41 protein-coding genes and 2 tRNA genes (2 of these 43 cut by a window edge) are annotated in these 57,671 nt (G+C 72.7%); 19 read left to right on the top strand and 24 right to left on the bottom strand.

What is annotated here, in order from left to right; genetic code table 11:
- The 3 genes from WMF44_RS15220 to WMF44_RS15210 all read right to left on the bottom strand — a co-directional run.
- On the bottom strand, positions 1–105 hold the start of the coding sequence (locus tag WMF44_RS15220; protein WP_437299837.1) for an efflux RND transporter periplasmic adaptor subunit. The gene continues 1,095 nt to the left of window position 1, outside the view; 105 of the gene's 1,200 nt are visible here — the first part of the coding sequence; the start codon lies at positions 103–105; the stop codon falls past the left edge of the window.
- A gap of 385 nt (positions 106–490) precedes the next feature.
- Positions 491–4,927: a DEAD/DEAH box helicase gene (locus WMF44_RS15215; RefSeq protein WP_437299836.1), complete on the bottom strand. Its 4,437-nt coding sequence runs from the start codon at positions 4,925–4,927 to the stop codon at positions 491–493.
- 482 nt (positions 4,928–5,409) lie between these two features.
- The gene (locus WMF44_RS15210) at positions 5,410–6,147 is read right to left on the bottom strand and encodes a 2TM domain-containing protein (protein WP_437299835.1); all 738 of its coding nucleotides are present in this window, start codon (positions 6,145–6,147) and stop codon (positions 5,410–5,412) included.
- A gap of 75 nt (positions 6,148–6,222) precedes the next feature.
- Between WMF44_RS15210 and WMF44_RS15205 the strand changes: the two genes are divergently transcribed.
- The 4 genes from WMF44_RS15205 to WMF44_RS15190 all read left to right on the top strand — a co-directional run bounded on the left by WMF44_RS15205 (position 6,223) and on the right by WMF44_RS15190 (position 10,406).
- Positions 6,223–7,410 (top strand): serine/threonine-protein kinase, encoded by a 1,188-nt coding sequence (locus WMF44_RS15205; RefSeq protein ID WP_437299834.1) that lies wholly within the window; start codon positions 6,223–6,225, stop codon positions 7,408–7,410.
- Positions 7,411–7,498: 88 nt separating this feature from the next.
- Positions 7,499–8,257, top strand: a complete 759-nt coding sequence (locus tag WMF44_RS15200; RefSeq protein ID WP_437299833.1) for a CDP-alcohol phosphatidyltransferase family protein — start codon at positions 7,499–7,501, stop codon at positions 8,255–8,257.
- Positions 8,258–8,405: 148 nt separating this feature from the next.
- Entirely contained in the window at positions 8,406–8,810 is a 405-nt protein-coding gene (locus tag WMF44_RS15195; RefSeq protein WP_437299832.1) for a hypothetical protein, read from the top strand.
- Positions 8,811–8,942: 132 nt separating this feature from the next.
- Positions 8,943–10,406: a hypothetical protein gene (locus tag WMF44_RS15190; RefSeq protein ID WP_437299831.1), complete on the top strand. Its 1,464-nt coding sequence runs from the start codon at positions 8,943–8,945 to the stop codon at positions 10,404–10,406.
- On the opposite strand, the gene WMF44_RS15185 is transcribed toward WMF44_RS15190, so the two are convergent.
- Together WMF44_RS15185 and WMF44_RS15180 are read right to left on the bottom strand one after the other, a co-directional pair.
- Positions 10,346–11,098: a hypothetical protein gene (locus WMF44_RS15185; protein ID WP_437299830.1), complete on the bottom strand. Its 753-nt coding sequence runs from the start codon at positions 11,096–11,098 to the stop codon at positions 10,346–10,348. The genes WMF44_RS15190 and WMF44_RS15185 overlap by 61 nt on opposite strands.
- Entirely contained in the window at positions 11,091–12,212 is a 1,122-nt protein-coding gene (locus tag WMF44_RS15180; RefSeq protein WP_437299829.1) for an AAA family ATPase, read from the bottom strand. The genes WMF44_RS15185 and WMF44_RS15180 overlap by 8 nt, the downstream gene beginning before the upstream one ends.
- Positions 12,213–12,613: 401 nt before the next feature.
- Here WMF44_RS15180 and WMF44_RS15175 point away from each other — a divergent pair, with 401 nt between their 5' ends.
- Positions 12,614–14,302 carry a L,D-transpeptidase gene (locus WMF44_RS15175; RefSeq protein WP_437299828.1) on the top strand — a complete coding sequence of 563 codons (1,689 nt, stop codon included), beginning with the start codon at positions 12,614–12,616 and terminating at the stop codon, positions 14,300–14,302.
- Between the two features lie 185 nt (positions 14,303–14,487).
- On the top strand, positions 14,488–15,789 hold the full coding sequence (locus WMF44_RS15170; RefSeq protein ID WP_437299827.1) for a UDP-glucose dehydrogenase family protein: 1,302 nt from the start codon (positions 14,488–14,490) through the stop codon (positions 15,787–15,789).
- A 59-nt stretch (positions 15,790–15,848) separates the two neighbouring features.
- Here WMF44_RS15170 and WMF44_RS15165 read toward each other — a convergent pair whose 3' ends face one another.
- From WMF44_RS15165 to WMF44_RS15140, 6 genes are all read right to left on the bottom strand, one after another.
- Positions 15,849–17,459 carry a sigma-54-dependent transcriptional regulator gene (locus tag WMF44_RS15165; RefSeq protein ID WP_437299826.1) on the bottom strand — a complete coding sequence of 537 codons (1,611 nt, stop codon included), beginning with the start codon at positions 17,457–17,459 and terminating at the stop codon, positions 15,849–15,851.
- Positions 17,456–19,831, bottom strand: a complete 2,376-nt coding sequence (locus WMF44_RS15160) for an ATP-binding protein (protein ID WP_437299825.1) — start codon at positions 19,829–19,831, stop codon at positions 17,456–17,458. Before WMF44_RS15160 ends, WMF44_RS15165 begins: the two co-directional genes overlap by 4 nt.
- Positions 19,832–20,040: 209 nt before the next feature.
- Positions 20,041–22,011 (bottom strand): S8/S53 family peptidase, encoded by a 1,971-nt coding sequence (locus tag WMF44_RS15155; protein ID WP_437299824.1) that lies wholly within the window; start codon positions 22,009–22,011, stop codon positions 20,041–20,043.
- Positions 22,008–23,111 carry a hypothetical protein gene (locus WMF44_RS15150; RefSeq protein ID WP_437299823.1) on the bottom strand — a complete coding sequence of 368 codons (1,104 nt, stop codon included), beginning with the start codon at positions 23,109–23,111 and terminating at the stop codon, positions 22,008–22,010. The genes WMF44_RS15155 and WMF44_RS15150 overlap by 4 nt, the downstream gene beginning before the upstream one ends.
- 156 nt (positions 23,112–23,267) lie before the next feature.
- On the bottom strand, positions 23,268–23,576 hold the full coding sequence (locus WMF44_RS15145; protein ID WP_157906673.1) for a hypothetical protein: 309 nt from the start codon (positions 23,574–23,576) through the stop codon (positions 23,268–23,270).
- Between the two features lie 310 nt (positions 23,577–23,886).
- Positions 23,887–25,362 (bottom strand): DUF4178 domain-containing protein, encoded by a 1,476-nt coding sequence (locus tag WMF44_RS15140; protein WP_437299822.1) that lies wholly within the window; start codon positions 25,360–25,362, stop codon positions 23,887–23,889.
- 107 nt (positions 25,363–25,469) lie between these two features.
- Here WMF44_RS15140 and WMF44_RS15135 point away from each other — a divergent pair, with 107 nt between their 5' ends.
- The 3 genes from WMF44_RS15135 to WMF44_RS15125 all read left to right on the top strand — a co-directional run bounded on the left by WMF44_RS15135 (position 25,470) and on the right by WMF44_RS15125 (position 29,773).
- The gene (locus WMF44_RS15135; RefSeq protein WP_437299821.1) at positions 25,470–27,074 is read left to right on the top strand and encodes a polyamine aminopropyltransferase; all 1,605 of its coding nucleotides are present in this window, start codon (positions 25,470–25,472) and stop codon (positions 27,072–27,074) included.
- 4 nt (positions 27,075–27,078) lie between these two features.
- Positions 27,079–28,716 (top strand): FAD-dependent oxidoreductase, encoded by a 1,638-nt coding sequence (locus WMF44_RS15130; RefSeq protein WP_437299820.1) that lies wholly within the window; start codon positions 27,079–27,081, stop codon positions 28,714–28,716.
- 238 nt (positions 28,717–28,954) lie between these two features.
- Positions 28,955–29,773 carry a PP2C family protein-serine/threonine phosphatase gene (locus tag WMF44_RS15125; RefSeq protein WP_437299819.1) on the top strand — a complete coding sequence of 273 codons (819 nt, stop codon included), beginning with the start codon at positions 28,955–28,957 and terminating at the stop codon, positions 29,771–29,773.
- A 219-nt stretch (positions 29,774–29,992) separates the two neighbouring features.
- Here WMF44_RS15125 and WMF44_RS15120 read toward each other — a convergent pair whose 3' ends face one another.
- The 4 genes from WMF44_RS15120 to groES all read right to left on the bottom strand — a co-directional run bounded on the left by WMF44_RS15120 (position 29,993) and on the right by groES (position 33,670).
- Positions 29,993–30,760, bottom strand: coding sequence for an MBL fold metallo-hydrolase (locus tag WMF44_RS15120; protein ID WP_012235415.1), 768 nt, complete (start codon positions 30,758–30,760; stop codon positions 29,993–29,995).
- 4 nt (positions 30,761–30,764) lie between these two features.
- Positions 30,765–31,421 (bottom strand): Crp/Fnr family transcriptional regulator, encoded by a 657-nt coding sequence (locus WMF44_RS15115; RefSeq protein ID WP_437299818.1) that lies wholly within the window; start codon positions 31,419–31,421, stop codon positions 30,765–30,767.
- A gap of 195 nt (positions 31,422–31,616) precedes the next feature.
- The gene (gene groL, locus WMF44_RS15110; RefSeq protein WP_437299817.1) at positions 31,617–33,305 is read right to left on the bottom strand and encodes a chaperonin GroEL; all 1,689 of its coding nucleotides are present in this window, start codon (positions 33,303–33,305) and stop codon (positions 31,617–31,619) included.
- A gap of 68 nt (positions 33,306–33,373) precedes the next feature.
- Positions 33,374–33,670, bottom strand: coding sequence for a co-chaperone GroES (gene groES, locus WMF44_RS15105; protein ID WP_012235412.1), 297 nt, complete (start codon positions 33,668–33,670; stop codon positions 33,374–33,376).
- A 639-nt stretch (positions 33,671–34,309) separates the two neighbouring features.
- On the opposite strand from groES, the gene WMF44_RS15100 reads away from it, so the two are divergent.
- Positions 34,310–34,383: transfer RNA gene (locus tag WMF44_RS15100), tRNA-Gln, on the top strand.
- Positions 34,384–34,422: 39 nt separating this feature from the next.
- Positions 34,423–34,497 (top strand) — tRNA-Glu (locus WMF44_RS15095).
- 187 nt (positions 34,498–34,684) lie between these two features.
- Here WMF44_RS15095 and WMF44_RS15090 read toward each other — a convergent pair.
- Positions 34,685–35,656 carry a hypothetical protein gene (locus WMF44_RS15090; RefSeq protein WP_437299816.1) on the bottom strand — a complete coding sequence of 324 codons (972 nt, stop codon included), beginning with the start codon at positions 35,654–35,656 and terminating at the stop codon, positions 34,685–34,687.
- A 564-nt stretch (positions 35,657–36,220) separates the two neighbouring features.
- Here WMF44_RS15090 and WMF44_RS15085 point away from each other — a divergent pair.
- Entirely contained in the window at positions 36,221–37,108 is an 888-nt protein-coding gene (locus WMF44_RS15085; RefSeq protein ID WP_437299815.1) for a DNA adenine methylase, read from the top strand.
- A 27-nt stretch (positions 37,109–37,135) separates the two neighbouring features.
- Here the strand turns inward: WMF44_RS15085 and WMF44_RS15080 are convergent, their stop codons facing one another.
- On the bottom strand, positions 37,136–37,402 hold the full coding sequence (locus WMF44_RS15080; RefSeq protein ID WP_437299814.1) for a hypothetical protein: 267 nt from the start codon (positions 37,400–37,402) through the stop codon (positions 37,136–37,138).
- 295 nt (positions 37,403–37,697) lie between these two features.
- Here WMF44_RS15080 and WMF44_RS15075 point away from each other — a divergent pair, with 295 nt between their 5' ends.
- From WMF44_RS15075 to WMF44_RS15060, 4 genes are all read left to right on the top strand, one after another.
- Positions 37,698–42,281, top strand: a complete 4,584-nt coding sequence (locus WMF44_RS15075) for a DUF2339 domain-containing protein (protein ID WP_437299813.1) — start codon at positions 37,698–37,700, stop codon at positions 42,279–42,281.
- Positions 42,282–42,358: 77 nt separating this feature from the next.
- Complete coding sequence (locus WMF44_RS15070) at positions 42,359–43,600, top strand: putative metal-binding motif-containing protein (protein WP_437299812.1); 1,242 nt, start codon at positions 42,359–42,361, stop codon at positions 43,598–43,600.
- Between the two features lie 150 nt (positions 43,601–43,750).
- A complete protein-coding gene (locus tag WMF44_RS15065; protein WP_437299811.1) occupies positions 43,751–44,644 on the top strand; it encodes a LysR family transcriptional regulator in 894 nt (297 codons plus the stop codon).
- A 62-nt stretch (positions 44,645–44,706) separates the two neighbouring features.
- Positions 44,707–46,398 carry a right-handed parallel beta-helix repeat-containing protein gene (locus tag WMF44_RS15060; RefSeq protein WP_437299810.1) on the top strand — a complete coding sequence of 564 codons (1,692 nt, stop codon included), beginning with the start codon at positions 44,707–44,709 and terminating at the stop codon, positions 46,396–46,398.
- A 33-nt stretch (positions 46,399–46,431) separates the two neighbouring features.
- Here the strand turns inward: WMF44_RS15060 and WMF44_RS15055 are convergent, their stop codons facing one another.
- Complete coding sequence (locus WMF44_RS15055; protein WP_437299809.1) at positions 46,432–47,325, bottom strand: helix-turn-helix domain-containing protein; 894 nt, start codon at positions 47,323–47,325, stop codon at positions 46,432–46,434.
- Positions 47,326–47,481: 156 nt separating this feature from the next.
- Between WMF44_RS15055 and WMF44_RS15050 the strand changes: the two genes are divergently transcribed.
- Positions 47,482–48,537 carry an aldo/keto reductase gene (locus WMF44_RS15050; protein WP_437301566.1) on the top strand — a complete coding sequence of 352 codons (1,056 nt, stop codon included), beginning with the start codon at positions 47,482–47,484 and terminating at the stop codon, positions 48,535–48,537.
- A 31-nt stretch (positions 48,538–48,568) separates the two neighbouring features.
- Here WMF44_RS15050 and WMF44_RS15045 read toward each other — a convergent pair whose 3' ends face one another.
- The 3 genes from WMF44_RS15045 to WMF44_RS15035 all read right to left on the bottom strand — a co-directional run bounded on the left by WMF44_RS15045 (position 48,569) and on the right by WMF44_RS15035 (position 52,517).
- Positions 48,569–49,285 (bottom strand): type II toxin-antitoxin system RatA family toxin, encoded by a 717-nt coding sequence (locus tag WMF44_RS15045; protein WP_437299808.1) that lies wholly within the window; start codon positions 49,283–49,285, stop codon positions 48,569–48,571.
- Positions 49,286–49,612: 327 nt separating this feature from the next.
- Positions 49,613–51,160: an aminopeptidase gene (locus WMF44_RS15040; RefSeq protein ID WP_437299807.1), complete on the bottom strand. Its 1,548-nt coding sequence runs from the start codon at positions 51,158–51,160 to the stop codon at positions 49,613–49,615.
- Positions 51,161–51,404: 244 nt separating this feature from the next.
- A complete protein-coding gene (locus WMF44_RS15035) occupies positions 51,405–52,517 on the bottom strand; it encodes an S-(hydroxymethyl)glutathione dehydrogenase/class III alcohol dehydrogenase (RefSeq protein ID WP_437299806.1) in 1,113 nt (370 codons plus the stop codon).
- 248 nt (positions 52,518–52,765) lie between these two features.
- On the opposite strand from WMF44_RS15035, the gene WMF44_RS15030 reads away from it, so the two are divergent.
- Positions 52,766–53,983, top strand: a complete 1,218-nt coding sequence (locus WMF44_RS15030) for a hypothetical protein (RefSeq protein ID WP_437299805.1) — start codon at positions 52,766–52,768, stop codon at positions 53,981–53,983.
- 9 nt (positions 53,984–53,992) lie between these two features.
- Here WMF44_RS15030 and WMF44_RS15025 read toward each other — a convergent pair whose 3' ends face one another.
- Together WMF44_RS15025 and WMF44_RS15020 are read right to left on the bottom strand one after the other, a co-directional pair.
- Positions 53,993–54,877, bottom strand: a complete 885-nt coding sequence (locus WMF44_RS15025; protein ID WP_437301565.1) for a serine/threonine-protein kinase — start codon at positions 54,875–54,877, stop codon at positions 53,993–53,995.
- Between the two features lie 762 nt (positions 54,878–55,639).
- Positions 55,640–56,062: a tellurite resistance TerB family protein gene (locus WMF44_RS15020; RefSeq protein ID WP_437299804.1), complete on the bottom strand. Its 423-nt coding sequence runs from the start codon at positions 56,060–56,062 to the stop codon at positions 55,640–55,642.
- Positions 56,063–56,235: 173 nt separating this feature from the next.
- On the opposite strand from WMF44_RS15020, the gene WMF44_RS15015 reads away from it, so the two are divergent.
- Positions 56,236–57,279: a serine/threonine protein kinase gene (locus WMF44_RS15015; protein WP_437299803.1), complete on the top strand. Its 1,044-nt coding sequence runs from the start codon at positions 56,236–56,238 to the stop codon at positions 57,277–57,279.
- Positions 57,280–57,325: 46 nt separating this feature from the next.
- Here WMF44_RS15015 and WMF44_RS15010 read toward each other — a convergent pair whose 3' ends face one another.
- Positions 57,326–57,671: the final stretch of a GNAT family N-acetyltransferase gene (locus WMF44_RS15010; RefSeq protein WP_437299802.1), read on the bottom strand. 1,034 nt of this gene lie beyond the right edge of the window; 346 of the gene's 1,380 nt are visible here — the last part of the coding sequence; its start codon lies off the right edge, out of view; its stop codon occupies positions 57,326–57,328.

Here is a 57,671-nt window from a genome sequence, read left to right as displayed (position 1 = left end):
GGCCGCAGGCTTCTCCGCCTTCGCGCCGCCGGGCTGGGACGCTCCCTGATTGCACGCGAGGCACTGCAGAGCGGCCGCGAACGCGACCGCCGATGTCCAGAGCACCCTTGGCGGGCCGGAGGCGCGGTGACGGGAGTTTTCGGGCTGGCGAAGCTCGGAAAGGACAGTCCACATGGCGGCGGCCTCAGATGACCAGGAACGCCCCCCCGAGCGCGTGTTCGCCGCAGGATATTGACGGCATCAGGGTTGGAGCGCAACGTGCGCGTGGGCACGCTGCAGCGGTGTCCGCTTCGCATGAGCGACTACGGGGTGGTCGATCGGCGCCGCAGGAGTCCGGCCAGAGATCCGGAGAGAGAATTCAACGCCAAGACGCCAAGGCGCAAAGGCGCAAACGAAAGAACGATCGTCGTGCATTCTTGCGCCTTGGCGTCTTGGCGCCTTGGCGTTGAATTCTCTCCGCTGGCGAGGCGAGAAGGCTGGGTCGTCGCCCTCACATCGCTGCTCCCGCGGCAGCGGACATCGCCTGTCCCGGCGCGGCCGCGGCCACGGGCAGGAGCGGCACGCCGTCGCGGTAGATGACCACGTTCCCGAGCGTGGCCGGCACCCGCGGCCCCGGCGTGACGATGCCGACCAGGTTCAGCGGGTCGCACGCCGAGAGCTGCACGATCTCGCCGGACAGGGGCTCTCGCCGGACGGCGCGGAGCGCGTCGAGCGCCTCGGGCAGCGCGAAATGCTCGCCCGCGAAGCCGGCGACGAGGTGCCCTCCCCGGAGCTGACCCGCCATCTCGAGCCGCCGGTAGACCCGGAGGAGGTCGCGCCACGCGGGCGGCCGCGGCTCGCGCGCGAGCAGCTCGCGACAGACCACGCCGTAGCGGCGGAGGTACTGGTGCGCGAGCGCCTCGACAGCATCAGGGCCCTCGCCGGCGTCGTCGGCAGCGGGCGCGAACGCGTCCGGGCGCGATCGCAGGAGCGACCACCTGCCCGACGCGACGGGGCCGCCCCGCCGCGCCCCGCCGCGCAGGCGGCCCGCGCCCAGCGCGACGGCCGCGCCGCCGCCGAGCAGCGAGCGCAGCGCCGCGAAGCCGTCGCCGGTCACGAGCCCCGCGGCGACGAGCTCCCAGAGCGCCTCCTCGACCTCGTCCCGGGAGCGGCCCGCGCCTGCAGCGAGGTCGTCGAAGAACGACGCGCCGGCGCGCGTCAGGAACGACAGCACGCCCTGCGCCGCCTCGGAGAGCGACGCCGGCGGCGGCGCGCCCTCGGCCTCCCGAGGCGCGAGGAGCCACGGGAGATCGCGGCGCAGCGCCAGCGTGATCGGCGCCGCGCGCGTGGGCGCCGCCGCGTCGCGCGGGACCACGCGGCCCCACGCCACCTCGCCGGACAGGCAGAGCGCGTCGAGCAGCCCCTCGCTGTAGCCAGCCACGCGCGCGGGCAGCACCGCCTGCTCCCACGCGCCGGCGGCGAGCTCGAAGCCCTGCAGCTGCTCGATCACCCGCCCGAGGCCCCCCGGCCCGCGCGCCTGGGTGCCCGGCCGCACGCCCTGCCACGCCAGGAGGAACCGGAGGAGCTCCGCCGCGGTCGCGGGCTCGATCGCCTTGCGCAGGCCGGAGACGGTGCGGCGGTGGATGCGGGCGAGGAGATGGCGATCGCACCACTCGATCGACAGATGGCCGCCACCCGCGGCGGCCTGCGACAGATCGCCGCCGCCTGCGGCGGCCTGCGACGGCCGCGGCGGCGCGCCCGGCAGGAAGCGCCCGCGCAGCGCGCCGCCGGCGAGCTCGATCCGCGCGAGCGCGGACTGCGCCTCGTAGGCGGGCACGTCGAGCCGCGACGCGAGATCCTCGGTCGAGATCGGCCCCGCGGCGCTCAGGAAGCCGCGGACGAGCGCCGTGATCGCGGCGCCCCGATCGACCGCCCCGGCGGCCCCGCGCACGGCGGGCGGCACCGCGACGTCGGGCGCGAACACCGCCTCCGGCCAGATCACCTCGACAAGCGGCCGCCGCTCGGTCGCCACCCAGCGCGGCGCGCGCGGCACGGCCGCGCCGGGAGCAGCGCCCACCTCGGCCGCGCGCCCCGCGGCGCAGAGCGCCTCGAAGTGCCTCGCGAGGCCGCTCCGGACCCCCTCCTCCGCGGGGAGCGCGACCCGGTCGAGCAGGAGCTCGTGCAGCTCGTCCGCGTCGCGCACGTCCGGCCGCGCCTCGGCGACCACCTCGGCGACGACCGCCGGATCGAGCCCGCCCAGCCGCTCGGCGACCTCCGCCGGGAGCCCGCGCCGCACCCGGACCGCCCTCGCGCGGCGCTCCTCCAGCGGGGCGTCGTCGAGGAACGCATACGGGTTCGCGTTCAGGATCTCGTGCGAGAAGACGCTCGGCTCCGGCGTGTCGAGCGCGACGACGCGGATCGCGCCGCTGCGCAGGCCGACGAGCAGCGCGCGCAGCCCCTCGACATCCATCAGCTCGGTCAGGCAGTCGCGCAGCGCCTCGCGGACGAGCGGGTGATCCGGCGGATCGACGTGCGCGAAGAGCCCGTGGTTGTCCTGGCAGCCCTGCTGCTCGGGGAAGATCGAGAGCAGGAGGTCGTCGGCGCGCATGCGCTGGAGCGCCGGCGGCACCCGCCGGCCCCCGCGGAACCGGAGCAGCGCGAGCGCGCGGGACGCGGCCCAGCGGAAGCGCGTGCGGAACATCGGGCCCTGGAGAGCTGCCTGGACGAGCACCTCCTCGAGGCCCTCGGGGCGGACCAGATCGAGCACCTCGTCGATCGGGATCCCGTGCTCCGCCGAAAGCGAGAGCAGCACGCCGTCGTCGGTCGCCGCCGCCTGGAGCTCGAAGTCGAACGAGCGGCAGAAGCGCTTGCGCAGCGCGAGCCCGAGCGCGCGGTTCACGCGGCCGCCGAGCGGCGTATGGACGACGATCTGCTGCCCCCCGGCCTCGTCGAAGAAGCGCTCGACCACGACGGTCGCGCCGCCCGGGACCGCGCCGAGCGCCGCGCGCCCCGCCTCGATGTAGTCGCGCACGAGCAGCGCCCCGCGCGCGTCGAGCGCGCACGCCTCCATGAGCCAGCGCGCCGCCCGGGACCACGCCGCCCGCGCCTCCTCGCCGCCCTGACCCCGCTCGGCCGCCGGCCGCGCCCCATCGGCCCGCTCCTCGTCGAGGCGCGCGGCGACCTCGGCGCGGAGCGCGGCGACCTCGGCCGAGAGCTCCGGCGTGCGCGCCGGCGCCTCCCCGAGCCAGAACGGCACCGTCGGCGCGGCGCCGTGGGCGTCCTCGACCCACATCTGGCCGCCCTCCAGCCGGAGCACCCGCCAGGAGGTGTTGCCCAGCAGGAAGACGTCGCCCCCGGACGACTCGATCGCGAAATCCTCGTCGAGCGTGCCGACCTTGGTGCCATCGGGCTGCACCACCACGTCGACGGCCGCGATGTCGGGGATCGCCCCGCCCGAGGTGAGCGCCGCGAGCCGCGCGCCGCGCCGCCCGCGCAGCCGGCCGCCGATCGCGTCGCGGTAGACGAGCGACCCGGCCCGCTGCCGCGCGCCGCGGGCCGCGGACGCGCCGTCGTCCGCCGCGGCGGCGCCGCCGGAGACCATGGCGACCACCGCGTCGAAGTCGCGGCGCGAGAGGCCTTCATAAGGCGCGGCCCTTCGGACGAGCGCGTAGAGCCCCTCTTGGTCCCGTTCCTCGCACGCGCACGCGGCGATGATCTGCTGCGCGAGCACGTCGAGCGGGCCCTCGCGCGACGTCATCCGATCGAGCTCGCCGCGGCGCGCCGCGCGCACGATCGCCGCGCACTCGACGAGCTGGTCGCGCGTCAGCGGGAAGAGCCGCCCGCGCGGCGTCGCGGCGAGGGCGTGGCCCGAGCGGCCGATGCGCTGGAGGGCGACGTTGATCGACCGCGGCGAGCCGACGAGGCAGGCGAGGTCGACCGCGCCGACGTCGATGCCGAGCTCGAGCGACGCCGTCGCGACGACGACCCGGAGCTCCCCGGCCTTGAGGCGCCGCTCCGCCGAGAGCCGCCGGGCCCGCGAGAGGCTCCCGTGGTGGGCCGCCACGACGTCCTCGCCGAGCCGCGCGCCGAGCGCGTGCGCGACCCGCTCGACGAGGCGGCGCGTGTTCACGAACACCAGGGTCGACCGCGCTCCCTCGGCGAGCGCCGCGATGCGGTCGTAGATCTCGGTCCACTGCTCGTGCGTACAGACCGCGCCGAGCTCGTCGCGGGGCACCTCGATGGCGAGATCGAGATCCCGCCGCTGCCCTACATCGACGATCTGGGGCAGCGCGCGCGCACCAGAGACGAGCCGGGCGGCGATCTCGATGGGGCGGACCGTGGCGCTGAGCCCCACGCGCTGCGGCCGGGCGCCGCCCTGGCCGACCACGAGGTCCTCGAGCCGCTCGAGCGAGAGCGCGAGGTGGGCGCCGCGCTTGTCGCCGGCGATCGCGTGGACCTCGTCGAGGATCACGGTGCGCACCCCGGAGAGCGCCCGCCGCCCCGACGCGCTGGTCAGCAGGATGAACGCGGACTCCGGCGTCGTGACGAGCACGTGCGGCGGCCGGGCCGCCATGGCGCGCCGCTCCTGCGCGGGGCTGTCGCCGGTCCGCACGAGGGCCCGGATGCCCGGCGCGGGCAGGCCCGCCGCCTCCATGGCCGCCGAGATCTCGGCGATCGGCTGCTCGAGGTTGCGGTGGACGTCGTGGGAGAGCGCCTTCAGCGGCGAGATGTAAAGGACGTCGGTGCGGTCCTCGAGCGCGCCACGCGCCGCGTCGCGGACGAGCCGGTCGAGGCAGAAGAGGAAGGCCGCGAGCGTCTTGCCGGCGCCGGTCGGCGCGCTGATCAGCGCGTCGCGGCCGGCCGCGATGACCGGCCAGGCGCGCTCCTGGGCGGGGGCGGGGGCGCCGAAGCGGTCACGAAACCACCGGTCGACGACGGGGTGAAACATCCCGTCGAGGGTAGCCGGCCGGGGGGTGAGGCGGAAGCGAGAGGGGCGGCGGTCGGCGTGGGGGAGCGGCGCTGGGCGAAGGCCCGCCGCGACCTGGGCGAGCGCTCGACGAAAGAAATCGACAGATGCCTGTCGGGTTCTCCGGGTGGCGCGCTTCGCCTCCAGCATCCCTGCGCAGCTCCGCGCCCCTCCAATGCAGCCCCGCCGCCTCTCCTATGCAGCCCCGCCGCCCCTCCTGCGCAGCTCCGCACCCCTCCAATGCAGCCCCGCCGCCTCCCCTATGCAACCCCGCCGCCCCTCCTGCGCAGCTCCGCGCCCCTCCAATGCAGCCCCGCCGCCCCTCCTGCACACGCATTTCAGTGTCCCGCATCAGGATTGTGCGGCTCCAGCGCAGCCCCGCCGCCCTCCTGCGCCCCCATGCTTGTGTCCTGCGCAACCATGAATCAGCGCCTGCGCCGTCCCGACACCCTCCTGCGCGCCTCTCAGCGCCCGCCGCGGCCTCTCCGGGCCGCGCGATCCGCCCCTTCCTCGCCGAGATCCTCCGACTCGGCCTCGTCCGCGTCGAGCGGCTCGATCCGCCGCCTCCGCGGCGCCTCTTCGACCGGCGCCGGCGCCGGCGGCGGAGCGCTCCCGCGGATCTCCTGCGCGATCCGCGAGAGCACCGTCGCGACGCCCTCCTCGACGGCGTGCCCGAAGTCCTCCGCGCTCTGCTCGAGGCGCTGCTTGCGCTCGAGGCGCTCGACCCTGCGCTGCTCCTTCAGCCGCCGGTGCTGCTCTTTCCGCGCCTGCGCGGCGCTGCGCTCGACCTCCCGGCGGATCTGCCGCGGGGACACGTCGCTGGAGAGCGCGCCGAGCGCGTGGAAGGCGAGCCCCAGGCCCCACCCGAGCAGCGGCCAGAAGAACCACCACGGCCCGTCCGTGAGCGCGTTCACCGCGAAGAGGAACGCGTTCACGAGGAGGTACGAGAACAGGTGCGCGCGGAACTCCTTGCGCCGGCGCGCGAGGAGGGCCGCGCGCGCCGCCTCCTCGCCCCGGACATGCTCGATGTCGCGCGACGCGGCCTCGATCGCGCCCCGGGAGATGCCGATCTCCTCGGCCGCCGCGACCAGCTCGTCGTGGCTCACGTCGCGCGCCTGCGCGCCCCGGAGGGCGCGCTCCAAAATGGCCCGCACCTCGGCCTCGGTGTACCGCCGCCCGCTCTGCTTGCCCGGTTTCACCATCGCTCTCCTCGCGACCGCGCGGAGCATACGCTTGACCGCGTGCGGCCGCGCCGCTTCCATGAAGGCAAGGACCCCATGAGCAGCGAAACCGCCTCACAACGCGTGGGGACCACGATCCGCAACAAGTGGACGCTGGAGCGGCTGCTCGGCGCGGGCGGCATGGCCGCCGTCTACGTCGGCGTCCACCGGATCGGCCGCCGGGACGCGCTCAAGATCCTGCACCCGCAGGCCGCGAAATCGAAGGAGATCTGCGACCGGTTCGAGCGCGAGGCCCAGGCCGCGAACCGCTTCCGCCACCCGGGCGCCGTCGAGATCCGCGACATCGACGTCGCCGAGGACGGGGCGCCGTTCCTGGTGATGGAGCTCCTCGAGGGCGAGTCGCTCGCCGAGCGCGAGCGCCGCCTCGGCGGCCTCCCGCTGGCCGAGGTGCTCCGCTTCACCGCGCAGGTGCTCGACACGCTCGCCGCGGCGCACGCGCAGGGGATCATCCACCGCGACATCAAGCCGCCCAACCTGTACGTCGTCGGCGACGGCCCAGCGGACTCGCCCGCGCACGGCGGCGGCCCGCGCATCAAGGTCCTCGATTTCGGGCTCGCGCGGATCCGCCAGGACTCCAGCCTCCAGGGCGAGCTCACGCGGATGGGCCTGGTGCTCGGCACGACGCCCTACATGCCGCCGGAGCAGGCGAAGGGCCGCGACATCGACACCCGCGCCGACCTCTTCGCGGTCGGCGCCACCATGTTCCGGCTGATCGCCGGCCGCCACGTCCACGAGGCGAGCACCGACTTCGACCTCCTGCTGAAGATGGGCAGGGAGCCGGCGCCGCCGCTCGCGCAGCGCGCGCCGCACGCGCCGCGCGACGTGTGCCTCGTCGTCGATCGCGCGCTCGCCTTCGACCGCGATCAGCGCTACCCCGACGCGCGCCAGATGCTCGAGGACGTGCGCGCCCTCCTGCGCAGCGAGACGCCGCCGCGCGCGTCGCGGTTCGCGCACGCGCTCGCTCCGGACGCGATCACGCTGCGGGAGCAGCCGTCGCCGCGGGGCGCCGCGGACGACGGGGGGCCCGCCACGATCGCGATGCACCCCGCGAGCGTCTCGACCTCCATCGCCGTCGACTGGAGCGACGAGCCTCCGGTGAGCGGCGGATCCATCACCAAGGAGTGGGTGCGCCCCGAGGCCGCGAAGGAGGACTCGATCGCCGTCGACTGGAGCGACGAGCCGCTCGACGCGGCCTCACCCGCCTCGCGCCCGGCGCGGCGCTGACCGCGCGGCGGGCCGGTCCATCGACCGGGTCGAAAGCGCCGCCGCCGCCCGAGCAAGACGGGAGCCGCTCGGCTAGGATGCGCCGGCCATGCTCGGCGAAGCGAAGCGGATCTACCTGGCCACGCGGAAGAAGCACGATCAGCTCTTCAACACCTACCTGATGCGCCCGCTCGCCGGCGGCGTGGTCGCGCTCCTCGCGCGGACCGCGATCACGCCGAACCAGGTGACGCTGCTCAACCTCGCCGTGTTCGTCGTCGCGGCGGCGCTGCTCGTCGCGCTGCCCACGGCGGCGGGGGGCCTCGTGGCCGTCGCCGTGCTCGAGCTGAGCTACCTGCTCGACTGCGCCGACGGGATGCTGGCGCGCCACAAGCAGCTCGCGTCGAAGGAGGGCCACCTCTTCGACTTCTTCACGGACGAGCTCAAGGCGGTGCTCCTCTCGGGCGCCCTCTCGATGCGCCTCTTCAGCGCCGGCGGCCTCGGGCTGGACGGCGGCCGCTGGCCCGGCGGAGACCCGCGCTTCCTGCTCGCCGGCGTCGTCGGGGTCGCGGTGATCGCCTCGGCGATCTCGCTCACCAACTTCGTCCGCCGCCCGGAGATCAGCGGCAAGGAGACCTCGGTCTCCGCCTATTACGAGACCGCCACGGAGGAGCGGCCCCGGTCGCCCGCCGCCCGGGCGGCGGCGCTCGTGATGACGTTCCTGCGCTTCCTGAACCACTACCCGAGCCACATCTGGGCGTTCGCGCTCGCGGACCGGCTCGACGTGTTCTTCTGGATGTATGTGCTGATCAACCTCCTCTACCTGGCGAAGGGCTGGCTCGGGCTCCTGCTCAGGTTCGGACGGTCGTAGCGCCACATCGCCCCCGCCATGGGGCCATGTCCCAGGACGAGCGCGTCGAGACGACCCACCCTGCGTTCATGTGTGCGATGAAAGAGCAGCGTGATCCGCCTCGACGGACTGGTGGAGATCCTGAGCCCGGATGAGGTATGAACGCGCGATGGAGATCCAAGATCTTTCCGACTTCATGCGCGCCGACCCTCGCTTCGCCACCCGCCGCAAATGGCTGATCCTGAGCGAGACCGTGTACACACCCACGGGTGAGAAGGTGGAAGAAGGGTTCCGCTACTTCACCTGCCCGATCGGAGCGCTCACTGCCGCCCTGGAGAGGCGGGACTTCGCCGCCATCGCGAAGCTCCCCTTCGCCCTGGATGGGGAGGGCGAGCCGGACACCTCCGCGGTGCGCCTGGATCTCGCCTATACCGCGTCCGGTGCGCTCGCCGCCTTCCAGCCCGTGGAGTATCGCGACCACGCGCCCACGTGCGTGTCGGCGCCCCTGGTCCTCGAGCGCGCCGAGGCCCAGGCGCTCCGCGACATCCTGCGAGAGCTCGACCAGTCCGCCTAGCACGACTGCCGCGGTGAGAGGGCAGCACCCTTGCCACACACGCAGCCGGGTGCTGCTCCGCTGCGCGCGCCGCGCGGCCATGCCGGCGGCCGCTCCTTGCGAGCTCCCCGGAGGCTCGGTTAAAGCGCCTCGATGCGGAGATCCCTTCCCTGGCTGGCTTGCTTCACCCTCGGCCTCGGGTCCGTCGGCTGCGGCACAGAGGGCGATGACATGACCCCGGCCACGCCGTCGGAGTACAAGCACCCTTTGCCGGAAGGCGAGAGCATCTGTGGGCGAGCCGACTTCGAGGAGATGTTCCCTTTCTCCCTTCGATCCTCGACCCTTCCCGTGCTCGTGCACCATTACAAGGCGGAAGAGCGCGACGTTGCGCGCCAGGTCCTCGCGTTCGTCGAGGATGGCTGGGACTATCATGTGCGCCAGATCGGCATGCGCCCGCCCCTCGGCGATGGTGGAGAGTGCGGGCCGGACGACGCGCTCGACGTGTTCGTGTGGAGAGGCCACCGCAGCTGCCTCGTCGACGTCCTCGGAGGCGAGCGGTCGACCTCATGGGAGGACCGGCACCCGTACATGATCGTCGATCCGTGGGGGCCTTACGGCGGCTCCGCGCTCGAGGAGACCGTGGTGCACGAGATGGCGCACGCCTCGCAGGCCGCGGACGACTGGAGCGAGAGCCCCGTCGTCTTCGAGATGTCGGCGACGTTCCTCGACCAGGTCCGCGCGGATCGCTACGCGGGCGAGGGCCTGGCCGATTTTCAGAGGCACCCGGAATGGGCGATCGACCACAACGACCATTACGAGACATGGTTCATGTACGGCGCCTCCATGGTGCTGCTCTACCTCAAAGATAGGTTCTTCGACGGCGATCCGCGGTTCGTCTCGCGCATGTGGCTCGGATCGCGCGACGCCCCCGCCGCAGGCGACGGCGCGCGGCCCAACGAGCCTGACTTCGTCGATGCGCTCGATGCGATGCTCCGAGAGGCGGCGGGCGTCAGCTATGTCGAGGCCGTCCCCGAGCTCGCGCGCTGGCGCTGGTACACCGGCGATCACATCGACGACCGCCATTTCCGGCACTTCGCGGGCGGCCTTCAGAACCTCGCGGCGGCCAGGATCTCGCTGGCGGCCCAGGTCGAGGCCAGGCCGGGCAGGATCGACGTCCGCGAGCGCGCGCCGATGTTGCTCGGCACCAGCTATATCGAGCTCTCGGCAGGAGCGGACACGCCACGAGCGCTCCGGGTGTCGCTCGAGGCGCCCGACGACGCGAGGCGCCGCTTCGTCGTCCAGGCCGTCCCCGGTCTGACGCCCGACTCGGACGGCGAGTTCCTGGACCTGTCGTCCGGCTCCGCGGCGCTGGAGCTCGCGGCGGACGGGAAACGAACGCTCGTGGTGACCGCGCTGCCCACCGGGGCCTACGATCCCGACGCGAGAGGGGAAGAGCGGTATCCGTTCACCCTGATCGTGCGCGACGACGCTGCGCCGCGCCCCGCGTGGAGGCGCGGCGCAGCACCTCGGCCAAGGGAGCCGGGGAAGGACGGTGGTCAGCGCTTCGCGACCGGGGCGAACAGAGGCACGAGGCGCTCTTCGATCTCCGTGAGGTAGTCCATGAGCCCGGTCGCGGCGCCTCGCTGCTTCAGGGTGGTCAAGGGAGGGTCTTTCATGCATGCTTCCTCCCGCTCTGGATCCCCTCCCGTGAGCGCATGGAGCACCCGCTTCGCATCGCGCTTCGCGCCTTCCTCGCTCGCCGTGAGCCGCTCGGCGCCCAAGCGGGGGTCGAAACCGAGATCCTTGCGCTCGCGCTCGAGGAGCGCTCTCTCGGCGTCGTCGCGAGGCTCGTAGCCAGCGAGGATCCAGCACTCGCGCTTGGTATTGGCGACGCCGATGACGACCGCGAAGGGCCACGGCTGTGAATCCCGCGCCTGCTCGAAGCCCTCGCGACGTCGGCTCAGCTTGTCCGCGTCACGCGTGAGGATCACAACGTCTGGAGGAGAGCCGAGCGTGGCGAGGAGCTTCAGGGCCTGCTCGGCCATCGCTGCGTCTGGTTCGCGCGGTCTTCCGCCGGAGAACCCGTGCGCGACGACATGTCGCGCTCTCGCCATCCCCTTCATGCTCGTCCACTTCAGGTGGGAATCCTGACGGAAGATACCATGATAACGGCGAAAGAACTCGATCGTCTCCGAGCCAATCCAGTCGACGTTTTCGCAGAGCGCTCGATCGGACAGCACGCAGGCCGTGCGCCGGTCGGCGTCCGCTTCACATACGATCGCTATCGAGCAGGCCACCTGCTCAGGCATGGGGCTGCGGGCCTCGATCGCGGACCCATTCCTCGCCGACCATGCTCCAGATCTCCCCTGGGCGCATGAACTCTTTCCAGCGCTCAAACTGCGGATGATCGTTCAACCGGGCCCACCTCACGGCGCCGGTCTCGTCGGCGCTCATCAGTCGAACCTCCTCAGGCTCGAGATGATCGATGAGGTAGGGGGAGTGGCTCGTCGCGACGATCTGCAGGTCAGGAAGCGCGTCGAGCAGCTTGCGGATCTGCGCGACCAGATCGGCGATGGCCCTCGGGTGGATCGCACGCTCAAGGTCGTCGATGAGGAGCAAGTGCGCGCTCCTACGACCGATGATCGCCGTTAAGATACCCAGCACGATGAGCGTCCCCTCGCTCGCGGCATGGGCTGGTAGATTGGCCGCACCGCGCATGTCCAGCACGACACGATGGCCAACGTACTCGCGCTCTACGGTGCTCGTCGTCGTCTGGCCGTTGATGGTCACCCGCTGGATCTCGGGCCGCCTCACCGCTGACCGCTCCAGGCGGATCCTCTCCACAGACGGAATGACTGCGCGCAGCGCCTCCTCCACGCGTCGGAAGTCGTCCGCGCGCGAGATGAGCATCTCGGCGAGCACGGCGGCCAGGCCATCGCCGTCCGGCTCGATTCGCGGCACGAGCGATGCGCTGTAGGACGGCTGGGCAAGCTTGGTCGCGTCGAGCCTGAGCAAGTCCGCCGGAGTGCGAACAGCAGCTACCGCATCTCGAGCTTCATCTGACCAATGAGAGGGATCCTCCCGATCCGTGATCACGTGATCACCATGGTGAACAGTCACGGACCTTCCCCAGTGCGTGACGTCGTATTCTTCTGCAAGAAGCTCGATCGAGCCCGCCTTGCCACTCCAGGTGCCCGTGCATCGAATCTCGATCGGCTCGCTGGTGCCATGAGAGCGGACCACGGACGGATGTCGCTCACCTTCCAGGGTTGACCACGGGTCTTCCGCGTGGAGAGCTGCCAGCCCTTGAAGCACGCTCGTCTTCCCGGAGGCGTTCGGCCCTACCAGCACCGTCAACCGCTCGAGCGGGAAACGGATGTCCCGCAGCGCTTTGAAATTCTTGAAGCTGACGGTCTCGATCATGGGCGTGCACCGAAGCCTTCCGCGGGCCCCGGGAGCCTAGACGACCCCGTCCATCCCGGCTACCTCGCCCGCCTGACCTGCTCGCCCTCCGGCTTCCTCCAGCAACGAGATCGCCCGGCTTCTCGCTGCGCGGAGGAGCGAGATCGAGCTCGCTCCCGCCGCGGCGTGTCGCCCTGAAACGCAGCTCTCTTCCGCTGCGCGGCGCTGGCTCGTCGCGCGGCGCCCTGCTCGGCGTCAGTCCGTCATCGTGCACACGTGCCGCGCGTCTCAGCGCCACGGTCCGCGGTGTGGCGCCGCCATTCCTCCAGAACCGGGAGAGAGGCGCGCGCCAACCGCCCACAGAACACGCGCCGCCAAAAACTGGTCCTCCTCCCCCTCCCGTGCATTACCGTCGCCGCGCCATGGACACGCCGCCCCGACCGCGCGCCGCAGCTTCACCCGCGGCGCGCCGCCCTGCGTTCGCGTTCCTCGCCCTCGGTGCGCTCCTCTCGGGCTGCGGCCAGCCCCGGTCCGGGAGCACCCCCGACTCGCCACTCGAGGCCCCCAGCAGCGCGAGCGCCAAGGAAGCCGCCGCGCAGGGCCCTGCCTCCGCCTCCTCTCCCGCCTCCCCCGCCCCGGCCGAGGATGAGCCGCCGCCCGGCCTGCCCGAGGGCCCGCCCATCGTCTCGCTCGGCGGCGTCGCCACCCTGCCGGCGCCGGTCCCCGAGGGCCGCCCGCGGCTCGCCAGCACCTCGATGCTCACCCGGGTCTACGCGCGGCCCAGCGCCGACGCGAAGCCCGTCGGCTTCCTGCGCGCCGGCGCGGTCGTGGAGATGGATCCCGAGCCCGCCGGCACGTCCGGCTGCCCCGGAGGCTTCCGCAAGATCAAGCCGTTCGGCTACGTGTGCGTCGGCCCCGACGCGACGCTCGACCTCGACGACGAGATCGTCCGCGCCACGGCCCGCCGCCCCGACGCCACGCACAAACTCCCGTACATGTACGGGACCGTCACGCGCGGCGGCCCGGCCTACGCGCGCATCCCGACCGCGGACGATGTCGCGCGCTTCGAGCCGAGCCTCAAGAAGCACCTCGATCGCTGGGCCAAGGACGAGGAGAGCGGCGCCACCTACGGCCTCGACGTCTGGCTCAAATGGAGCACCGAGCCCGCCCCGCCCGCGCTCGACGCGCTCGCGCAGCGCATCACCGATCGCGAGATCCCCTGGTACCTGCGCGACGGCCGGCGCGCCCCCAACCTCTCCGGCCTCATCAAGACGAGCGACGCCGTGAAGATCGACGAGGTCTCGCGGCGCAACGGGATGGCCTTCCTCGAGTCGTTCCTCCACGAGGGCCGGCGCTACAACGTCACCACCGATCTGCGCGTCGTCCCGGCCGACAGGTTCCGCCCCATCCGCGGCTCCGAGTTCCACGGCGTCGAGATCGGCAAGGACATCGACTTCCCGTTCGCGCTCGTGCGCCGCGCCGGGGGCAAGCGATGGCGCGTCGCGGGCAAGAAGCTCGTCGACGGCGGAGAGCTCGAGTGGCGCTCCGCCGTGCCCCTCACCGGCAAACAGCAGTTCTTCGGCGGCAAGCTGCACTACGAGACGAAGGACGGCGACTGGGTCGACGACCGCCACGCCGGCCGCATCGACCCCGCCAAGAAGATGCCTGCCTGGGGCAAGAACGGCGAGAAGTGGCTCGACGTCAACATCACGAAGCAGGTGCTCGTCGCCTACGAGGGCACGAAGCCCGTCTACGCGACGCTGATCTCGAGCGGCGAGGCGGGGCTCGATGACCACGAGTCCAGCACCGCGACCAAGCGCGGGATCTTCCGTATCCACACGAAGTTCGTCACGAGCACCATGGACTCGGACGCCGTCGGTGAGGAGTTCGAGCTGCGCGACGTGCCTTACGTGCAGTACTTCGAGGAGGGGTATGCGCTGCACGGCGCGTACTGGCACGACAAGTTCGGCCGGCCCAAGAGCCACGGCTGCATCAACCTGTCTCCAGAGGACGCCCGCCGCCTGTTCTTCTGGACCGAGCCGTCCGTCCCGCCGGGATGGCACGGCGCAGCGCGCTCGCTGACCGGCACCGTGGTGTTCGTCCACCCCTGAGCCGCGCGGCGCCACGGCGCCACGACCACCACGCGCCCGGCAGCCCCTCGGCGCAGCGAGGGCAAGGACAGCACGAACGCTCGGCGCGCGCCCGCGCGCGAGATGAGCGGGACAGATCGATCGGAGGTCACACTCCATGCGACTGCCGGCTCGAACCGCGCCGGGGTCGTGGTAGCGTCCCGCCCATGCAGCTTGCCGTCGTGGGAACAGGGTATGTCGGCCTCGTCGCCGGCGCGGGGTTCGCGGATTTCGGGAATGACGTGGCGTGCGTCGACGTGTCCGCTGCCAAGATCGAGATGCTGAAGCGCGGAGAGGTGCCGATCTACGAGCCCGGCCTCGACGTGCTGATCGCGAAGAACACCCGCGACGGCAGGCTCCGGTTCTCCACCGACGTCGCCGGCGCCATCCGCGACGCCGAGATCGTCTTCATCGCCGTCGGTACGCCCCAGGCGGACGACGGCTCCGCCGACCTCTCCGCCGTCGAGGCCGTCGGCGAGACGATCGGCAAGAATCTGAACAATTTCAAGGTGATCGCCACGAAGAGCACCGTCCCCGTCGGCACGGCGGACCGGCTCCGGCAGATCATCGGCGCGAACGCCACCCAGCCGTTCGCTGTCGCGTCGAACCCGGAGTTTCTCAAGGAGGGTGACGCGGTCAACGACTTCATGAAGCCCGACCGCGTGATCATCGGCTCGGACGACCCGAAGGCGCGCGAGATCCTGCGCCACCTCTACAACCCGTTCGTGCGGGCGAGCGACCGCATCCAGCTCATGGATGCGCGCTCGGCCGAGCTCACCAAGTACGCCGCCAACGCGCTGCTCGCGTCGCGCATCTCGTTCATGAACGACCTGGCCGTGCTCGCGGAGAAGCTGGGCGCGGACATCGAGCTCGTGCGCAAGGGGGTCGGGGCCGACCCGCGCATCGGCACGAAGTTCCTGTTCGCCGGCCCGGGGTTCGGCGGGTCGTGCTTCCCCAAGGACCTCTCGGCCATCCTCTACACCGCGGGCTCTGTCGGGCACGATCTGGAGATCGTCCGGGCGACCGAGCGGATCAACGCGCGGCAGAAGCAGCTGCTCGCCAGCAAGGTGAGCGCCCACTTCGACGGCGCGCTGAAGGGGAAGACGATCGCGGTCTGGGGGCTCGCGTTCAAGCCGCAGACGGACGACATCCGCGAGGCGCCGGCGCTCACGCTCATCGACGCGCTGCTCGAGGCGGGCGCGACGGTCCAGGCGCACGACCCGCAGGCGATGCCGAACGTGCGCGCCATCTACGGGAGCCGCATCCTCCTGAGCGACGGCATGTACGGCGCGGCCGAGGGCGCGGACGCGCTGGTCGTCGTCACCGAGTGGCACGAGTACCGGCGCCCGGACTTCCACCGGCTGAAGCGCATCCTGAGCTCCCCGACGCTCTTCGACGGGCGCAACATCTGGGAGCCGGACGAGCTCCGCGGCATGGGGTTCGCTTACACGGGCATCGGCAGGAAGTAGCGCGCCACCGGCGTGGCGTGGCGTGGCGCGGCACGCCGCCGACGTGGCGCGCCGCGCCCTCAGGCGTCGTCGTGGCCCGGCGGCGGCGCCTGGCGGCGGGTGCTGGGCGCTTCCTCGCCGACATACCGCGGCAAGCTCACGGGCGTGTGGTTGCGGTTGCCCGGCAGCTCCTCGCCGAGGTGCCGCGTCCCGTTCGCGGGCGTGTGCCGCCGGCTGCTCGGCGGCTCCTCGCCGAGGTGGCGCGCGGCCATCGGCGTCGGCATCGACATCCGCCGGCTGCTCGGCGGCTCCTCGCCTGTATGCCGGTCCCAGCGCCGCTCGAGCATCTTCCGATCGACGCCGATGAGCCGCGCCGCGGCCGCCTTGTTGCCGCCGCAGCTCTCGATCGCGTGGTGCAGGACGGCGCGCTCGATCACGCGGAGCTTCGATCCAAGCCGCTCGGGCAGCGCGAGCAGGGCGCGCGCCAGCCGGTCGATCTCCGCGGTGGCGTCCACGACCGGCCGCTCGCGCGCGAGCTCCTCGAGCGTGGGGACGTCGATGAGATCGTCGTCCGCGAGCAGCCCCAGCCGCTCGACGACGTTCCGGAGCTCGCGCACGTTGCCGGGCCAGGGCCGCCGGACCAGCCACGCGATCGCGTCGTCGGTGTAACGCAGCTTGCGCGGGAGCTCCGCGCTGAACGCGAGCAGGAGCTCGATGAGATCGGCGTCGCGCTCGGCCAGCGACGGGACGTGCACCGTGACGACGTTGAGCCTGTAGAAGAGGTCCTCCCGGAAGCGCCCCTCGCTGATGCGCTTCTCCAGGTCGACGTGGGTCGCGGCGAGGAGGCGGGCGCGCAGCGGGATCTCCGACTCGGCGCCGAGGGGGCGGAAGCGGCGATCCTCGACGACGCGGAGGAGCTTCGCCTGGAGCTCGCCGGGCATCTCGGCGATCTCGTCGAGCAGGATGGTGCCCGCGCCCGCGAGCTCGAGCTGGCCGCGCATGCGCTTCTCGGCGCCGGTGAAGGCGCCGCGCTCGTGCCCGAAGATGAGCGACTCGATGAGCGTCCCCGGAAGCGCCGAGCAGTTGACCGCGATGAACGGCTCGCCGCGGCGCGAGCTCATCTCGTGCAGCGCGCGGGCGACCATCTCCTTGCCGCTGCCGGTCTCGCCGCGGATGAGCACCGTCTTGCTCGACTCGGCGACCCGCTCGATGATGCGGCGGACGCGCTCCATCCCCGCGGACGAGCCGAGGAGCGCCTTCGTGCCGAACGTGCGGTCGACCCGCTCGCGGAGCCGCACCACCTCGCCCTTCAGGAGCAGCCGCTCGCGCTGCCCCTCGATGATCGGCAGGAGCATCTCCGGGCAGAGCTCGTCCTTCAGCACGTAGTCCTGCGCGCCGAGCCGCATGGCCTCCCGGATCTCGGAGAGCTCGCTGACCGACGTGACCATCAGCGCCGGCGTGCTCCGCCCCGAGGCCCGCACGCGCCGCAGGATCTCCAGGCCGCCGCGGTCGCGCGGATCGTCCGACAGGCGCACGTCGAGGAGCAGGAGGTCCGGCGCGCTCCGCTCCACGACCGCCATCGCGTCGTCCAGGCCGACCGCCTCCAGCACCTCGACCTCGTCGAGCGCGGCCAGGATCTGCCGCAGCGTGCGGCGGCCGCTCCGCTGATCATCGACGATCAGGATCTTCACGCGACCTCGTCCTCCGCGGTCATGGAGACGTCGGCGGCGGGGATCGAGATAACGAACCGCGTCGTGCCGTCGCGCCGCTCCGGCTCGATCAACCACCCGTGGGCCCGGACGATGCGGTGCGTGATGGCGAGCCCGAGCCCGGTCCCGCGGGGCTTCGTCGTGTACCAGGGCGCGAAGAGGCGCGACGCGTCCCCGGAGATGCCGGGCCCCGTGTCCCACACGACGAGCTCGGCGCCGCTCTCGGTGGTCTCCCAGACGACCCCGATCGTCCCCTTGTCGCCGGCCGCGTCGAGGCCGTTCGAGAGGAGGTTGACGAGCACCTGCGTGGCCTGATCGGGATCGCAGCGGAGCCTCGATCCAGCGCTCACGCGCGCCTCGATCCGCCGCTTGCCGAGCTGATCGCGCAGGAGCATCTCCGCCCGGCTGACGAGCTCCTCGACCGCGAGGCGGCGGCGCTCGAGCTTCCTGTGCGTCACCCGGCGCAGCCCCATCACGAGGCGCTCGAGGCGCTCGACCTCCTCGCAGCCGATGTCGACCTCCTCGGCGTCCAGGCTCTGGTTCTTCGATCCGCGCTTGAACACGGAGCGGAAGAAGTTGATCGGGTAGCGCACCTCGTGGGTGATCTCGGCCGCGAGCGTCTCGATGAGCGCCGCGCGCTCGTCGCGCCACGCGGCGGCCTGCTCCCGCCGCCGCCGCTCCAGCTCCGCGTAGCTGTGGGCGTGCGCCATGGCGAGCGCGGCCTGGTTGCCGATCGTGCGGAGCAGGTCGAGATCCTCGCTGGTGAACAGGGCGCCGCCGCGCTTCTTGCCCACCTCGAGGACGCCGAGCAGCCGGCCGCGGAACATGACGGTCAGCGAGAGCTCGCTTGCGCTCGCGCTCGCGCTCGCGCTCGCCTGGGAGGGCTCGACCTCGATGATCCGCTCGCCGCTCGACTCGTCCGCCCCCGGCGCCGGCTCGCCGGGCGCGGCGCCGGCGCTGCCCGCGCCCGCGCCGTCGGCCGCGTCGACCGCGATGCGGCGGAAGGTGACCCGCTCGCAGGAGAGCCAGCGCGCCACCGTGCGCTCGACCGCGAAGGCGACCTCGTCGGGATCGGCGACGAGCGTCAGCTCCTCGCTGAGCTGCTCGACGGTGGGCTTGTACTCCGCGCGCGCCGGGAAGAGCTTCCGATCGCCGGCGCCGAGCGCGAACACGACGAGCGCCGCGCTGACGACGGCGGCCGGCGCCGCGACCTTGATCGCGCCGAGCAGCGGGAGGCCCGCGTACCCCGCGCACGCGGAGCAGAGGATCACCGTGAGCGCGACCATCATGCAGGCGATGATGAGGCGCGTGAGCGGGCGCGACAGGAGCGCGCGGCTCCCCCAGAGGTCGTAGCGGATGAACGCGACGACGCTCGAGACGGGCGTGAGGGCGAGCGCGGGGATCGCGAACCACGCGAGCGTCGACGCCGGGGCGCCGAGCATGGCGAGCATGAAGCCGAGGGCGATCACCACGTGCGGCGGCGCCATCGCGACGAGCAGCGCGCGCAGCGTGCGGCGGCGATCGCCCTCCGCCGCGGCGAAGCGGAGGATCAGCGTGGTCGCGAAGAAGAAGAACGACGCCACGAACAGGATCGCGCAGACGCTCCGGAGCGCGACGGTGGTCCAGCCCATGGCGTGCGAGGCGAGCAGGGCGGCGGCGAGCAGGCCGCCGAGCCCGTGCGCGATCCGCGCGAAGACGGGGTAGCGCGCGATGAGCGGGGCGTCGTCCGGCAGCCGCAGCGCCAGCGTGAAGAAGCTCATCGGGACGAGCGCGTAGGCGACGTGGAAGAACGGGACGAGGTGGCGCGAGCTGTGGTAGTCGAACAGCGCGAACTGGAAGAGCGCGGCGAACAGCGCGGCGCCCGCGAAGGCGCGGGCGAGCTTGCCGTGGGGGCTCGCGCTGAGGGCGATGAGCGCGGCGCCCACGTAGAGCGAGGCGACGACCATCAGCCCGCCGGCGTAGAACCACCAGGCGAGCGCGTCGAAGGGGACGAGGGAGAGCTCGACGTCGCGCAGCCCCTCCGCCGTCTCGACGCGGGCGTGCACCGAGCGGCGCCCCTCGCGCGCCGCCCGCTCGACCGCGGCGTCCCAGGCGCCGGCGCGGTAGCGCCCCTCGGTGCTCTCGAGGCGCCAGCCGTCGACCTCGACGACGCGATCCGGGTACCGGAGGCCCTTCTGGAAGCCCTCCCAGGACGGCAGGCCCACGCTCGAGACAACGCCGTCCGGATCGACGAGCACGCCGGGGAACGGGCGCTCGTACCAGCCCAGAGCGCTCCTCATCCCCGAGCCGCCCAGCACGAGCGCCGCGAGGACGACCACCGCGAGGAGCCAACGGCGATTCTCGATAGCTGGCATCGGGAGAGCCGACGGCGCGCAAATTGCGCCGCCAGCCACCCACGATACGCTGGAACTCCGGGTGAACCAACGGGGCTCGCGCGCCGGACGGGGCGCAACAGGCCCGTCACCCGCGATCCCGGCGCCCCGGCGGCGCTACTACGCAATTATCATTACGTTTTCCCTTGGAGATGAGAGCGGGATCACCCCGCGGCCGGACGGCAGCGCGCTCAGGCGGCGCCCTCGTGCGCGTCGCCGTCCGAGGCGTCCGCGAACACGACGTCCGCCAGCGCTCCGAAGCGCGACTCGACGTCGGCGACGGCGGCGGCGTCGGTCGCCGATCGCTCGAGCCGGTCGAGCAGGGCGGTGAGCTCGTCCCGCACGCGCGGCGAGGGCGGCGGCGCCGCGCGGCTCGCGGCAAGGGCGCGGACGAGGAGCGAGAGCTGCCGCAGCACGGCGCCAGCGCCGTGGGCGCGCAGGCGCCGCGGGTCGCCCGCGGTGAGGCGGGCGTGGCGCACGAGCGCGCAGACGCCGTGGCAGAGGCTCGGGTCGGCGAGCAGCGCCCGGACCGCCCAGCGCGCGAGGCGGCGCGAGTACAGGCGGCGGGCGAGCGGGCCCTTGGCGCGGGCGTCGTGCCAGATGCGCGCGGCGCCGTCCTCGCCGACGGACACCAGCGCGAGCGCGATGGGATCTCCGGCGGCGAGGCAGGCTCGACCGGCGTCGATGCGGCCGTAGCCGTGCTTGGCGTTGTGGCCGTCGCGATCGCGCCCGTCGGGGAGCACGTCCCACGCGTCGGCGATCGGCTCGGCCGACGCGGGCGCCGCGGGGGGCACCGGGGCGAGCGTGCGCATCACGAGGGCGTCGAGCTCGGGCAGGCGGAGCGACGGGTTCTGCGACAGGACGAGGAGCAGCGAGCCCGCGGCGATGGCCGAGGCCCCGCTCGACTCGGCGTGGCAGAGCCGCTCGAGCGCGGGGGTCGCGCCGGACGCGGACGGCAGCGGGCAGGTGATGTCGTCGCCCGGCGCGAGCCACCGCACCGCCGGGCCGCGGTTGGCGAAGGGGCGGCTGCGCCCCCGCCGGTCCCGCCAGAGGAACCACCCGTCGCCGCGGGCGGCCGGGCCGACGCAGAACACGCGCGGGTCGCTCGCGGGCTCGCCGAACCCGAGCGAGAAGCTCGCGTGCAGCGACTCGGGAGGGCTCGAGGCCTCGCGGCCCGTGGGGAACACGACAGGGCAGCCCCGGCCGCGGCGCCCGAGGCGGGCGGCGAACTCGAGCGCGTCGTCCAGCATGGGCGTCGTCGAGCCCTCGACGTACGCGGCGCACACCACGACGTCGGCGCCGTCGCTGACCGCCCGGACGATCGCGACCGGCAGGGCGAGGACGCACGATCCAGGCTTCGGGATCAGGTAGAGCCGGGGCGACGCGTCCGGCGCGACGCCGCGGAACCCGCCGGGGCGACGGCCCCCCACGGCCCACGCGACCATGAACGCGCCGTGCGCCTGGCTGCGCGGCGGCTGCTCCATCATGACGAGCACCTCGCGCTCGAGGCCGAGCTCGTCGGCCGTCCACGCGTCGTCGTCGATGACCCCGAGGCGCGTCCCGGCGCCGCCCCCGCAGCGGCGGCGATCGACCCTGATCCCGCCGCCCTCGTCGCGCAGGAACCAGCGGCCGGGGGTGACGGGCTCATCCTCGACCGACGCGCGGCGCGCGGTCCACCCTTCCGGGCGCGCCGCGGCGCCGGCGGCGGCGTCGAAGCGCGGGGCGACGGCGGCGCTCGGGCGACGGGCCGACGCGACGTAGCGCACCGGCAGCGCCGCGGCCGAGAGCGCCGCGGCGACGTCGGCGCGCCGCCCGGGGTCGGGGGACCGGACGCGGAGCCAGAAGATGGGCGTCCGTTCGATGACGCGCTCGACCACGACGCCGGACCAGCGCGCCCCGAGCGCGGCGGCGACCGCGTCGGGCGCGACGGGGCACCGCGAGGCGACGACGACGTCGAGGGGACCATCGTCGTCGTCGCCGGCGGCGGTGGGGACCGGGGCGTAGCCGAAGTCCCACGGCGGGCGCCGCGGGCGCGCCCTGGGCGTCGCGGACGACGCGGGGGGCGGCGCGCTCTTGCGACCGGGCGCCGGACGCGCGCGCGCGGACCCCTCCTCCGGAGGGCCCGCCCCCCCTCGCGCGGCCGCGCCGCGGCCGCGGCTCATGCCAGCACGGCCTTGGCCCAGGCGTTGAGCGCGTGGGCGCGGTTGGCGAAGCCGGGGCTCTCGGCCTCGCACCGCGCGAGCTCCTGCGCTTGCCCCTCCCTCCCCTCCGCCCAGGCCGCGACGCGGCGACCGCCGAGCACCGCGGCGCGCCGCCGCGCGGCGCGGAAGCACCGGCGCTCGCCGTCGAGCATCGCCGCGAGGACGCCGGACTCGAGGACCATCCGGCGGACGGGGAGCAAGGACGAGGGCGCGTCCGGGATCGGCGGCTCGCCCTGCGCCTTCGGCGTCACCGCGATCCCCCAGGGCGGCGTGCCGAGCGGTCCGTACGCGACCGCGCCGCGGTGGCGCGGCTCCGAGGCGCGCTCCCGATCGCGCTCCTCGGCCCGGGGCTCTCCGTGCGCGCGCGATCGCAGCTCCGAGGCCAGGACGACGGCCCAGGCGCCGCCTCGCTGGTAGTCGTCCTGCCAGTCCATGACGTCGTCGTGGAGCTGCAGCCCGAGCCACACCGACGACAGCAGCCGCGCGAGCACCTCGCGCCGCTCGGCCGTCCAGCCGGCGGCGTGCGCGAGGGCGATCGACGCCGGGAAGCCGACGCTCTGCTTGCCGAGGGAGAGCGCGTAATAGCGGCTGAAGCCGGCGGGCCCGCCGCTCGCGAGGAGGCTGCGCTCGGTCTCGATGGCGAACAGCGTCGCGTCGTCCGCGCGCGCGAAGTCGATGGCCGGGTCGTCGACCCCTGGCGCGACGCGGCGGAGCGCCTCGTCGCGCGCCCGCCGAGCGTGCGCCAGGATGGCCTCGAGCTGCCAGGTCGGGCGGACCTGCTTGTCCTTGATGCGATCGGTGCCGAACGCCTCGATGACGGCGAGCAGGTGCGCGAGGAGCGCGTCCTGCACCGTGGCCCCGCGCACGCCCGGCATGGCCTCCGCGAGCAGCGCGGGCGCGGCCAGCGTGATCTCGTTGCTGAACACGGCGCTCCAGGGCACGTCGCGCGACGGCGACAGGCCGAGCGTGTAGGCCAGCCCCTGCGCGTCGGCGTGCAGCATCCCGGGGAGCGTCCGCCAGAACGCCTTGTAGAGCTCGTCCACCCACAGGGCGTCATCCATGCGCGGGCACCTCCCTCGCCCGGCGCGGCGCGCCGGGCTCGGCGCTCGCGGTGCGCGGCGCGCTCCGGGCGCCGGTAGATGGCAACGGGGCAGAGCCGCGCCGGTGAGACGTACGCCGATGGCGGGATAGCCCCGCCTGTCGCCTGCGCCGCAGCATCAATAGACGTTCGACTCCTTCCAGGGCGACAGGCACACGTTGAAGCGCTCCTCGACCACGATCGCGCGCCACTGGAGCACCTGGGAGGCGCTCAGCCCATCGAAGAAGCCGCCGATCCAGGAGCGGATGCGGCCGTTGAGCTGCGCGCGGATCCTGGCCGCGTCCACCGGCTCCTCATCTGCCTCGGGCGCGACGACGTAGAGGGCGAGCAGCTGCTTGAACTCGTCGAAGTGCTCCTGGTTTCGGAGCAGGGAGATGTAGAGCGCGCGCAGCTGTGCGTGCGGGTCGATCGAATTCACCGTTTGCATGGGCCTCCGCCGCCGGTCCACCGCCGGCGTCGGACGGCACATTGCACGTCACGGGCCGCTGTGAGCCAGCGTGTAAGCCATTGAAATTACTCGATCGCCAGCGGCGGCCGGAGCGGGTCGATACCCGAAACCGACCATCATCTGCCCGAATCCGACCGCTCCGCTCGACGCGATGTCGCCTTTCCACGGAGGTGGACATAGACGTGTCCAGCGCTGCACGTGCCCGACTCGACACAAGCCGGGATCGCAAAAGACGCACCGGCGCAGGCCGTTCATTTCATGCGTAGCCGAATCGAGCCGTGGAGCTGGATCATTTCCCGCCGCCGAAGCTCGGGCTGCCGCCCCCGCTCGGAATGAAAATGATGCCGCCGCCGCCGCCCCCACCGCAGTCGCTGAGCGCGATGAGGATGAGGAGGACGACGATCAGGACGACGACGATGACGACGACCCTGCCGGCTCCGGCGCCCGTCCCATCGCCGAACGAGGGGCTCGGCGGGGGTGGCAGGTGGAAGGCGGCGGCGAGCTCCTTCCCTGGCAGCGGTGAGCAGAACGACACGCTCACCTCGGTCGGGGCCTGCTCGATGCTGACCTTGCCGCCCTCGCCCTGGTACTCCGTGGCCTGCACGGCCTCGCCGATCTCGACCTTCCAGTAGAACTCGCCGATGACGTATTCCACCTCGGCGTGGACGCTCTGCTTGAGCGCATACGTCCGCCCTTGATAGCTCGCCGTCGAGCCCATCGGCTGGACCTCGCCGGGCGAGAGAGGCGTCACGAGCTGCCACGCGCCGTCCTCTTCCATGAGCCACAGGTAGCCAACGCTCGGTCCGCCGTAGAGCAGGTACTCGCGCCAGCGGTAACGCTCGCCCTCCACGGTGCAGCCCCGGATGACGAAGCCGATGCAGAGCACGCGCATGCCGCGGAGCTGGCCCTCGGCGCCGAGCGGGACGTACGGCTCCATGGGCGGCCTGGGGACCTGGCCGAGCGCGACGAGCGCGCCCTTCGTGAGGTCGCTCGCAGTACCGCAGTACCGGCAGACGATGCGCTCCGTGGTGCCGGGCGCGGCGAGCGGCAGGTTGCCGCCGCAGTTCGGGCACACGACGGCCGACACCTGCGCCGTGGGCTGGTCCACAGGGGCCCCGGTGTCGAGCTTCAGGATGGCCGGGTCGATCTGCCGGCCCAGGTAGAGCTTGGGCGGGATCGTCCGCCCGTCGCCGTAGTCGAGCGTCCCGAACTCGCCCCTCGGCCCCGCGATGTCGACGAAGCCCGTCACCACGCCGGGCGCGGCGACGTAGGGCATCTCTCCTTCGGCCGAGATCACGCGCCGGCGGCCGACCTCGACGACGGTGAACATGCCGTGCCCATCGAGGTGGACACGGCCGCCCGGCTGGAGGGAGCTCCACGGCGGCAGCCCGTTCAGCGGGAGCGGCGCCTCGGTGGTGGCGTACCAGCGCCCCTGGGCGAACGCGACCCACGTCCAGCGGCCGCTGGCCGGGAACGCGATGAAGATCTCCTGCCAGGGCGCGCCCGGCGCGCTGGCCCGATCGAGCTGGACGCGGCCGTCGACCACGAACGGCTCGTTGCCCCAGCGCCCGGTGACGCCGAGCTGGAGGGGCGTGGGAATCTCGACCAGGTCGGCGACGCGCCCGACGGCGCGGAGGTCCCGATCGGTGCGCGCGACGACGAATTTGCAGTGCTTGCACACCTGCGCCATCGCGCCCGCGAAGCGAAACGTGATCGGCGCGCCGCAGGAGGGGCACGCGGCTGCTCGGTCGAAGGGCGTGCTCACGCGAGCACCATACTAGAAGCCTCGACGACGAAAGAGGAAGCGTTTCAGGTGCGCCGGCGAGCCCGAACAGGCTGTGGTCCAGCGCGAGCGGTGCTAGGACCGCGCCGATGCCGGCCACCGAGGAGAGCCCTGCGGGAGCTCGGGGCGCCCCTCCCGGGGACGCCCTGGCGCCCTTCGCCGCGGCGCAGCCGCTGCCCCGGCTCGTGCACCCGGCGCTCCTCGCGAGCGTGTTCGTCATCGCCACGTCGGGGCTGGTCTACGAGCTCATCACCGGCACGCTCGCGAGCTACGTCCTCGGCGACTCGGTGACGCAGTTCAGCTTCGTCATCGGTCTTTACCTGTTCGCGATGGGGATCGGCTCGTACCTCTCCCAGTACATCGAGAGCCGGCTCCTCGAGCGCTTCGTCGAGATCGAGCTCGGCCTGGCGCTCGTCGGGGGGCTCTCCGCGCCGATGCTCTTCCGGGTCTACACCGCGCTCGGGTCGTTCCGCGCGCTGCTCTACTCGCTCGTGCTGCTCATCGGGATGCTCGTGGGGCTCGAGATCCCGCTGCTCATCCGGCTGCTCAACTTCTCGCTGGATCTCAAGCGGCTCGTCGCGCGCGTGCTCACGCTCGACTACATCGGCGCGCTGGCCGCGAGCCTGCTCTTCCCCTCGCTCCTGCTGCCGCGCCTCGGGATCCACCAGACGAGCCTGTTCTTCGGCGTGCTCAACGCGGCCGTCGCGCTCACGAGCACGTTCCTGTTCCCGCTCGATCGCGCCGTCGTCGTCCGGCTGCGGGCGCTCTGCCTGATCGTGATCGCCGCGCTCGGGGTCGCCTTCGCGCTCGTCTCGCGGTTCGTCGAGCGCTCGGAGGCGCTCTATTTCGGGGCGCCCATCGTCTACGCGGCGCAGTCGCCGTACCAGCGCCTCGTCATCACGAGGAGCCCGCGCACGACGCGCCTCTTCCTCAACGGCAACCTCCAGTTCTCGTCGGACGACGAGCACCGGTACCACGAGGTGCTCGTGCACCCGGCCGTCGCCGCGCTGGGGCGGGAGCCGCGGCGCGCGCTGATCCTCGGCGGCGGCGACGGGCTCGCCGCGCGCGAGCTGCTCCGTTACCCGTCGGTCGAGCAGATCCTGCTCGTCGACCTCGACGGCGCGGTCACCGGCGCCTTCCGCGATCTGCCGCTCGCCGCGGACCTGAACCAGGGCTCGCTGCGCGACCCGCGCGTGGCCGTCCGCAACGAGGACGCGTTCAAGTACCTCGAGGAGTCGACCGAGTCGTTCGATCTCGCGATCGTCGACTTCCCCGATCCCGGCAACTACGCCGTCGGCAAGCTGTACACGGACGCCTTCTATCACCTGCTCCGGCAGCGGCTCTCCGTGCGCGGGCTCGCCGTCGTCCAGGCGACGTCGCCCCACTACGCGCGCGAGTCGTTCTGGAGCGTCGTGACGACGCTCGAGGCGGCCGGCTTCAAGACCGCGCCGCTCCACGTCTACGTGCCGAGCTTCGGCGAGTGGGGCTTCATCCTGGCGGGCGGCGAGGGGCTCGCTGCGCCGGGCGCCCTCCGGATCGATCCGTCGAGGCTCCGCTACCTCGACTCGAGCGGCCTGCCGGAGCTCTTCCGGTTCCCCCGCGATCTCGGCCGCGTCGAGGCGCCGATCAACCGGCTGAACGACCAGAAGCTCGTCTCCGTGTACACGCGCGAGTGGGCCGAGTGGACCCGGTGATCCGGTGAACCGCCGCGGCTTCCTGAGCTCCGTGGCCGCGGGCTGGGTCGTGCACGCGGCCTCGCCGGGGCGCGCGCCGCTCGCCGGCGAGATCGTCGGCGCGGCCCACGGCGCGGGCCACCTGCTCCGCGGCGGCCCGCGGCGAGCGGCGAGCGGCCCCGCCGAGCGCGCGGACGTCGTGATCGTCGGCGGCGGGGTGAGCGGGCTCTCGGCCGCGTGGCGGCTCGCCGGCGCCGGGCTCGATCTGCGCGTCCTCGAGCTCGAGCCGCGGCCGGGCGGCACGAGCGCGTGGGGCGACGACGGCGTCGTGCCGTACCCGTGGGGCGCGCACTACCTCGCCGCGCCGAACGTCGAGGCCCGCGCGACGCTGCGGCTGCTCGAGCAGATGGGCGTCGTCACCGGGTGGGACGCGGCGGGGCGCCCCGCGTTCGATCCGCGGCGGCTGTGCCACGCGCCGGGCGAGCGGCTGTTCTACGAGGGCGCTTGGCACACCGGCCTCGCGCCGGTCGACGCGCTCTCGAGCGAGGCGCTGGACGAGCTCGAGAGGTTCCACGCGCTCGAGGAGGAGCTCACGGAGCTCACCGGCAGCGACGGGCGCCCGGCGTTCCAGATCCCGCTCGATCGCTCCTCGCGCGACCCCGGGCTCCTCCGGCTCGACCGGATGAGCATGGCGGCGTGGCTAGATCGCGAGGGGTACCGCACGCCGTTCGTGCGCTGGTACGTGCGCTACGCGATGCTCGACGACTTCGGCGGCGAGCCCGAGGAGATCTCGGCCTGGGCGGGGCTGCACTACTTCGCGGGGCGCAAGGCGCGCGCGCCCGAGCTCGCGGGCAGCCGCTACCTCGTCTGGCCCGAGGGCAACGGCCGGCTCGTGAAGGCGCTGATCGAGCGCGCGGCGCCGCGCGTGTCGCTCGGCGCGCTCGTCACGTCGGTGCGCCCGCAGCCGAGCGGCCGCGTCGAGATCGACTACGTCGACGTGCAGCGCGGCGAGGCGCGCCGCGTCGAGGCCCGCGCGGCGATCCTCGCGGCGCCGGCGTTCGTCGTGCGCCGGATCTTCGCGGGGAGCGCGGCGGGCGAGCTGCCGGAGCGGGTCGCGTCGGCGTGGCTCGTGGCGAACCTCCACGTCGAGCGGCCCATCGATCCCAACCACGCGTGGGATTCCGTCCTCTACGGCGCGGAGGGGCTCGGCTACGTCGACGCGCGCCACCAGCTCACCGATCTCGCGGCGGCGACGACGCAGCGGTCGCGCCTCGCGACGCCGCTGCAGCGCACCGTGCTGACGTACTACCGCGCCTTCGGCGGGCCGGACGTCGCCGCCGCGCGCGCGGCGCTGCTCCGCGCGCCGTGGGCGTCGCTCGCCGACGGCGTGCTGCGCGATCTCGCGCCGGCGCACCCGCACCTGCGCGACGACGTCGAGCGGATGGACGTCATGATCTGGGGGCACGCGATGCCGCGCCCGCGCCCCGGCTTCCTCGGCCCGCGGCCGTTCGAGCCGCGCTGCGCGCTGTCCGAGCGCGTCGCCTGGGCCCACGTCGATCAGCCGGGGATGGCGCTCTTCGAGGAGGCGCACGCGTGCGGCGTGCGCGCCGCCGAGGCGATCGCGGCCTCGGCGGGGATCGCGATCGGCGAGAGCTGGCTCTGAGCTCGAGCGCCCGTCGCCTCGCCGCGCGCCGCGCGGCGGGGAGCCCCACGTCCTCCCCCATCTTTCAAGAGCAAAGTGCTTCCGGCGAGCGAGCACCTCCGGAAGGGTCCTCTACCCCTGCCGCCGGCCGCTTCCAGCGGCCATGGAGCGGCCGCTGTGGGAGATCCAGCCCAGGATTTCAGCTTTGCCCTCGCCTTGAACTTGCGCTGCCCCCCTGCTCCGCGTCTACTCTCTGCCCATGTTGCGGACCCGGTTTGCCGGGATGACGGATACCGGGCTCCTCCGGGACCACAATGAGGACAACCTCCTCGTCAGCGAGGAGTACCGTGTCGTGGCCGTGGCGGATGGAATGGGCGGACACCGCTCGGGCGACGTTGCGAGCCAGCTTGCCGTGAGCACCCTCTCGGACTTCTTGTCCGTGACGGTCGGGAGGGACGCCACCTGGCCCTTCCCAGCCGATCCGAACCTGACCGAGGAGGAGAACTACGTCGTCACCGGCCTCAGGCTGGCGAACCGGCGCATCTTCGATCGCTCGCTGAAGACGCTCGCCGACTTCGGCATGGGCACGACGGTCGTGGCGGCGATGTTCTCCAAGGACGCCGAGCACGTGACGGTGGGTCACGTCGGGGACAGCCGCTGCTATCGCCTGCGCGACAGCCAGATCACGCAGCTCACCCGTGACCACTCGCTCGTCAGCGACGCGGCGCACATGGCGCCGTGGATGACCGAGGAGGAGGTCCGGCAGCTGCCGGCCAACGTCATCACGCGCGCGCTCGGCATCCGCGAGGACGTCCTCGTCGATCTCGTGACGGACGAGACGCGGCACGGTGACGTGTACCTCCTCTGCTCGGACGGCCTGTCCGGGCTGGTGAGCGACGATCAGATCCTCGAGCTCGTGATGTCCAGCGGCTCGCTGGACGCTGCGTGCAAGGCGCTCATCGATCGGGCGAACTACTTCGGCGGCACCGACAACATCACGGTCGTCCTCGCCCGCGTCGAAGAGGTGCCCGACGGCAAGCGCCCCTTCAACGACGAGCCCACCCAGGAAAGCCGCTAGCCCGCGCGCCGCGCCGCTCGGTCGCGTCGCGCCCGAGCTCCCGACGCCGCCGCCGCGCAGGCCTCCCCTCCTGGGCCGTTCGCTCTCGCCCGGGGCAGCGAGCGCTCCCCCTCGGGCCGGGCAGCTCGGCGCCACGATCCCGTCGAGCGCAGCGCCACCATCACCCGCGCACGCACGACGCCCCGGGCGCCCCGCGCCGATGCGTCGGCGATGCGGCGGCTACAGGACGAAGTGATCCATGAGCTGAAGGACCTCCAGGTTCAGCCCCTTCAGCGCGGCGCACTCCCGCTCCACCTCGGCCTGGAAGACCGGCTTGATGTGGTAGAGCATCGTCGGAAGATCCCTCGGCGCGCGGAACTTCTGGAGCTCGAGGGCGAGCGTCTGCGGCGTGTGGTGGCCGCTCACCGTCGCGAGGCGCTGCTCCCGGTTGGGGAAGCTGACCTCCATCAGCAGGGCGCGGAGGTCCTGCTGCTGGTTCAGCACCTCCCACAGCCGCTCCGTGGGCCCGGTGTCGCCGCTGTACGCGATCGCGCCGCCGTCGCCTTCGATCACGAACGCCGACGCGTCGATCGTGTGCGTGACGTGGACCGCGCGCACGAGCCGCCCGGCGACCGGCGTGGGGCGCTCCGGCTTGAGCTCGAGGTACTGGATGGTCGGCTGCCCGGCGCTCGGGATCACCGCGAAATCGGGCCAGAGCACGTTGTTGAAGAAGTGCTTCTTGAGCGTGCGCAGCGTCTCGCGCGTGCCCGCGATCACGAGCGGCGGGCACCCGAGCTGACAACGGTTGTCCGCGATCGTGGCCAGGTCGCGGATGTGATCGAGGTGCGCGTGGCTCACCAGGCACGCCTCGAGCCGCGCCTGGTCCTTCACCTCGAGCCCGCTGGTCAGCGAGCCGGCGTCGATCGCGAGGATGTCGTCCACGACGAACGCGCACGTGCGATGCCTGGGGGTCTCCCCGCCGTGGCAGCCGATGACACGCAGCTCCACTGGTTCAGCTCTCTCCGCCGAACTTCTGCGGCATGTCCAGGAACTCGATGAACTCCCGGAACCTGCGCATGTCGGTCACCATGATCGCCGCGGGTGCAGGCGGCCCGTACGAGAGGAGCTTCAGCCGGCGGAGCCGCTTCATCACCTCGTCCACCGTCTCTTGCTCGACGTCGACCTCACGCGCGATGTCCTCGGGGGACGAGCGGACGCGTATGCCTTCGGGCGTCTCCTCCCCGAAGGCCTCGGCGTGGCGCGCGAGCGCCAGCATCACGCGCGCCTTCGGGTCACGGTGCATGAGGATCTCGACGAGCGAGTTCGCCGCGTCGAGCCGCTTCGCCAGCTTCTTGAGGAGGCGGAGCGCTATCTCGACGTCGCGCTGCAGCATGACCCCGAGCTTCCGCGCGTCGATCACGAGGCAGCGGGACGGCTCGCTCACGGTGGCCGTCGCGTTCCGGGGCTTGCCGTTCAAGATCGCCATCTCGCCGACGAACTCGCCGGGCCCGAGCACCGCGAGCACCTTGTCCTCGCCGGCGACCGACTTCGTGATCCGCACGGCGCCCGACTGGATGACGAACATGACGTCGCCGGAGTCCCCCTCACGAAAGAGCACGTCGCCCGGCACGTACTCGCGGCCATAGCGGGCGAACGACGACTCCGACATTGCCCTGGAGTCTAGCGCCCCACGTGACCGCGGGTCAAAAACCCGGGCAAGAGCGCTGGCGCTCACAAAACGCGAAGGGCCCCCCAAGCCAGCATGCTTTGGAGGACCCCTCGGCCCGCTTCGTCGGGGCAGCGCGCTCGGCGGGCCGGCGCCGCGCGGAGGCGGCGGCAGCCCGAGAGCGGCGCGGACAGGCGATCAACCCATGTCGAAGTCGCCCATGCCGCCCATGCCGCCCATGCCGCCCATGCCGCCCATACCCCCCATGCCGCCCATGCCGCCGGGAGCCCCGCCGGCCGCCGCCTTCTCCTTCTTGGGCTTCTCGGCGACGAGGGCCTCGGTCGTGAGCATCAGCGCGGCGACGCTGGCCGCGTTGGAGATCGCGTGCCGCACGACCTTGGCCGGATCGATGACGCCGCCGGCGAGCAGGTCCTCGTACGAGTCGGTCGCGGCGTTGTAGCCGAAGGTCGGCGCGCCCGACCGGACCTTCTCCGCGACCACCGTCCCGTCGACCCCCGCGTTCTGGGCGATCTGGCGGAGCGGCGCCTCCACGGCGCGGCGCACGAGCCGCACGCCGACGTCGCGCTCGTCGTTGAACTTGAGCGACTCCAGCGAGGCGGCCGCCCGGAAGAGGGCCACGCCGCCGCCGACCACGATGCCTTCCTCGACGGCCGCGCGGGTCGCGTGCAGGGCGTCCTCGACGCGCGCCTTCTTCTCCTTCATCTCGACCTCGGTCGCCGCGCCGACCTTCACCACCGCGACGCCGCCGGCGAGCTTCGCGAGCCGCTCCTGGAGCTTCTCGCGATCGTAGTCGCTCGTCGTGTCCGCGATCTGCTTGCGGATCGCCTCGATGCGGCCCTTGATGGCGGTCTTGTCGCCCTGGCCGTCGACGATGACCGTGTTGTCCTTGTCGATCTCGACCCGCTTGGCCGTCCCGAGGTCGCGCAGCGTGGCGCTCTCGAGCTTCTGGCCGAGATCCTCCATGAACGGCGTCGCGCCCGTGAGGATGGCGATGTCCTTCAGCATGTCCTTGCGGCGATCGCCGAAGCCGGGCGCCTTCACGGCGGCGACCTTGATCGTGCCGCGCAGCTTGTTCACGACGAGCGTGGCGAGCGCCTCACCCTCGACGTCCTCGGAGAGGATGAGCAGCTCGCGCCCCTGCTTCACCACCTGCTCGAGCAGCGGCAGGAGGTCGGCCATGGCCGAGATCTTCTTCTCGTGCACGAGGATGAGCGGGTTCGTGAGCACCGCGGTCATCTTCTCGGGGTCGGTCACGAAGTAGGGCGAGAGGTAGCCGCGGTCGAACTGCATGCCGTCGACGGTCTCGAGCTCCGTCGTCATGCGCTTGTTCTCCTCGACCGTGATCACGCCCTCCTTGCCGACCTTCTCCATGGCGTCGGCGAGGATCTGGCCGATCTCCTTGTCGCCGTTGGCGCTGACCGTGGCGACCTGGGCGATCTGGTCCTTGTCCTTGGTCGGCTTGGCGGCCTTCTGCACGGCCTCGATGACCTTCGCGACCGCCGCGTCGATGCCGCGCTTCAGATCCATCGGGTTGTGGCCGGCCTCGACGAGCTTGAGGCCCTCGCCGAAGATCGCCTGCGCCAGCACCGTCGCCGTCGTCGTGCCGTCGCCGGCCTTGTCGCTGGTCTTCGAGGCGACCTCGCGCACCATCTGGGCGCCCATGTTCTCGAGCTTGCCGGCGAGCTCGACCTCCTTGGCGACCGTGACGCCGTCCTTCGTCACGACCGGGGAGCCCCAGCTCTTCTCGATGACGACGTTCCGCCCCTTCGGCCCGAGGGTCACCTTGACCGCATCGGCGAGCGTGTTCACGCCCTTCAGGATCGCGGCGCGGGCGCCGCGGCTAAAAACGATCTGCTTCGCAGCCATCTCTCAATCCCCTCGCGGCCGCGCGGCCGCGTGTACTAACGCTTGCGTTCGGTTGCCTCGGACCTGGTTCAGGAGGCGGACTCGGTCACGGCGAGCACGTCGTCCTCGCGGATGAGCACGTGCTCCTCGCCGTCGAGCTTCACCTCGGTGCCGCTGTACTTGCCGAACAGCACCTTGTCCCCGACCTTCACATCGAGCGGGCGAACCTTGCCGTCCTTCAGGACCTTGCCGTTGCCCACCGCGACGACGCGCCCCTCGATCGGCTTCTCCTTCGCGGCGTCGGGGATGATGATGCCCCCCTTGGTCTTCGTCTCGCTCTCGACGCGCTTGACGACAATCCGATCCTGCAGCGGCCTGATTTTCATGCTGGCTCCCTCGTCCTCGGCTTGTTGACTGACCATCGGCTCGCCGGAGGTCCCGTTCGCCCCCCGCTGGGGCGTTCCGCCCGCGCGACACGAGCTAAGTGCCCGAGATCGCAGTCTCTTGGCACTCTCCTAGGCCGGTGGCTAAACCGCGGCCGAAAGTAAATCAGTCACCCGGCGCGTCAAGGGCACGCAGCAGGGAGCGGCGACTTTTCCGGGGCTCCGGGGCCAAGCGTCCCGAACGGCGAAGCTGAAATGTCTGGAAAAACGACGGCGAGCGTCGCGACATCGTGGAGGCTCCTCAGGGATGAGCCCCCTCTGACAGCGCGGAGACAACCTGGACGGATCATGGAGAGAGCGCGAACGACAGCAGCGCGACGAGCGACGAGCGACGAGCGACGAGCGACGAGCGACGAGCGACGAGAACGGACGGCATGCAACGAGGGCGGAGCGGGTTGAGCGAGGAGTTGGGCAGGGCGAGGCGCCTCGCTCCCCCGCGGAGCGCTCGAAACACGCGAAAGTTGGGCGATTTTTGGCGGCGAGCATTTTTGTTCGGCGGGCCCGATTTTGATCGCTTGACAATCCAGGTAGCCCGAGTAGATTCCGCGGCCCGTGGCGCTGATGAACACGGCGCTGACCCCTTGGGGGATCGTCTAACGGCAGGACGCAAGATTCTGGCTCTTGCTATCAAGGTTCGAATCCTTGTCCCCCAGCCAGGCCGCTCAGCTCTGCTGTCGGTCTTTTCCACAGAACAAGGTCCCATCGTCTAGCGGTTAGGACATCGGCCTCTCACGCCGGTAACGCGGGTTCGATTCCCGCTGGGATCGCCACTTCACCCCAGTCGCCTCGTTTCCTGCTGCTTCCGTCCCATGTCGTGCGTCGAGCACGACGCGAAGCGCAGCGTCATCGACGAGCGCGAGCGCGCAGATTCCGCCGGCGCCTCGCGGGCGAGGCGCCGCCCTGTGTCCTGTGGCTCCTCGGCCAGGACGGCGGCGCTTTCTCCTCGCGCCCGTGCTGTCAGCCTGAGCCGCGGCGGCCGTCCGCCGGCCGCCGGGGCTTCTCGGGGGGCACCGCCGACGCGACGAGGAACCCTTCGGCGCGGTGCGGGGCGAGCCCGCAACGCGCGTTCATGCGCTTGGCGATCTCGTCGCCGGCCCTGACGAGCGCGTAGAACCACCGGATCCCGAAGCGATCGTGCCCTTCCCGGAGCGCCGCCGCCTGCAGGGGGGCCCCGAGCCCCCGCCCGCGGTGGTCCTCGCGCAGCGAGGTGCAGATCGGCATGGCCGTCCACGAGGGCGCCTCGCCCACGTCGGAGATCCAGAGCGGCGGGGCGCCCAGCAGCCCGAGCTGCGCGAGCGCCTCGCGCCCGCCGATCTCGGCAGGCTGCGGCCGCGTCATGACACACAGGGTGGCGCAGCCGATCAGCGCCCCCGCGCCGTCGCGCAGCGCGAGCGTCAAGGAGCGCCCCTCGCCGCCGCGCAGGGTCCACCCCGGGAGCGGCGCGTGGCCGCTCTCGGCCTGAAGCTCCTGGATCGCGCGGATCGACGCCTCGTCGTCGTCCGGCGACACCCTGGACAGGCGCAGACCCGGGGGGAATGTGCGAAACCGGCTGAGCCCCTGCACGGCGGCGCGCACCTCGCCGGCCGGGGCGCCCATCACCGAGAGGTCCTCGTCCACGGAGAGCCCCGCCTGGCGCAGCGACGCGGAGAGCGCAGCGAGCTCCGGCCGGGGGGCGTGCAGGATCACGCGCTCGAAGCAGCGCACGAGCGCCTCGCGCCGCTCCGGCGGCGTCCGCTGGGCGTGCAGCAGGATCAGCGAGCGACCGTCGGTGGTGATGCCGTCCTGCTCGCCGATCCAGTCGCGGGCGGCGTACAGGATCCGCTGAGCACGGTAGTCCGCGGCTTCACCGAAACAACCCGGTCCGTCCGCAGGACCGGGGCCGCGCTGCTGCGGGGCGTCGTCGCGATCGAGGTCGAAGGCAAGCATCATGGCGGCATCCCTCCTGTCGAGAAGCAACGGCGGCTTCCACGCATGGCGGCCCCTCGAGGAGCCACCACCCGGCGCGGGACGCCCGCGCCCAGCGCACGAGCGAGCCCCTGCCGCGCCGCGCAGGTCCACCGGCGAGATGGCCTGACGCGGCGGTGCGCGAATGCGGGAGGACTCCGCTCCACCAGCGGCTGTCCAGCCCGCGTGTCGAGACTTCAACTTATCCCTGCTCGGCGATCGCGCAAGCGGCGACATGCCATGATCCGGGCAGCGCCAGAGCCGGGACACGCACGCTCATGCATGCTTACAAGCAACCGGAATCACTGATGAATCAGGCCAACATCCACCGTCGACCTCAAGGCACATCGCCGCCCGACGGGGCCGCGACATGGACATAGAACGACCTAGCCTGGAGAGACCCATCGCCCCGGGCACCCGGGCGTCGGGGGCGGACCGGCGAGACGCGTCGGACGCGTCGGACGCGTCGGACGAGCGCGCTCGCTCGCAGTGCCTTCGGCGGTTGAGGACGATCGCGCGCCCTGGTAGGTTGGCGTCCAGTATTGCGCGATGACCACCGCCCTTGTCACCGACCCCGACGACGACGCGCCCGTGACGCCCCGCCCGTTCCTCAAATGGGCGGGCGGCAAGGGGCAGCTTCTCCGACAGTTCCAGCCGCTCCTCCCCGCGTCCTACGGGCGCTACTTCGAGCCCTTCATGGGAGGGGCCGCGCTCTTCTTCTGCCTGCAGCCGAAGCGCGCGACGCTGACGGACGTCAACGCCGAGCTCATCGACTGCTACCGGGCGGTGCGCGATCGGGTCGACGAGGTGATCGCCGCGCTGGGCAGCCACACCTACGAGGAGGCGCACTACTACAAGGTTCGTGACGTCGATCCCGCCTCGCTCACGCTGCCCGAGCGCGCCGCGCGGACCATCTTCCTGAACAAGACGGGGTTCAACGGGCTCTACCGGGTCAACAGCGCCGGCCGCTTCAACGTGCCTTTCGGCCGCTACGTCAAGCCGGCCATCTGCAACCCGCCCCAGCTGCGGGCCTGCTCGGCGGCGCTGCAGGGCGTCGAGATCGAGGTCCGCGACTTCGAGCGCGTGCTCGACCACGCCCAGGAAGGCGACTTCGTGTACCTGGACCCGCCGTACTCGCCGGTCTCGTCGACCGCGAACTTCACGTCCTACAGCGCGCGCGGCTTCGGCTTCCACGACCAGGAGCGCCTCGCCGCCCTCTTCGCGGAGCTCGACGGGCGAGGCGTCCAGGTGATGCTCTCGAACTCCGATGTTCCGGAGATCCCGCCGCTCTACAAGCGGTTCAAGATCGACCGCGTCGCGGCGCTCCGGAGCATCAACGCGAAGAGCGACGCCAGAGGCCGCGTGGGGGAGATCGTGATCCGGAACTACGGGGCCAGGCGGAGCCGCAAGGCGGCGCCCGCAGACAAGGCGGGCTGAGCCCGGCGCCGCCGCGCGGCGCGCGGCTCAATCGACGGTCTTCCCCTCGCGCTTCCCCGGATCGGGGGCCGCGCGCTCCTCGGCGTACGCCATCGCCACCTCGATCTCCTCGTGGATCTCGCGCGAGGTGACCTTGTTCCCCGAGGGATCGACGGCCTCCCACACGAAGCCGCGGACCTCACCCGGGCGCTCGGGTATCCAGCGGACCCGCAAGGTCCAGCCGTGCAACTCGGCCGTATAACCACCTTCCTCGTGATCCCGCTGCCATGCAGAGACGGTCGGGTGCTTCACCATCGCGATGTCTCCGCCGCAGAAGGCCGAGAGGACAGAAGAACTGTTCCCGAATGGCCGCGCTCCCCCCCCGAGCAACGCCGCCGTCCGGGAACACGGGGAAGATAGCAGGCGCCCGGCGCGCGGCGATCAGGCAGGCGTGTGTTCCTCATGCGGGTGCACCTTACCCGAATCCCAGCGCGCGCCGAAAGGTCCTCCCCTTCCGATGGGGCCGTCGGCGCGAGCAGCGTGAACAGCACAGGCATCGTCGCGCGGACGGGCGGCGCCTGCGACGCGCACCCCATGCTACGAAGCATGTATGGGGGCAGGCATCGTCGTTTTCTTCGGGCTCGCGCTCGTCGCCTATCTCCTGGTTGCCCCGCTCGTCGCCTTCGTGTTCGCCGTCCGGGCCAACCGGCGCAACGAGGACCTGCTGCTTCGGATCCACGCGCTGGAGCACCGGGTGGCCGAGCTCTCCGGGCAGCGCGGCCGCGCAGCGCTCACCGCAGCGGCGGAGAGCCCGCGAAGCACACACGGCCTGGAGCAAGAGCGGATTGCCCTGGGCGCGATCCCGCCCCCAGCGGCGGCGCAACCCGCGCTCGACGCCGAGGGCGCAGGTGCGCCGCCCGCGCTCGACATCGCGACCGCCGGCGCGCCGCCCGCGCTCGACATCACGACCGCCGGCGCGCCGCCCGAGATCGCGCATCCGACAGCCACCGCGCCCCCGGCGGTCGCGTCCATGGCGGCCGCCGACGCGGCGGCCGCGGCGCCCCCCGCGGTCGGGTTCCCGGATCCCGCTGCTTTTCCGGTGCCTCGCGCGCCTCGCCCCGCGGCGACGCTCGACGCGAGCGCCTTCGGCGCCGGCTCGCCCGCGCGCCGCGAGGCCCCGGAGCGACCCTCCATCGAGGAGCGGCTCGGCCTCACCTGGCTCACCCGCGCAGGCGCGACCACCTTCCTGCTCGGCGCGCTCTTCTTCTTCAAATATGCCTCGGACAACGCCTGGATCGGGCCGCTCGGGCGCGTCGCGATCGGCGCCGCGACCGGCGCCGCGCTCCTCGCCATCGCCGAGGTGCTCCGCGGGCGCGCGCAGCGTCGCTTCGTCCACACGCTCATCGGCCTCGGCCTCTCGGTCCTGATCGCGTCGGTGTGGGCGAGCGCCGCGCTGTACGAGCTCGTCCCGATCCCCGCGGCATTCGCGGCGGACACGGCGCTCCTCCTGCTCGGCGCCGGCCTCGCGCTCCGTCACCGCGGCGAGGCCATCCTGATCCTCAGCCTCGTCGCCGGCTTCCTCAACCCCGTCGTGCTGTCGACGGGGCAGGACCGGCCGCTCGTCCTGTTCGGCTACCTCCTGCTCATGACGAGCGTCGCCCACGCCGTCGCAGCGAGGCTCGGCTTCCGCGTCGCGCCGTGGCTCGCGATCGCAGGCCACACGGCGCTGTTCTGGGGCTGGTACGCCGCGCACTTCGACGCCAGCGCCGCCCCGGCCGGCGGAGACCCGGACGCGGCGCCCTGGCTCGACTCGCCCGCGCAGGCGCTCCCGGGGCCCTACTTCCCGCTCGCCGCGCGCGCGGCGCCCCTCGCGTTCGTCGCGCTCGCCGCGGCGCAGGGCGTCCTGCGCGCGCTGTGGCTGCGCCGCGCGCCCGCCTCGAGCCCCGATCGAAGCGCCGCACCGACCGGCGCCGCACCGACCGGCGCGGCAGCGACCGGCGCGGCAGCGACCGGCGCGGCAGCGACCGGCGTCCTCCGCGTCGCGGCGCGCGCGGACGCCACGGCGACCAGCATCGCCGCGCTCGTGCTCGCCCACGCGGGCGCGGCCGCGCTGCTCTTCGACGCGCCGCGCGCGCTCACGGCCACCGCCATCGCGCTCGCGCTCGCGGCGCTGGTCGCCCTGCGCGCGCCGGAGGAGGGCGCCTGGCTGCTGGCGCCGATGGGCGCCGCCTTCCTCGCCTTCGCCGCGACGTTCGCGGACGCGCCCGCCGCGCACCGGACGACGCTCGTCGCGCTCGTCGCGGCCTGGACGCTCGTCTACCTCGCGGGGTGGCTCCGCGGCGCCGGGCTCGCGCGCCAGCTCGATCGGAAGACCGCCGTCGCGTGCTCCGCCGGCGCGGCGCTCTTCGCCTGCACCGCGGGCATGCTGCTGATCGAGGCCGACGCGGCGCTCTTCGCGCTCGCGCTCGCGGGCGCGGCCGCCCTCGCGACGTGGACGGCCGCGCGCGCCGCGCTCCCCGCCCTGCTCCTCGCCGCGGCGATCGTCTCGGCAGGCGCGCTCGCGGCGGCCGCGCATTTCGCGAGCGCGCCCGCGGACGCGGGCGCCTCGGCGGCCGCCGATGCCGTCGACGCCGTGAGCGCCGTCAACGCCGTCAACGCCGTCAACGCAGGGTTCCTCGGCGCATCAGCGCTCGTCATGCTGGTGTTCCTCGGCGCCGCGGGCGCCTCGGCGCGGCGCGCGCGCGAGCCCGGCGCGCCGGCGCTCTCGTGGTCCGACGCGCTCGCCGCGTGCGTGGCCACGCTCGGGTTCGTCGCGGCCGCGCTCGGCGCCACGCCGGAGGACACGCCGACGCTCCGCGCGCTGCTCACCGCGGGCGCCGGCGCCCTGGACCTTTCGCTCGGCGCCGCGCTCCTCCGCGCCGGCGTGACCCGCCCCGGCGCCGCGCCCCCCGCCGATCGCGTCGCCCTGCTCCTCGGACAGGCGCTCGCCCTGTTCGCCGCGGCCGTCGCGTTCGGGCTCGGCGGCGCGACGGTCACCGTGGTCTGGAGCATCCTCGCGGCCGTGGCGGCCGCGATCGCGGCGCGCACCGGCGAGCGCGCCTGGCTCGCCGTCACCCTGCTGCTCTTCGCCGCCACCCTCGGGCGGGCGCTCGTCGTCGATCGGGCCGAGGCCGAGGCGCTCGTGACGACCTGGTTCGCCACGCACGGCCGCGACGGGACCATGGCGGTCCCCGTCCTGCTCAACGCGAGGACCTATGCGTTCGCGGGCGTGAGCGCCGCCCTGCTCGCCGCGGGGCGGCTGCTGTCGCGCGCGGCGTTCGCCCGCCCCCCGGACGCCGCGCGCGCCGAGCTGCGCGGCGCCGCGGCGGCGGCGCTGGCCGCAGGGTATGCGCTGCTCATCACGACCGTCGTCCTCGAGGTGCGGAGCGCGATCACCGCGCTCCCCGCCGCCCCCCCTGCCCCGCTCGACGCGGCCGAGTTCGCCGAGCTCACCGTGCAGCACCGCGCCGCCCTCGAGGGCCAGCAAGGCGGCCTCGCGATGGCGACGACGCTCGTGCTCGCCCTCGCGGCGATCGCGCTGCTCACCGCGGGGTTCGCGGCGCGCGACGCCTTCCATCGCTACGCCGGGCTCTCCCTGTTCGCCGTCACCATCGCGAAGCTCGTGACCTGGGACGTCTGGCACGTCGAGCGCATCTACCAGATCGCCCTCTTCACGGGCGTCGGGGCGCTGCTCGTCGGCGGAGGGTTCCTCTACGCGCGGTTCGGCCGGCGCCTCGTGACGCTCCTGCGCGCCGGATCGCGGGGCGCGGCCGGGCCGCTCGCGCTGCTCGCGGCGATGGGCCTCGCGCGGCCCGCCGAGGCGCAGACCGGCGCGGCGCTCCCGACCGAGAGGCACGCGCTCGTCCGTCCCATCGAGGGCGTGGACGCCGCCGGCGACCGCCGCGTCGACGTCGATCTCGACCTCTACCGCGAGAGCCGCGCGGAAGAGCTGCTCGCCGACGTCCGCATCGCAGGCCCCGACGGCGCCGAGGTGCCCTACGTGATCCGCGAGCCGGGCGCCGCGCACGCGTCCGGGCGGATCGCGGCCACGATGCTCGATCCTGGGGTCGACGCCGCCGGCGTGGCGCACGCGACCTGGGCGCTCGACGCGCCCGGCACGCGCCACTGCCGCGTCGAGCTCAGCGTCACCGGCGGCAGCTTCCTCCGCGAGGCGCGGGTCGAGACCGGCGCGGATCCGAGGGCGCTCAGCGAGGTCGCGCGCGGCGCCCACGTGTACCGCATCCCCCAGGGCTCGGAGACGGTCGAGCACCTGTCGGTCCGCTATCCCCTCTCGCGCGCCGCCCTGGTCCGGATCCGCCTTGTCCCCGAGGGCGCCCCGGCGCGCGACGCGGCCGCGGACGTCCGGATCACGGGCGGCGCCGTCTCGTGCGAGCCGCAGGCCCCCGCCGAGTCCCCCGCGCTGCTGCCGCTCGCGATCGTCGAGACGCAGCGGGACAGCGAGGCGAAGACGACGCTCGTCACGCTCGACGCCGGCGCCGACGGCGCGCCGCTGGAGGCCGTCCTCCTCGACGTCGCCACGCCGGAGTTCAGCCGCCGCGTCGACGTCGCCTCGACCACGTACCGCGCCGTCTGGCCGGCCGTGGGGAGCGGCATGATCCACCGCATCCGGCCGCACGGCGGGTCAGGGCCCTCGCTCGCGTCGACGCGGATCCCCCTGAGCCCCACCCGGAAGCGCTTCCTCCGGCTCACGATCCACGACGGTGACTCCGCGCCGCTCTCCCTCTCGGGCGCGCAAGGCGAGGTGCGGGCGCGCGAGATCGTGCTCCGCGCCGCGCGGCCGGGCCCGCACTGGCTCTACGTCGGCGACGCGCTCGGCAAGCGCCCGAGCTACGATCTGGCCGACCTGCTCGACCCCACCGTGCGCGAGCGTCCCCCCGCCGCGAGGCTCGGCGCCGCGGCGGCGAACCCGGAGCTCGGCGCCGCCCCGGTCGCGCGCGACCTTCCGTTCACCGAGCGGCACCGCGCGCTGATCGGGGGCGCGCTGGCCGTCGGGCTGCTCGCGCTCTCGCTGTGGGCCGCGCGGCTCCTCAGGCGAGGGGAACGGGAGCAGGAGCGGCAGGAGCGAGGCGCGCCGCCCGACGACCCCGCGCCGCCGCCGCAGCAGCGAACAGAAGACAGCGAGCCCAGGCCGTGATGTGCTCGCATGTTGCCGTGGGTCGCCGGGGACGCGGCGTTCCGGCGGTCCGGACCAACCATCGAGGTGGATGCACCATGAGCGGCGGGCGCTTCGTCTACTTGGGTCTCTGCGCGAGCGTCGGGGCGGCGCTCTGGGCCTCGGGCGCGTGCTCCGCGACGCCGCGCGACAAGCAGGCGCCTGGCGAGGGCGGCGGCGGGGGCGCGACAAGCGCCACGACGGCGGAGACGGGCGCCGGCGGACGGGTGGAGTCGACGGGCTCCTGGGCTGATTTCGGCGGCGGCACGCCGGCGGAGGAGGGCCCGTCGCCCGACGAGGACGGCGACGGGTTCACCATCGAGGACGGCGACTGCAATGACGGCGACACGAACGTCAACCCAGGCGCCGTCGAGGTCGTGATCACGGAGCCCGACCCGAGCGGCGCGGTGCCGGAGCCGGCCGACGAGGATTGCGATGGCGTGATCGACAACGCGCCGCCGGCCTGCGACAGGAACATCGCTCCTGCCGATTTCGACGCCATCCACGGCGCCCACGCGATCGACCTCTGCGCCAAGGCGTCGCCCGGCGACAGGAAGTGGGGCGTGCTGAGCGCGCAGTACGTACGCGGCGACGGCTCGCCCGCGGAGCCCTCGCCCGCGGTGGGCGTGCTCGATTCCTTCGGCCCCAACGTGCGCCCTCAGGGCGGGACCCGCCTGCTCGTCCTGTCCTCGGGTCGCGCCCGGATCGCCGGGTGGCCGGGCGCGTGCAACGCGGATAGCTGCACGAACTACGGGCTGGGCGTGGCGCCGCCCGGCTTCCCGCAAAGCGCCCCCGGGTGCCCTCCCTCGGTAAACATCCACGACGACATCGCCCTCGAGCTCGTCATCCGCGCGCCGACGAACGCGACAGGCTACGAGTTCGCGTTCAAGTTCTACACCTTCGAATACCCCGAGTTCACCGTCGAAAATTGCTTCAACGACCAGTTCGTCGCACTGGCGACGCCCGCCCCGCCAGGGTCGCTCAACGGCAATCTCTCGTTCGATAGCCTTGGCAACCCCGTCAGCGTCAAACTCAGCTTCTTCGAGGTCTGCGAGGAGTGCCCGCTCGGGACGGACGAGCTCGAGGGCACCGGCTTCGGGCTCTGGGACGACGCCGGCGCGACTGGCTGGCTGCGCACGCGGGCCCCGGTGACCGGCGGCGAGGAGCTCAAGCTGCGGTTCATGATCTTCGACACCGGCGACGAAATCCGCGACTCGACCGCGCTCGTCGACGGCTTCAAGTGGGTCGCGAACGGCGGCACCGTCCCGCTCGAGACCGCGCCCGTCGAGGATCCCCGGTAGCGCCCCGGGGCCCGGACGACCCGAGCCCTCCGGATCACGCGCGCCGGCCGCGGCGCGGCGCGGCGCGGCGCGAGGTGAACCGCGCGCCGTGGCCGGCGCGATCCCGTATTTTACGGCCGGGATTGTTGCGCAGAACGATACGATGCCGCGATGCTGCTCCCTTCCTTGGAGAACCTCGCCTGCTTCGAGGCCGCGGCGCGGACGCTGAACTTCCGGACCGCGGCGCGCGCCGTCGCGCTCAGCCCCGCCGCGTTCGGCCAGCGCATCCGGCAGATCGAGGAGCAGGTCGGCGCTCCGCTGTTCGAGCGCACCACGCGCCGGGTGCAGCTGACGCCGCGCGGGCTCGCCTTGCTGCCGCGCGCCCGCCAGTGCCTGGCGCTCGCCGAGGACTGCCTCCGCAGCGCGATGGGCCCCGCGCCCGCGCCGGTCGAGCTGACGCTCGGCACGCGGTTCGAGCTCGGGATGTCGTGGATCGTCCCCCAGCTCGGCGCGCTGACGCGGCGGCGCCCCGAGCTGACGCTCCACCTCTATTTCGGCGCCTCCGACGACCTGCTGAGGCGCCTCTACGACCGCAGCGTCGATTGCGTCGTCACCAGCGCGCGCTGGAGCGCCACGACCCTGGCGGCGGAGACGCTGCACGAGGAGCGCTACGCGTTCGTCGCCTCCCCCAAGCTGCTCCGGCGCGAGGCGTTCGCCCGCCCGGAGCACGCGTCTCGGCATTGCCTGCTCGACATCGACCCGACCATGCCGCTGTTCCGGTACCTCGCGGATCAGGCGGGCGGCGCCGGCTGCTTCGCGTTCGCGCGGCACCGCTGGGTGGGGCTCGGCGCCGCCATCAAGGCGCTTGTGCTCGCCGGCGAGGGCGTCGCCGTGCTGCCGCGCCACATGGTCGCCGCCGAGCTCCGCGGCGGCAAGCTGAAGCGGCTCCTGCCGTCCGCGCCCCTCGCGCGCGATCATTTCCGGCTCATCTACCGGCGCGACGACCCGCGGAGCTCGCTCTACGCGAAGCTCGCCGAGTCGCTGCGCGCGGTGCCGATCCAGTGAGGCGCGCGCTCGCCGGCGCGGCGCGGAGCGGGCTGAACGGCGTAGACTCGCGCCCGAGGACCATGAGCGAGCTCCCCGGCGCCAGCGCGCGCCTCCACGCGACGCCGATCACGGCGCAGGACATCAACGGCGGACCGGACCCGGAGCGCCGCGTCCCCTTCGTCATCACGGCGCCCGGCGTGTACACCCTCGTGGAAGACGTCGACTGGGTGGCGCAGGACGCGAACGCCCGGGCCATCACGATCGCGAGCGACGACGTCACGCTCGACCTGCGCGGCAGGACGCTGCGGCAGATCGACCCCCCGGCGCCCGTCGTCGCCCCCGACCCGGGCGCGAGGCCTTGCCGGGGCGAGGTCGTCTCCGGGAACGTGGGCGTGTTCGCCGAGGGGAGGACGCGGCTCGTCATCAGGAACGGCAGCGTGCTCGGGATCCAGGGGGTGGGGATCGCCGCCAGGGCGTGCAGCCAGCTGGATCTGCTCGATCTGTCCGTCCGGCGGTGCGGCGGCGACGGCGTGCTCGACACGGGCTTCCTGCGCCGCAACGGCGGGATCTTCGTGATGGGCGCCCGGGACGCGGCCGGCGGCGTCGCCTTCGCCGGAGGGATCCGGATGATCAACTGCGTGTGCTCGGAGAACACGAGCCGGCTCGACTTCGTTGTGACGCTGGGCGCGCTCGTCCTGTTCTGCGACGACGTGCAGGTCAAGCGGTGCGTGTTCCACCGCACGGCGAACACGAGCGCCCAGCCGAGCGGCGTGCAGTTCAACGTCGTCGGCGCCGACTTCGTCATCTGCCGCAACGTGCTCGTGGAGGACTGCGAGGCGCACGACAACACGTCGGGCGGAGAGCCGGCCGGCTTCTTCGCGTGGGGAGAGAACTACAAATTCCTGCGCTGCAGGGCGAACCGGAACTTCACGCTCACCGGGAACCGCGCGTGCGGGTTCAACATCTCGACGACGAGCAACCTGGAGATGGTCGAGTGCGAGGCCGACGGGAACTACAACGCGAACCCGGCCGCCTCCGCCGATGCGGTCAAGGACTTCTCCGCGCTCGGCTTTCGCATCGGCAGGGCGGTGTACCGCGGGCTTCTCGAGGGGTGCCGCGCGATCGGCAACCACGGCGCGAGCGCGAGCGCGCCCGCTGGCGGCTTCGCGCTGCACGCGACCCGCCACGTGGTGCTGAGGCGCTGCGTGGCGGTGGGGAACAGGAACGCGAGCGGGACCGCCGAGGACGACGGGCTCGCGGCCGGGTTCATCGCCTCGACGCCGCTCGCGGATCCGCAGGGCGGCCTCGTGGGCGGCGAGGGCAACGCGTTCATCGACTGCATCGCCGACGGCAACACGGTGCACCGCGCGCCCCTGTTCGTGCAGCCGCCGGCCCCCCCGGTCGACGCCGGTCCGTCGCGCGGCGACCCGCAGAAGGGCGCGGGGTTCCTGCTCGAGAGGCAGAGCGACGCGAGGATCATCGGCTGCCAGTCCGCGAACAACGACGGCAAAGGGATCTGGCTGAGGGCCTGCGCGCGCGCGCTGGTCGAGGGAAACACGCTGTCGAGGAACACGCTTTACGGCATCCAGAACGAGGATCCCGCGGGGCTCAGCGCCTTCACGGGCAACCGGGCGCACCTCAACGGGTCTCGCCACCGCCACAACTACGTAGGGCTGCCGCCGGGCACGCCGGTCCGCAAATGGACGCTCGGCTCCCCTCCCCTCGACGGCCCTTCGGACGGGATAGACAACCTCAGCATCCGGCTGCCCTGAGCGCCGCGAGCGCCTCGCGCCGCCGGGCGGCGATCACCGGGTACGGGCGAGCGCGCCCGGGGTGATCCCGAACCGCCGCTTGAAGAGCCGTGTCAGGTGGCTCTGGTCGGCGAAGCCGAGCGCGCGCGCGAGCTCCCCGATCGGGCGGTCGCCGGCGAGCAGCGCCTCGCGGGCGCGATCGAGCCGCCGCCGCGTCACGTAGGCGAGCGGCGGCTCCCCAAGCGCTCGCTTGAACTCCCGCGCCATGTGCGCGGGGCTCAGCCCCGCCACGCCGGAGAGCGCCTCCAGCCCGAAATCGTCGCCGAGGTGCGCCTCGATGAAGTCGAGCAAGCGCCGCAGCGTCGCAGGGGAGAGACCGCCCCGGGCCGGCCGCTCCGCCCGGACCGCATGGCGGGCGCCGAGGCGCGCCGCGAGCCCGGAGAGCATCGCGTCTGCGAAGAGCGCGCCCGTGGCGCCGCCGCGCGAGACCTCGACCAGCAGCGCGCGGAGCACATGCTCGATCTGGGCGTCCACGAGCCCCACGCAGGGCTCGATCAGCAGCTCCCGCACCCCCGCGAGCCGCGCGAGCCGCGCGGGATCGAGCACGAGCGCGCCATAGATCGTGGGCTCGCTCACGCGATGGGAGAAAGGCACCTCCGCGGGCTGGAGCCAGAGGCTGCCGGGCGGCATCTCCACGCGCTCGAAGCCGCGCTGGCCCTTTCGCTCGAAGCGCAGCGGCGCGTCCGCGAGGTTGATGGCGATGTAATGGCCGGCGACGGCGAGGTGGTCTGTCTCCCAGGACGGGTTCACGCCGAGCTCGGCCACCATGCCGGTCCAGCGCAGCGAGCGGCTCGACGCGCGGATCTCGGCCTGCCGGAGCGCCTCGATGGGCTCGCGGGTGCCGGCGCGGACGAACGGGATGGCGCTGCGGGAGACGCGGGAGATCATCGGAGAGCCGGCCTCAGCATGCGCCCGCGGCGCGGGGCCGGTCAACGCAGCAGCCCGGTTCCAGGGAGCGCAGCGGCGTTCTATAGCGCCCTTCCCGCCCGCCCTAGGCTGCCGGTCGCCGGGCGACGACTGCGCCCGAGGAGGACGACCATGGACATGCGTTACAAGCTGCTCGGCGGCAGCGGGCTCAAGGTCTCGGAGATCTGCCTTGGCACCATGACCTTCGGCGAGGACTGGGGCTTCGGCGCCTCGGCCGAGGCGTGCCGCGGCATCCTCGAGGCGTACCGCGCCCGCGGCGGCAACTTCATCGACACCGCCAACAAGTACACGAACGGCAGCGCCGAGCGGATCGTCGGTGAGCTCGTCCGCGGAGACCGCGGCGCGTGGGTCATCGCGACCAAGTACTCGCTCTCCATGAACGACGCCGATCCGAGCGCGAGCGGCAACGGCAGGAAGAACCTTGTCCAGTCCGTCGAGGCGAGCCTCAAGCGCCTGGGGACGGACTACATCGATCTGCTCTGGGTCCATGCGTGGGACTGGACGACGCCGGAGGCCGAGCTCATGCGCGCGCTCGACGACGTGGTGCGCGCGGGCAAGGTGCTCTATGTCGGCATGTCCGACGCGCCTGCGTGGGTCGTCTCCCGGGCGAACGCGATCGCCGAGCTCCGGGGCTGGTCGCAGTTCGTCGGCATCGAGATCGAGTACAGCCTGATCGAGCGCACGGTGGAGCGGGAGCTCGTCCCGATGGCGTCCCGGCTCGGCCTGGGCGTGCTCGCGTGGGCGCCCATGGCCGGCGGCGTGCTGACGGGCAAGTACACGCGGGGTGGCGGCAACGACGCCGCGCGCGCGGCGATGAACCAGGGGCGCCTGGACGAGCGGGGCCTGCGCGTCGCGCGCGCGGTCGACGCGGTGGCCGAGGAGCTCGGCTGCTCCTCGGCGCAGGTGGCCCTCGCGTGGCTCAGGTCGCGCCCGGCGCAGGTGATCCCCATCCTCGGCGCCCGGAAGCCCGAGCAGATGCAGGACTGCCTGGGCTGCCTCGACGTCGTCCTGCCCGCCCCGGCGCTCGAGAGGCTCGACGCGGCGAGCCGCGTGCCGCTCGGCTTTCCCTACGAGTTCCTGGGCGATCCCGGCACCGAGCGGGTCGTCTACGGCGCTACGGCGGCGCGGCTCGACGTGCCCAACCCCGTCCGGAGGCTCGCCTCGGGCAGGTGACGCCGGCCGCTCCGCCTCGCTCCGACGTGCGTCAGCGGTTCCCGTCCTGCGCCTGCTCGACGCGCGCCCGGATGGCCGCGACGGCGCGCGCCGAGCCGTCCAGGTTCTCCGCGTTGAGGAGGCTCTTCGGGAGCGGGAGCTTCGGCCGGAGGAACACCTCGAGGGACAGGCGCGTCGACTGGGCGTCGATCTTCTCGAGCCGCCAGGTGGCCTGGAGATCTTGCACATTGCCGGAGATGAAGCGGGACGAGTACGTCTCGACGCCATCCTCGACGACCGGCTTCTGGATCTCGATGCGCGCCCACATCGTGACCGCGCCCGAGAGGGCCGAGACCTCCATGTAGAGATCCCACCCGCCCGCGGGCGTGCGCCCGAGCAGGCGGCACTTCTTGTAGTGCGGCATGAACTCCGGATAACGCTCGAACGAGAGCACCGCGGCGCGCACGCGCTCCAGCGAGCCCTTCACGACCACCGTCGACCGTCCACGCGCAAATCCGGTGCTTCCGATCGGGACTGCCATGCTCGTGATCCCGGTCGTATCGGGCGCCGGCTGCGCGCGCTCGGCCTGCTCGCCGTCGCTCGCCGGCAGGACATCGCCTCTGTCGCGGTGTGCCGGCAGGCGCGGTACATCCAGGTTGATCCCCCGTTCCCCCGTGCTGCAGGCGGTGGCCGCGAGGGCGAGTCCCCCGGCGAGCGCGCGCGGGATCGGTGCGCGATGGCCGGTCGTTGTCGAGCGAGTTCTCCGCATGACGGCCCAGCTTGCCAGCGACGTGCCGGCCGCCCCCATCGCCCCGATGGTACCGCGCAACACATCCGCTCGGGCCGCCCCCACCCCGGCCACCAAGAACGGATCACCCGCCCATCGAGCGCTCCCGATTCTCCACGAGAGCGCGGATCCCCCATCTGGTCCTTCCCGTCCTCCTGCCTCTCGCCTCCTTCCCCCCGACCCAAACGCCGGCGGGGCTCACCCGCACAGGAGACGGGCCCAGATCGGCGTTTTCGGCGCGGAAGCGTACTCTTGTACGCTGAGCACCGAAAACGTCGAGGTGGGCCCGTATCCGAAGCGGGTGAGCCCCTAGGACTCGCCAGAGAGATAAGCTGTCAGACTCGGAATGGGGATGCCTGTCGGGCGGCCGAACTGCCAGTCCGCCGACTCGACCCCGACGCCGCCGATGTCGAGGTGGATGAACGGCAGCGCCCCCCCCTTGAGCCCCGAGGCGATGTCGAGGAACGCGAAGGGGAACTGGTGCCCGCGCGGCGTGTGCACCGAGGCGAGGCGGTTCGAGGAGACAACGTCCTCGGCGCTCGACCGGGGCGCGACGAACGCGTAGTCCTCGCGCCGCGGCCGGGCGCGCTCCATCGGCTCGCCCCAGCGCTCCGCGAGGACGTCGAGCCTGTCGAGCTCCGGCCGCGCGGCGGAGTTGCCGATCGCGCCGGTATAAGGCCCGTGGGCGCGGTAGACGTGCCCGGTCAGCGTCGCGACGGAGAACACGATAGGATCCGGCGCGCCGCTCATGGCGAGCTCCCGCCCGAGCGCGAGCAGATCCGCCAGGATGAGGCGCCCCTCGGCGTCGGTGTTGCCGATCCGGACGCGCACGCCGGCGCGGCTGCGGATGATCTCGTCGCTCACATAGGACTCCTCGCCGATGCTGTTGCGCACGAGCCCGAGGAGCCCGACGATGCGCACGCCCTCCAGGCCGAGCGCCGCGGCCGCGCGCACGAGGCCGGCGACCGCGCCGGCGCCGCCCTTGTCCCGGGACATCCCGGCCATGAGCCCGTCGGTCTTCAGATCGACGCCGCCCGTGTCGTAGGTGACGCCCTTGCCCGCGAGCAGCACCGTTCGGCGGATCTCCCCGCGAGGCCTGTAGTCGAGCCGAACGACGCACGGCCGGTGCCGCTCGACGACCCGCGACGCCCGCGAGACCGCGCTGATGAGCGGATAGTCATCGACGTTGCGCTCGATCTTGACGAGCACCCCCGTCCTGGCGAACGCCGCCTCGCACATCTCGGCGACGCGGCGGGGCGCCATCCGCTCCGGCTCGGTGCCCGTGATGTCGCGGCAGAGCGCCCGGCCGACCTCGATGGCCGCGATCTCGCGGGCGCGCGCCTCCGACAGCCCGAGCACCGCGACCGACTCGGCCGAGCGCGGGGCCATCTCCGCCTCCCGCGCCTCGAGCGGCGTCCACTGGCTCCCGAGCGCGGCGAGCGCGCCCACCTCGACGGCCCGCGCGAACCGCGGCGCGGCGCCCACCGGAGCGCGCACGACGAGCAGCGGCCGGCTCGCCCCCGCGTCCACCGCCCGCGCGAAGCCGGCCGCCGCGGCCTCCGCGACGGAGCGGACGTCATCGACGTCCTCCGAGAGCGGCCCCATCGGCGCGAGCACCAGTCGCCCGCCAGGCACCCCCGGCGCCGGCAGGACGAGCGGAGCACTCTTGCCCTCGAGCGCGGAGTCGACGCGCGCCGCAGCCTCGACCACCGCGCCCACGGCGGACCCGAGCCCCCCCGCGTACTTCGCGATGGGCGATGGCGCGACGAGGACGACAGCATCGCAAGCCGCGATCGCCGCGTTCGACTCCGCGAGGGCGTTGGCGGGCAGCCCCGCCAGGGAGGTGACATGGACCATGGCGGCGAATGATGTCACATGGGTCAGCATTTTTGCAGCACCCGTCGCCGCCGATAGGGCACCGACACGGCACCGACATGCGCCCCGAAGAGCAGGCTGTCGCGCGGGCATGGCGCGCAGGCATGCCGCACGCGCCGCACGCGCCGCGCTCGGCGTGCGCCATGCCCGCGCGCCGAGCGGCCTGGCGCGCTCGTCCGCCCCTGCGGTCACGCGCGAGGCGGCCGGCGTCGAGCGCCGCGCCGCTTCAGGAGAAGAGCACGACGCTGCGGATCGACTCGCCTTCGTGCATGAGGTCGAAGGAGTGATTGATGTCGTCGAGCGGCATCGTGTGGGTGATCAGCTCGTCGATCTTGATCTTGCCCTCCATGTACCAGTCGACGATCTTGGGAACGTCGGTGCGCCCCCTGGCGCCGCCGAACGCTGTGCCCTTCCAGACGCGCCCGGTGACGAGCTGGAAGGGGCGCGTGGCGATCTCCTCGCCGGCCCCCGCGACGCCGATGATGATGCTCGTCCCCCAGCCCTTGTGGCAGCACTCGAGCGCCTGGCGCATCACCTTGACGTTGCCGATGCACTCGAAGCTGAAATCGGCGCCGCCCCGGGTCAGATCGACGAGGTAGGGCACGAGATCCCCCGCCACCTCGCTCGGGTTGACGAAGTGGGTCATGCCGAACCTCTCGGCCAGCTCGCGGCGCTTCGGGTTGATGTCGACGCCGACGATGATGTCGGCGCCGGCCATCCGGGCGCCCTGGATCACGTTCAGCCCGATGCCGCCGAGGCCGAAGACCACGACGTTGTCGCCGGGCCTCACCTGCGCGGTGTTGATGACGGCGCCGATACCCGTCGTCACGCCGCAGCCGATATAACAGACCTTGTCGAACGGCGCGTCCTCGCGGATCCTGGCGACGGCGATCTCGGGCAGGACGGTGAAGCTCGAGAAGGTCGACGTGCCCATGTAATGGTGAATCCGCTCCTTGCCGATCGAGAATCGGCTCGTTCCGTCCGGCATGAGCCCGCGCCCCTGCGTGGCGCGGATGGCCTGGCAGAGGTTGGTTTTTCCGCTCGTGCAATAAGAGCACTGCCGGCACTCGGGCGTGTAGAGGGGAATCACGTGATCGCCTTTCTTGAGGCTCTTCACGGACGGCCCGACGTCGACGACGACGCCCGCGCCCTCATGGCCGAGGATCGCGGGGAAGAGCCCCTCCGGATCCTTGCCTGAGAGCGTGTAAGCGTCGGTGTGACAGACGCCCGTCGCCTTGATCTCGATGAGGACCTCGCCCTCGCGAGGGCCCTCCACCTGGACGTCCTCGACCGTCAGCTTCTCGCCGGCCTTGTGGGCCACGGCTGCGCGCGCTTTCATGATCGGTGGTTCTCCTCCCGCAAGCGGGGCGTTCGGGGCCCGAGCGGCGCCCGAGCCCCTCCCATAGCCGGGCGGGGAAGCAGGTTTCAAGGGGAACCCCGCCGGCGCCGCGCCGCCTCGCCCGCCGTCCAGCCTGCCCGCATTGCGCCGCCCTGCCTGGCCGCATCGCGCAGCCCGCTCGCTGCCCGCGCCGCCACCCGAGGATGGCGTTCGCGTGACAGCACGCGTACGATCACCCCGCTGTCCTCATGAACACACTCCGTTGCCCACCGGGTCTCCGCGCGCTCATCGCAACAGCCGCGCTGGTCCTCGTCGCCTGCACCGGCGAGAGCCCGCCAGCTGGCGGGGCGGCCGGCAAGGGCGCTGGCGGCGACGGCGGCGGCGGCGGCGAGAGCGCTTCCTCCGAGGGGGGCCACGGTGGACAGGGAGGCGCGCCGATCGACACCATGGAGTGTGTCGACGAGTGCCCCGCCGAGAGCGCCGGTATCACGATCGGCTGCAAGAAGCGCTTCATGTTCGGAATGAACTACGCGTGGCACAACTTCGCCGGCGACTTCGGCGGCATCGCCGCGTGGGACAAGCGCGGCGTCGCGGCCGAGGCGGAGACGCACGCGAAGAACCTCGCCGACATCCGTGCTCACGGGGCGAGCGTCGTGCGGTGGTGGATGCTGCCGGAGATCCGGGGCGAGAGCGTCGTCTTCGACACGAGCGAGAACCCGACCGGCCTCGGCGGGACGACGCGGCGCGACGTCCAGAAGGCGCTCGAGCTCGCCGAGCAGGCGGACGTCAACCTGGTGTTCTGCCTGTTCTCCTTCGACAACTTCCACCCGACGCGGCTCGACGCCGACGTGAAGACCGTCGGTATCACCCCCATCGTGAAGGACGCAAAGCGGCGCGCGAAGCTGATCGACAAGGTCGTCCGGCCGATCGCCAGGGCCGTGGCGCAGAGCCCCCACCGGCACCGGATGGTCGCGTGGGACGTGATCAACGAGCCCGAGCTGGCCATGACCGGATCGAGCCCGGACGACGGCCCTCGCTACGAGCCCGACGCCCAGGTGGATCCGATCGAGCACGCGCAGATGGCGGCGTTCCTCGACGAGGCCATCCGGGCGCTGCGCGCGGAGAGCACGGCGCTCGTCACGATCGGCTCGGCGTCGATGAAGTGGGCGCGGTCCTGGCGCAACACCGACGTCGATTTCTACACCTTTCATATCAACGACCGGGTCAACCTGTACTGGCCCTACAACCAGTCGCCCGAGGACTACGGCATCACCGACAAGCCCGTCATCATGGGGGATTTCCCGATCGCCGGCCTGGCGACGGCCGCTTTGCCGACGCTCCTGGAGAGCTGGTACAGCCGGGGATACGCGGGCGCGATCAGCTGGGCCTACAGCGACGCGACAACGGCCGAGCTCCAGACGATCAAGGCCTTCGCCGACGCGAAGGGCTGCGGCGTGACGTACTGAGAGCCCCTCTCACGACAGCCAGTAGTCGACGAGGGACGCGCCCGTCACGTCGTGGGCGACCCCGGCCGCGATCGCCCACTGGGCCAGCGCGCGGCCGAGCGCCGCCATGGTCGTGAAGCGCCCGTCAGGGTCCTTGGCCAGGCCGCGCTCGATGATCTCCCAGAGCCGCGGGTGCAGCTCGAGGGCCTCCGGGCGCGGCGGGGCGACGCGCAGCACGTCGTGCACGATGGAGATGCTGCTCGGGCCGCCGAACGGGCGGCGGCTGCTCACGAGCTCGTAGAGCACGACGCACGCGCTCCACACGTCGGCGCGCGCGTCCGACTCCTGCCCGCCGCGGACCTGCTCGGGCGCCATGTAGGCCGGGCTCCCGACCAGCGTTTCCCTCCGCTCGTCGCCCGCCGCGGTGAACGCGATCCCGAAGTCGATCAGCTTGGGGACCGTGCGGCGGCCCTCGCGCACGAGGACGATGTTCGCCGGCTTCACGTCCCGGTGCACGACCCCCGCGCCGTGCGCCGCGCCGAGCGCGCCGATCACGGGAAGGAGCAGCTGGACCGCGGAGATGGGCGACATCGCGCCCGACTCGGCGAGCGCCTGGGCGAGCGACCGGCCCTGGAGGAGCTCCATCACCGCGAACGGCTCTCCCTCCTCCGTGAAGCAGAGATCGAAGATCCGCACCGCGGCGCGATGCGACACCCGCGCCGTCGCCTGCGCCTCCCGGATCAGCCGCGAGGCGGCCTCGGGGACGGCGCAGTCGCGACGGATGAGCTTCAGCGCGACATCGAGGCTCAGGGAGAGATTCCGCGCCTTCCACACGGCGCCCATGCTGCCCTCTCCGAGGAGCTCTGTGAGGCGATAGCGCCCCCCGAGGACGTCGCCTGGGGCGTAGCGCCGCAGCGCGGCGGAGCACGGGTCGTTCGCGGGAACCGCCAGGGCGGCGGCGGGGGGCGCTCCGGCAAGCCCGGTCCGCAGCGTGGCGGGCGGTACGCTGGCCGGGGTGGCCGGAGCGTCGCTCGGCGTCTCCAGCGGCGCGACGTCCCCGCCGTGACGGAAGGTCGAGCCGGACGGCCGCGACAGGCGGCCCGACGTCCGGAGGTCGACGGGCTCGAACGGAGGGCGGTGAGACGAGGGCCAGCGCGGAGACCGCGGCGAGCGGTACGCACGCTGAGAGGCTCGGCCCCCGCTCGGGGGGCGGGATCGATTCGACGCGGGATCCATCGAGCCGCCATGTGGCGTCGTGGAGCTGTCAGTTCGGTGGCTGTCCATGTCCTTGCCCACGTGTGCTGCAAGGAGCAGGCCGATGAAAATCGCCGCAGATCCGCCTCTTTCCCGCCCGCCGCGGCGCCGGGATTGCGGTGTGGAGACATCAGATCCGGGGCCCGCGGCCATCGGCTCGCCCCGGGGCCGCGCGCCGTCCGCCGCGACCGGCGCGCGCGTCTTCCGCGGCCGCGGCGCGTCGTCCGCCGGCGCGGTCCCGGGACGAGCGCGCGACCGATCCGTCGGCGCAACGGTCGTCGCACGACGCATTCCCTGCGCGCCACACAGGCGCTCGACGGGTACATCGACAGCGGATGTCGGTCAGGATCACCCGATAGGCAGCGAGGCCCCCACAGGGCCGCGCGCCGGGATCGCCGCGGCCCGGTTCGCCCCTCGCGCCGCTCAGCGGGCGGAGCCGGGCACGACGCGCCCCTTGAACGCGATAGGCACCTCGAGGGCCCTGGCCGCCTCGACGAGCAGCGCGTGCTCGCTCTCGTGGATCACGCCGTCGGCGGCCACGAGGCGGACGGCCAGCTCGATCGCGGCCTCGCGCATCCGCACGTCGGGCAGGCGGACGCGCAGCGCCGCGAAGCGGCCGCTCCTGCCCTCGTCGCGCACCGAGCGCTCGATGATGGAGATGAGCGACTCGACGACGTCGGCCCCGACACGACCATCGCTCATGGCCGCCACGTGCCGCGCGAGCTCGGCGCGCTCGGCGTCGTTGATGGATCCGTCAGCGTATGCTGCGAGGAACATGATCTCGACCATCGCCTCGAGCCTGCTGATCTCGAGGTGACGAAACGAAAGCTGCGTTTCTTCCATCATGAGGTCCTCAGGATAGCGTACCACGGCCGCGCTTGACACAACGCCCCTGAGCCCGCTCAGTAAAGGCGCTCGCCGCGCGTAACGGCGCTCGCCGCGCGGGCGAGGACTTCCAGGAGCGCGCGGCGAAAGTTCTCGTCGAGCGCGACGCCGGTCGGTGCTCAACTCTCCGCACCATGAGCACCACCACCCCGACCGACCTCTTCCTGTCGCTGACGCCGCACAAGGTGATCGAGGCCGTCGAGGCCGCGGGCGTCCACTGCAACCGCGTCTGCTACCCGCTGAACTCGTTCGAGAACCGCGTCTACGAGGTCGAGCGCGAGGATCGCACCCGCGTCATCGCCAAGTTCTACCGGCCGGGGCGCTGGACGCGGGAGCAGATCCTCGAGGAGCACCGGTTCCTCGCGGAGCTCGCGGACGCGGAGATCCCCGTCTGCCCGACGCGCCCGTTCCCCGACGGCGAGACGCTCAAGCAGATCGACCACATCCCGTACTGCCTCTTCGAGCGCATGGGCGGCCGCGCCCCCGACGAGCTCGGCGACGAGCTGTTCGTGCGCCTCGGCAGGCTCGCCGCCCGCATCCACAACGTGGGCGCGGCCAGCGCCGCCGAGCACCGCGTCCGGCTCTCCGCCGACACCTACGCGCGCGAGGACCTCGGCTGGCTCGTCGAGCGCAAGCTCATCCCCGCGGCCGTCGAGCGGCGGTACCTCGCGGCCGCGCGCGCCGTCGCGGACGCGGCCGAGGAGCGCCTGCGCGGCGTCGACGTGCACCGCATCCACGGCGATCTGCACCCGGGCAACCTGCTCCTGCGCGACGGCGCGCTCCGCGTGCTCGACTTCGACGACATGGTCGTCGGCCCCGCCGTGCAGGACCTGTGGCTCCTCCTCCCCGGCCGCGACGAGGCCGCCCGGCAGCAGCGCGAGCTCTTCATCGAGGGCTACGAGGAGCTCCGCCGCTTCGACCGCTCGACCCTCGGGCTGATCGAGCCGCTCCGAGGGCTCCGCATGATCCACTACGCGGCGTGGATCGCGCGGCGATGGCACGACCCCATCTTCCCGAGGACCTTTCCGCACTTCGGCACGGAGGCGTACTGGCGCGAGGAGGCGAGCTCGCTCGAGGAGGTGCTCCAGCTGACGCGCGCCGGAGACACGGGCGGCCCCGGCGGCGGCGCGGACGAGCCGCCGCCGAGCGGGGGCAAGTACTTCTGGGACATGAATTGAACCCGCTGTAGGCGCCCGCCGCGGGCGCGCGCGCGGCGTCGATCGATCAGCGGCGCTTCAGCACCAGGATCAGCCGCCACGCCGCGGCGTGCTCGAACGGCACGTCGACGTTGAAGTCGCCGAGCGTCGCCACCAGCGAGAGCTCCGGCACCCGCTCCGCGACGCGCCGCCACCCGGCGAGGTCCGGGACGTACCACGTCGCCTCCTGCCGGATCGACGAGAGCTCCCTCGGCGCGCCGCCGTTGCGCCGGGCCGAGCGCACCACCTCGAGGGTCACGGGCACGACGCGATCGGGCGTCGACCGCTCGATGTGGATGCGGAACCGCGCGTCGATCGACTGCTCGCCGCGCAGCTCGGTCCACTCCGTCCTGTTCACGCCGGACGGCGTGAGA

Origin of the sequence: Sorangium sp. So ce426 (assembly GCF_051475585.1) — a bacterium.
GTDB classification, from domain to species: Bacteria; Myxococcota_A; Polyangia; order Polyangiales; family Polyangiaceae; genus Sorangium; species Sorangium cellulosum_B.
Note: the sequence above shows the minus strand (reverse complement) of the source record. Positions and strands in the feature narration are given on the sequence as shown.

Bases quoted from the DNA above. Each gene is read 5' to 3' on its own strand.
- WMF44_RS15215 (WP_437299836.1), bottom strand. From the start codon at position 4,927: ATGTTTCACCCCGTCGTCGACCGGTGGTTTCGTGACCGCTTCGGCGCC.
- WMF44_RS15210 (WP_437299835.1), bottom strand. From the start codon at position 6,147: ATGGTGAAACCGGGCAAGCAGAGCGGGCGGCGGTACACCGAGGCCGAG.
- WMF44_RS15205 (WP_437299834.1), top strand. From the start codon at position 6,223: ATGAGCAGCGAAACCGCCTCACAACGCGTGGGGACCACGATCCGCAAC.
- WMF44_RS15200 (WP_437299833.1), top strand. From the start codon at position 7,499: ATGCTCGGCGAAGCGAAGCGGATCTACCTGGCCACGCGGAAGAAGCAC.
- WMF44_RS15195 (WP_437299832.1), top strand. From the start codon at position 8,406: ATGGAGATCCAAGATCTTTCCGACTTCATGCGCGCCGACCCTCGCTTC.
- WMF44_RS15190 (WP_437299831.1), top strand. From the start codon at position 8,943: ATGCGGAGATCCCTTCCCTGGCTGGCTTGCTTCACCCTCGGCCTCGGG.
- WMF44_RS15185 (WP_437299830.1), bottom strand. From the start codon at position 11,098: ATGCCTGAGCAGGTGGCCTGCTCGATAGCGATCGTATGTGAAGCGGAC.
- WMF44_RS15180 (WP_437299829.1), bottom strand. From the start codon at position 12,212: ATGATCGAGACCGTCAGCTTCAAGAATTTCAAAGCGCTGCGGGACATC.
- WMF44_RS15175 (WP_437299828.1), top strand. From the start codon at position 12,614: ATGGACACGCCGCCCCGACCGCGCGCCGCAGCTTCACCCGCGGCGCGC.
- WMF44_RS15170 (WP_437299827.1), top strand. From the start codon at position 14,488: ATGCAGCTTGCCGTCGTGGGAACAGGGTATGTCGGCCTCGTCGCCGGC.
- WMF44_RS15160 (WP_437299825.1), bottom strand. From the start codon at position 19,831: ATGCCAGCTATCGAGAATCGCCGTTGGCTCCTCGCGGTGGTCGTCCTC.
- WMF44_RS15155 (WP_437299824.1), bottom strand. From the start codon at position 22,011: ATGAGCCGCGGCCGCGGCGCGGCCGCGCGAGGGGGGGCGGGCCCTCCG.
- WMF44_RS15150 (WP_437299823.1), bottom strand. From the start codon at position 23,111: ATGGATGACGCCCTGTGGGTGGACGAGCTCTACAAGGCGTTCTGGCGG.
- WMF44_RS15145 (WP_157906673.1), bottom strand. From the start codon at position 23,576: ATGCAAACGGTGAATTCGATCGACCCGCACGCACAGCTGCGCGCGCTC.
- WMF44_RS15135 (WP_437299821.1), top strand. From the start codon at position 25,470: ATGCCGGCCACCGAGGAGAGCCCTGCGGGAGCTCGGGGCGCCCCTCCC.
- WMF44_RS15125 (WP_437299819.1), top strand. From the start codon at position 28,955: ATGTTGCGGACCCGGTTTGCCGGGATGACGGATACCGGGCTCCTCCGG.
- WMF44_RS15115 (WP_437299818.1), bottom strand. From the start codon at position 31,421: ATGTCGGAGTCGTCGTTCGCCCGCTATGGCCGCGAGTACGTGCCGGGC.
- groL (WP_437299817.1), bottom strand. From the start codon at position 33,305: ATGGCTGCGAAGCAGATCGTTTTTAGCCGCGGCGCCCGCGCCGCGATC.
- groES (WP_012235412.1), bottom strand. From the start codon at position 33,670: ATGAAAATCAGGCCGCTGCAGGATCGGATTGTCGTCAAGCGCGTCGAG.
- WMF44_RS15090 (WP_437299816.1), bottom strand. From the start codon at position 35,656: ATGATGCTTGCCTTCGACCTCGATCGCGACGACGCCCCGCAGCAGCGC.
- WMF44_RS15085 (WP_437299815.1), top strand. From the start codon at position 36,221: ATGACCACCGCCCTTGTCACCGACCCCGACGACGACGCGCCCGTGACG.
- WMF44_RS15080 (WP_437299814.1), bottom strand. From the start codon at position 37,402: ATGGTGAAGCACCCGACCGTCTCTGCATGGCAGCGGGATCACGAGGAA.
- WMF44_RS15075 (WP_437299813.1), top strand. From the start codon at position 37,698: ATGGGGGCAGGCATCGTCGTTTTCTTCGGGCTCGCGCTCGTCGCCTAT.
- WMF44_RS15070 (WP_437299812.1), top strand. From the start codon at position 42,359: ATGAGCGGCGGGCGCTTCGTCTACTTGGGTCTCTGCGCGAGCGTCGGG.
- WMF44_RS15065 (WP_437299811.1), top strand. From the start codon at position 43,751: ATGCTGCTCCCTTCCTTGGAGAACCTCGCCTGCTTCGAGGCCGCGGCG.
- WMF44_RS15060 (WP_437299810.1), top strand. From the start codon at position 44,707: ATGAGCGAGCTCCCCGGCGCCAGCGCGCGCCTCCACGCGACGCCGATC.
- WMF44_RS15055 (WP_437299809.1), bottom strand. From the start codon at position 47,325: ATGATCTCCCGCGTCTCCCGCAGCGCCATCCCGTTCGTCCGCGCCGGC.
- WMF44_RS15050 (WP_437301566.1), top strand. From the start codon at position 47,482: ATGCGTTACAAGCTGCTCGGCGGCAGCGGGCTCAAGGTCTCGGAGATC.
- WMF44_RS15045 (WP_437299808.1), bottom strand. From the start codon at position 49,285: ATGCGGAGAACTCGCTCGACAACGACCGGCCATCGCGCACCGATCCCG.
- WMF44_RS15040 (WP_437299807.1), bottom strand. From the start codon at position 51,160: ATGGTCCATGTCACCTCCCTGGCGGGGCTGCCCGCCAACGCCCTCGCG.
- WMF44_RS15035 (WP_437299806.1), bottom strand. From the start codon at position 52,517: ATGAAAGCGCGCGCAGCCGTGGCCCACAAGGCCGGCGAGAAGCTGACG.
- WMF44_RS15030 (WP_437299805.1), top strand. From the start codon at position 52,766: ATGAACACACTCCGTTGCCCACCGGGTCTCCGCGCGCTCATCGCAACA.
- WMF44_RS15020 (WP_437299804.1), bottom strand. From the start codon at position 56,062: ATGATGGAAGAAACGCAGCTTTCGTTTCGTCACCTCGAGATCAGCAGG.
- WMF44_RS15015 (WP_437299803.1), top strand. From the start codon at position 56,236: ATGAGCACCACCACCCCGACCGACCTCTTCCTGTCGCTGACGCCGCAC.